This is a genomic window from Sphingobacterium sp. JUb20, from assembly GCF_004342035.1.
Lineage (GTDB): Bacteria > Bacteroidota > Bacteroidia > Sphingobacteriales > Sphingobacteriaceae > Sphingobacterium > Sphingobacterium anhuiense.
This window is the reverse complement of the sequence record NZ_SLYV01000005.1, coordinates 115,344-173,014: the sequence shown is the minus strand read 5'-3', so window position 1 is coordinate 173,014 and position 57,671 is coordinate 115,344. Positions and strand designations below refer to the sequence as shown.

Below are 57,671 nucleotides of genomic sequence, written 5' to 3'. Positions count from 1 at the left end.
AATAATATAATTTACGGTATTGGAGTGGCAACTTTGTTGTCCTCATGTTCTGTAAACAAAAAATATAGTCGTCCAGAGTTGGAGACTCCACAAAGTTATAGGAATACGGTTGAGGTGACAGGTGATACCATTAGTTTGCCCTATAAAACTTTCTTTAAAGATACTTATTTGACGGCTTTGATCGATAAGGCACTTGATAAGAACAAGGATATATCGATCGCTATGATGAGTCTCCGTCAGCTAGATCTTTCCTATAAACAGGCAAAACTGGGACTTCTTCCAACAGCTGATCTTTCGATATCTGCGGCAAGGAACTATTTATCAAAAAGCTCTTTGAACGGTTCTTTGAGTGAGCAGTTTACAGGAAATCAACACATGGACGATTATTCTGCTTCTCTTAATATTTCGTGGGAAGCGGATATATGGGGGAAAGTTGCGTTGCAAAAAGAATCTGCAAGAGCAAGCTTCTTCATGCAACGTGAAAATTTATCAGCATTGCGAACACGTATTGTAAGTCAAGTCGCACAGGCTTACTACAATTTGATTACTTTGGATGAGCAACTTAAAGTTGCTTCGCGAAACATTGCTTTGAGCGATACGACTTTGCACATCATAAAACTTCAGTTCGAGTCTGCGCAAACCAATTCACTGGCAGTGGATCAAGCTGAAGCCCAGAAGAAAACTGCTGAATTATTGGTACCCCTTGCTAAGCAAAACATCGCACTACAAGAGAATGTATTGAGTATTCTTTGTGGGTCTTTTCCAGATAGCATATCACGAGCAAATACAATGGATACGACACCCTTTGTGGAAAGCTTTCCAATAGGTGTTCCTGCCGATATGCTCAGTAGACGTCCTGATGTTAGAGCTGCAGAATATGCTGTGGTAGTTGCTAACGCAGGTACTGGTCTTGCAAAGGCTCAGATGTATCCTTCTTTGAGATTAACTCCTTCTATTGGAACAAATTCATTCCAATTTGAAAATTGGTTTGATTTACCGGGTTCATTAGTAAAGAATATTGCTGGTAACATTACCCAACCTATTTTTCAAAATAAGAAGTTAAAAACAGCTTATGAAATAGCAAAAATCGAACAGGAAAAATCTGCCGAACAATTTCGTCTGGCAGTCATGACTGCGGTGAGTGAGGTATCTGATGCTTTAGCAAAAAGAGAGTACGCAAGTCAACGCATTACACTGATAGAACAGAAAAAAACGGCATTGCAAAAGGCTGTTAGTGATGCAATGTTGCTGTATAGAAGTGGAATGGCGACATATCTTGAAGTTATCACTGCACAGAATAACTCCCTTCAAAATGATCTAGAGGCCATTTCGATTCAAAAAGAACAATTTGATGCTTCAACAGATCTTTATCGTGCATTAGGTGGAGGAACAGAATAAATAATCATAGCATATCAAAAAGGATCGACATACCATCGATCCTTTTTTGATTTAATCACATCTCTTTTCTTACCCTCGAATCTATCCAAAAAAGATCATGCATAGGCAAAAGATCTTGTGGCGTTATGCGATTGTAAATTAACTGGTCAGTATCATCAGAAATGTTCCATCTATAATCATCCCCCTGAGCAGCTAATACTTTTAAAATAGCATCTTCATCACAGACCCAAATATCCGATTCTATTACTGCGACATTGTGCATCATAAACCAGTTATGTGCTTGAGTAGAATCAAGACAGATTAAAGATCGGGTCAAAGACTCCAAATCTTTCATTCCTACAGCAGCATGTTCTGGGTAATGTAATTGAAGGTAATCCAGATACATGCTATGATCCCCAGTATGTAGGGCATAATTGCGGATAATCAATCTTTGCGGGTCGAATGAAAAATCATAGACTTCCGGATTGGCTACAAATTGATAATATTGATTATAGATGTGAAGCCGTTGATTAAGTCTTAAGTAATGATCATCTTCAATAAATACTTCCCCATCAAGCTGTTCATCTTCCACATTTAATAAAGCGTCTTCAATAACAAGCACAGCCGGTTCCTGAAAACTCAATACCTTTGTTTTACCATCTAGTTGCAGCAGGTAATCCCATACATTGGGTACACTAATCGGATACCAAGTAGGATTCTCATCATCAATCCTGTTCTTAGATGTTAAAATATTGTACCCTTTAGACTGCAGGTCTAACAGGATGGATCTGGTCAGAGTAGCAAACTGCATAACGTGATCTTTAGGCGGTTCAACTTAATTTATTTAACACACAAACACTAACCATTGCAGATCAGTTGTTTATGACTAAACACTTAAATAACAAAGTTGTTTTACCTAGATATATTGTTCAACAAATGAAGATCCGAATCGAATCTATCCCATAAATAAACCCATTCGTCACATATAATTTGACAACTGATAAAAGGTTGATATTCTTGTATTGTCAATTAATAAAAGAATATATGAAAACGAAATTAATAATGGTATTTCTCGTATATGTAATTATCCTAAATCATCTTCATGCGACTGCGCAAAATCATAAGAATCTAGATCGTGATTACGTAAAAAAGGATAGTATCTTATGGAATGAATATGAAAAACGTATGGATAGTATTGTTAGAAATATTGCTGATAGACAAAAAAGAAAAGTAGACCTTATTGCTAATCTAGATGAAACAAATCGTAAAAACAAAGAATTAGCGATTTCGTTCAAGAATAGTATTGGTGGAATAGAACGTATATTTATGACCCGAGCACAGTTTTCAAAAACTGAACTCAAAAATGTTTTAGAAAGCACCTCCTTAAGAGTAAGAAAAACTTCAGCATTTAAAGCAATTCAAGACCATCTTAAAATTGATCAGATAAAAATCGGAGATTTATGGCCAGAGCATCTGATGATAGTCGATACGGCAAATTTACCTATAAGATTACAAAAGAATATCACAAATATCATTATCTATAATGGATCAGGAATGAGTGACTGCATGGGAGAATCCAATAGATCTGAATTGAACAAACTGGCTAAAGATGCACAATTCTCTAGCCGGGCTAAGATTTATCTATTTTACAATACAGAAAATATAAATACATTGAAAAACATTAATGCTAAATTTAACGATCATTTGGCATATACCAGTGACCTGACTGGTGATTATAGCAAATTTAAAATAGCAATGGGAAGCCAGGCAATTCCAACTGTTTATATCTTTAATTCAGATGGCAAGCTAGAAGCTATTCAACTTGGTGTTGAAGATATAATCACGAAGTGGCAAAATAAATAACCTTAAAATCAAAAAAAAATGAATCTGCGAAGAATTGAATTTATCATACTAACAAGTATATATCTATTTTTAATGCTCTTGATATATACACGAACCGCTAACGAACAAAGCCATGCAATGGTCTATCAAATCATCGGTCTTACCATCTTTTTGACCACAATATCCTTTATTTGTTATCTACGGCCCTACCTGTTTGGTAGAGGTAAAACAGATTGGGGAATTGGTGCTACAATACTACTTTTCATACTGTCATGGTCCACACTTACATGGTGCTATTCCAATATTAACATCAACCATAATTCATGGAAAGATAATTTTTTTGATTCACCTTCTTTTCCTATTTCATTGTTTACTTTCATAACTTTATTTGCCTATGAAGGTATAAAAACTTTGTTTTATTACTTCTCTCATAAAAAAGAAACTCTTATTAGAAAAATAGCAAAAGAGGCATTTATAGTAGTTATCTCAGGAGCTCTACTAACCTTTATATCTTTTGGCCTTTCCAGTTATTTAGCTTATCTGACTTTAGCAATTCCTTATGGATACTGCCTATATGCTCTACAGCAATATTTGCTACTAGAACATTTAGAATCCGGCAAATTAAACCGCTCACTGTATACCATATTTACCATCATCAGCGCTATTTTAACCTATATCCCTTTTGCCTCCATAATCAAGATAGCTTCAGGAGCGAGATTGCACAATGAGATTATTCTCACAGGTGTATTAATAAGTATTATGATCATTCCATTGACCTACATCCTATATTTCAATCAGCGTAAGCAATCTAGACAACTTGTTAATCTTCGCAATGAACTTGGGCAGACTGAATCAGATCTCAAACTTTTACAATCTCAGATTAATCCCCATTTCCTTTTTAATGTAATGAATACGATATATGGGATTGCCCTTCAGGAAAATGCAGAGCGGACTGCTGAAGGCATACAAAAATTAGGAGATATGATGCGCTTTATGTTACACGAAAATCAACAAGATTCGATACTATTGGCTAGAGAAATAGAATATCTAAAAGAATACATCGATCTACAAACATTAAGAACCGCGCCAGTGGAAATGATTAAGATTACTTATGAGATTCCTGAAGTACTCGAATCGCATGCTATTGCCCCTATGCTCTTAATTCCATTTATAGAGAATGCTTTTAAGCATGGTATAAGTCTTAACAAGCCGTCATGGATCCGTATTCATTTAAATATACACAAAGACGTATTAAAACTGAGTGTTTACAACAGCATTCATAGATTGAACGAACGCGATCCCGAAAGCAACAAATCTGGGTTAGGCTTAGATAATGTCAAACATCGATTAAATTTACTATACCAAGGCAACTATGAATTGCATATTGAAGAAACTCCAATTGAATTTTTTACATTTCTGACTTTGAAAATTGGAAAAAGTAGTACGCACGCTTATTCCTAAGGTCTTTTTATGTATATTAACTTTAAATCGATTATAATATAAATATGATAACAGCTATTGCAATAGATGACGAACCAATTGCATTGGATATTGTCGATCGCTATGCACAGAAAGTCCCTTATATTACTTTGGAAGCAAAATTTTCAAATGCATTTGATGCTTTAGAATACTTGAGGAGAAAACAAATTGATCTTTTGTTTCTCGATGTAAAGATGCCTGATATTTCAGGCATCGATTTTTTCAATAGCCTAAGTAAAAAACCGATGTTAATATTCACAACAGCGTACTCAGAACATGCCGTAACAGGGTTTGAACTAGAAGCAATTGACTATTTACTAAAACCATTTTCATTTCCCAGATTTTTAAAAGCCTGTAATAAAGCAAACGAACAAAAACAACCAGTTTCTACTGTAAATCATATCTTTGTTAAAGATGGAATTAATATGGTGCGGATTGATTTTGATCAAATTTTATTCGTAGAAGCAACAGGCAATTATATAAAATACATCTTAAGAGGTAAAAGTATTTTAGTTCGTATGACCGTAAAAGAAGCGCTAGAATTATTGCCAACACATCAGTTCTTACAAGTACACAGGTCATATATCATCAATCTAAAGCTGGTTGAAAAAGTCGAAAGACATCTTGTTTTGATCGCTGATCATATAATTCCAATAAGTAGCTCCTATATCAGTGATCTCAAAGAAAAATTAAAAGGCAATGTTAACATTAAATTATAAATTTCTCGATAATTCATTTATATGGGTCTAAAGTGAGTACTTCAGGATTGTAGTAAATAAATATTACCATTATATCACTAAATAATACAATTAATTTATAAATTTGTCATATTGAAGAATTTGAAGACTCATATTGGTATAATCTTATTATTCTGTCTTGGCTTTTTATTGTTGCCAAGTACGGGCTATTCCTGTGAAAAGGATAGTACTAAAAAGCAACATACTTCAACTGCGCACGAAAAGCACTCCACCCATTCAAAAACAATTAATACCTGTTCAGATAATACTTCTAAAAAAGCTGATCACGGAGACTGCAACCATAGCAAGTGCGATCATGTAACATGTAGATGCCTCTCTTCTTCTTGTTCTGTTTTCTTAACTATTCCATTTGATATAAATCTGAAAGAATTTTCTTTTGTTGCCAAACAAAAATTCGGATTTCAACAAAATATTTATTATTCGGAATTTTCAAACATCTGGTTACCTCCCAAAATAGGTTAAAAAGGGCCCTTAATGCCCAAAGTACGTCTTATCAAAAGCTATAATCAGCTTTTGAAAATCCTTAATTTATTTTATTTTAATTATTAAAATCATGAAATCTATATCAAAAATATTGGTAGTAATCACTGTATTATTATCATCTATAAATACATATGCCCAAATTAATAATACAAAAACTGAAACCGTCAATATCTATGGAGAATGTGACATGTGTAAAAAAACCATTGAAAAAGCAGGAAATAGCAAAAATGTCGCTCAGGTAGAATGGAATGTTGATACAAAAAAAGCTATAATCAGTTATGATACTCAAAAAACGAGTAGAGAAGAAATCTTAAAGCGTATTGCCTTAGCAGGTTATGACAGCGAAGATTTTCTAGCTCCTGCGGATGTATATATAAAGCTTCCTGAATGTTGCCAATATACAAGAGAATTAAAGACTGGCACCAAAACTGATGCCGTGCTGCTGAAAGATCATAATGAGATGTCCAATCATGCAACGCATGAGGCAACCACAAAAAGCAAAAATCCATTGCAGGCAGTTGTTGATAGCTATTTTTCGGTCAAAGATGCTTTAATAAAGACTGACGCGACAGCTACCTCCACCCAAGCAACTGTCTTACTTTCGACTGTTAAAGCAGTAGATATGAATACACTATCTTCTAAAGAACATGATGTATGGATGAAAGGAATCAGTGACTTAACTGCTCATGTAGAAAGTATTTCCAAATCTAAATCCGTTCCAAAACAACGTGAATTATTTGCAAATGTTTCCAAAACAATTTATGATCTAGCAAAAGTATCTAAATTGGAGAGTCCTATTTACTACCAGCACTGTCCGATGTTTAACGCAGGAAAAGGTGCACATTGGTTGAGTAAAGATAGTGACATCAAAAACCCATACTTTGGTTCTAAAATGTTGACTTGTGGTAGCACAGTGGAAACGTTGAATTAATAAATACAGTTCTAAAATAAGATAAACAACGTATATCATATTCTTATATGCTATATGTAACTATTAAATGCAGAAAAAACAAAAATACTTATTCACTGGTTAAAACATCAGGAATAACTTCCACTAAAAAATAAATAAACAATGTATATAGCTAAGCATGTATCTATAAAAGCATTACAGACATTGATTATGCTCATTTGTGCAACAACTGCGTTTGCACAAAAAGTTGTCAAATATGACCTGTATGTTCGAGATACCATTGTCAATTTTACAGGGAAACAAAAACGGGCAATTTCGGTTAACGGACAAATTCCTATGCCCACTCTTACATTTACAGAAGGTGATACTGCCGAAATTGTGGTGCATAACCAACTAAAAGAAAATACATCTTTACACTGGCACGGCATATTTTTGCCTAATAAAGAGGATGGAGTACCCCATCTTACCCAAGAACCGATAAAACCCAATACAACATATACCTATCGCTTTCCTATTATCCAACATGGTACACATTGGTATCACTCCCATTCGGGTTTACAGGAACAGATCGGTATGTACGGCAGTCTCATCTTGAAAAAAAGAAGTGATGATAAAACTTTCAGAAAAGGAATTGATGATTTACCTACTATACCAATTATATTGAGTGAATGGACAGACCTAAATCCGGATAACATACATAGAATGCTGCATAATGCGAATGATTGGGCCGCCATCAAAAAAGGTGCTACCCAATCTTATGCCGAGGCTATTAAAGAAGGTCACTTTAAAACTAAAGTCAAAAATGAATGGAAACGTATGATGGCTATGGATGTAAGTGATGTGTACTACGATAAGGTTTTAATGAACGGGAACGAGTTCTCCAATCTAGAAAAAATAGATAATAAGACTTTGAAAGCAGGAGACAAAGTTCGTCTTCGCATATCAAATGGTGGTGCATCATCCTATTTTTGGCTTCGTTATGCAGGAGGTAAAATAACCGTTGTAGCCAATGATGGTAACGATGTAGAGCCTGTACAAGTAGACCGATTAATGATTGCAGTATCTGAAACCTACGATATAGTACTCACAATCCCTAATGAAGGCATTTCGTATGAATTCATGGCGACGACAGAAGATAGAACAAAATCAACAAGCTACTTTGTAGGAAACGGAAAAAAACAGCTCATATCTCCCCTGCCTAGACTTAAATATTTTGAAGGCATGAAGATGATGAATGACATGATGAAAATGAACGGGGATCTGGATGATATGGGCATGAAAATGAGCCTAAACCAAATGGATATGAACGTAGTCATGTATCCTGAAATATCTGGTGATAAGACAAAAAAAGAAGATCATAGTCAACATGGTTCACATAAAATGACCGAGGATAAAGATCGATATAATGCCAATGCTATAGGAGATATTGTAACGCTAAATTATGCCATGCTCAAATCTCCTTATAATACTACACTCCCAAAAGATGCACCGGTAAGAGATCTTAAATTTACCCTAACCGGAAATATGAACAGATATGTCTGGAGTATGGACAATAAAGTGCTGGCTGAAAGTGATAAAATTCCTGTAAAGAAAGGTGAAGTATTACGCATCACACTATACAATAACTCCATGATGAGACACCCAATACATCTACATGGGTTTGATTTTAGAGTACTTAATGGTAAAAAAGAAAATGCACCTCTTAAAAATGTTATTGATATCATGCCAATGGAAGTCGACACTATTGAATTTTTAGCTAACGAAGAGGGAGACTGGTTTTTTCATTGCCATATTTTATACCACATGATGGCGGGTATGAACAGGGTTTTTGAAGTTGGAGATTATAAAAACCCCTTACTTCCAAATAAAGAAAAGGCCTATAAAGCCTTACAGAAAGAAAGTAATATGGCCCACTTCATGGCGCAGAATGATTTCGCAACAAATGGTAATGACGGTAGTGCTATGATTCAAAATGCAAGATGGTCATTAGGAACAGAGTGGAGATTAGGCTACAACGATATGCATGGATATGAAGTAGAGACCCATCTTGGAAGATACATCGGAAAAATGCAATGGTTGATGCCATTTGTAGGTTTCGATTGGAGATATAGGAGAATGGGCGAAGATGAGCATGAAAAAAACATCTTTGGTCAAGTTAATAAAAAAGATGTCAGAAGAGCTGTCAGTGCCGGATTTATGTATACACTTCCGATGCTTGTAAATTTTCAAGCTGAAGTTTATCATGACGGAATAGTACGCCTACAATTGATGAGAGAAGACATTCCTATTTCACCCAGATTAAGAGGAGGTTTTATGGTTAACACAGATCTAGAATATATGGTTGACCTTACGTATGTGATCAATAAAAATATGGGTATACGTACGCATTATGATAGTGATATGGGCTGGGGATTCGGATTATCATTAAACTATTAAGACTGATATATTTCTCTTAATGTGTTGTATCGTTAATAAGGAAATAAGAAAATAAGAAACAACTGAACGCACAGATAAAGGGTCTATTTTTTCATTAGACCCTTTTTGTTAAAGATTTATATTTACTTTCTAATGTATGAAATGACAGCAACTTGAATTTTTGTTTTAGAAAAGAACATAAACTCGCGGAGATGGTGTCGAAAAACTTTTTAAGGGATCAGTTTGTTCCTCTAATAGTTGTATTTCTAAAAAGTAAATTATGTATACAGATACTGTAACCGCAGGAATTTTAATAGATTTGATTCAGATTAACAACGACAGAATCGAAGGCTATACCTTAGCATTAGAAAACCTAAAAACAAATCGTGATAATGACTTACGTTCACTATTCGAAGATTATATCCAAGAAACCATCCTGTTCAACTCCGAGCTTGCTCCATTTACCGTTGTCGATGGCGAAGCTCCAACAATTCCCCCGCGCATCTCCGGTAAATTGCATCGCTTCTGGTTAGATCTGAAAGCAACATTAAGTGGTCATGATCGTAAACAGATTCTCGAAGAATGTGAACGTGGTGAAGACGCAAGTAAAAAAGAGTATGAAAAGGCTTTAAAAGAAGCCCCAGATCTTCCTATAGCTATCGTCACTATGATTCGAAATCATGCAGAAAAGCAAAAAAAGGCACACGATCAGATTCGCACCCTCAGAGATGAAGCAGATTAAGCGTTGCATTAGATAAAACGAACAAAGCTTCTTTAAGTCTATTAATGACCTACGGTATCTGTAGGATTCTCCCGATCAAGATTATTGAGGGGAAGACCTGATTTACCATCCTTAACATCAACAGTTGAGTCCCCCACTCTACTGCGATGCAGATTATCAAGAGGAAGCCCTTTTAATTGCTGATGAACTGTATCTAGCGTATTATTTAGATCGGAATTATTTTTCATATTCTCGCCACAAGACGAAAAGAAAACGGCATTCATAATCAGTATTAAAGCAATATTTAAATTTCTCATTTTCATTTATATATTTAATGTACATCAGCATTTAAATAAATAGCGCGATTGATAATAATATTACCTATTTTTCTCCAAGCCTTTTCAAAAGCGTTGCTTCATCCGTCAAATCTAATCGCAATGGCGTAATAGATACCATATCATGCTCCACAGCCCATCTGTCTGTACCTTCATCAGCTGGCTCTAGTGGAGATACCGTAAACCAATAGTGCTTTCGTCCCAATGGGTCCGTTCCGGGTATAATTGTACCATCATATAATCGCACAGACTGTCTCGTCCAGATGATTTCTGTTGGCTTTTCAGGAAAATTAACGTTATAAAGAGCCAATTCCTTATCCGCCAACAGAAGCGCCAATGTTTTCTCTACAAAGGGTTCTAGCGCTTCAAAGTCAGGTTCTGTTTTTCCCACGGGTGTACTCAGTGCGATACCTTTAATACCAAACAAGACGGCCTGTTTGGCGGCCGCCAAAGTTCCCGAATGCCACATCGAATTACCTAGATTAGGTCCCATATTAATTCCTGATAAAACCACATCAACATCATTCCATAAATGTATGCCCATGGCAACGCAGTCTGCTGGAGTTCCGTTTACGCGATAAGCCTCCACATCTTCAAATACAATCGGAGATTTTTTATAACTCAATGGTCTAGAATGTGTGACTGCATGTCCCATCGAAGACTGCTCAACATCTGGTGCCACTAATTTTACCTGTCCAAATTTCCGAGCCACTTTTGCTAGAGATGCAATACCTGGACTATAAATACCGTCGTCATTTGTTATTAAAATTCTCATAGTTTCTATCGTTTCTGCAAATAAATATTTTATATAAATAACAACAAATGGATAAGCTAAATGTTGTTATATAAATTAAATCTATGGAACAAGCAATCTTATTACACAATCCGGGCGCAGGCGATGAGGATCATTTAAAATCTGATTTAATAACATTAATTGAACAGGAAGGTTATGCTTGTGTATACTTTTCGGTAAAAAATGGAGATCAATGGATTCATCAAATTGATCAAGCAGATTTTGCTATAATAGCCGGTGGCGATGGAACCGTAAGAGGAGTCGTTAAGGAATTGGTGAAAAGAAATTCACTTGAAAAGAAAATCCCTATCACCATATTACCGATGGGGACTGCTAATAATCTGTCCATAGCATTGGGGATTGACAGTACCAAAAAAAATCTAGATCATATCAAAAACTGGAAAAACAGTAAGCGACAGCGTTTTGATGTAGGGGTGATTAAAAATGCTGATACGACAGATTTCTTCTTAGAGGGCGCTGGATATGGTGTTTTTCCACACCTAATCCAGAAAATGGAATCCGTTGATAAAAGTAAAGTTGACACCGCAAAAGATGAACTAAAATTAGCTTTAGAAGTCCTGCATGAAATTATTACGACTGCTAAAGCTGAAAAATTTTGGATAAAAGCCGATGATAAAATCTACGAAGGCAAATGCTTGTTACTTGAAATTATGAACATTCAATCCGTGGGTCCTAATCTAATATTATCACCAGAAGCGGTGACAGATGATGGTCTTTTCAATGTCGTATATGTAGATGAGGCACAAAGATCAGATTTCGCTGCTTTTATTAAGAAAAGATTAAACGGAGAAGAAGTTACATTTGACTATAAAAAATTTGAAGCTAAACAGCTTACCATTGATTGTGAGAGTACCTACATGCATATAGATGACGAACTGGTACTGCCGCTCAAGAATGTTGCAATATTGGAAGTAAGAGAAAACGTCCTTGAGTTTCTTGTTCCGCAATCATAGATAAACATTTATATTAGAGCCCTTTACAACTCGCAGGAGATAAAAATTAATGAACGATAAATAAATGTTTTAAAAAATATAGAGTTGAACTAAAAAAGGATCCTGAACAAGCAGGATCCTTTTTTAGTTCATATTGAATAAGCCATTCATTTAAACATTTAAATCTGATTTCGATAAGTTCAACATAGATTTAACAGCATTTTCAAGATCATCCAAGTTAAATGGCTTCTCGAGATAACTGTCTGCACCCGCTTCTTCTGCTAAGAGCTGAATATCATTATTAGCAGATACGTATATAACAGGAATATGATTGAAATCTGGGTGCTGTTTAACAAGTTGAGTAGCTTTGATGCCACCAATCTCAGGAATCCAGTTATCCATTAAAATAACATCAGGTTTAACAGCCGTTACTTTTTCAATAATATCATGTGATGTCTCAGATGTAGCCACCTGATATCCATAATTTTCTAAAATAATGGTGCAAACTTCCAAGATGTTCACATCATCATCAAAGAGCAATATAGTCTTATCTTTCATCGTAAATCAAAGTATGGGAAAACGTTAATAAGGCGCTAATATAATAAAAAACTAATGCAAGATTAGTTGCGTCAAATACGCAATTGATTGATATAAGACGCAATTTCGGTCGGTTTTAATACCTGGTCTACCTCCATAGCCAATAGGGCTTGCTTAGGCATATAATCTATTTCTGCTGTCTCTGGATCTTGCACCAAAATAGTTCCACCATATTTTTTAATTTCTTTCAATCCATTTACGCCATCAGCGTTTGCTCCCGATAATAGCACTGCAACCGCATGTTCCTTAAAGGTTTCTGCAGCTGATCGAAATGTAATATCGATAGAAGGACGTGAAAAATTTAATTTTTCTGAAAAGTCTAAGGATACCTGAGTTTGATTTTCAAACAGCATATGATAGTCAGGTGGAACGATATAAATACTCCCTGGCAAAATAGTCATCTTATCCTCCACCTCCATAACCGGCAATTTACTGCTATTAGCTAATAATTTATTGAGTACAGATCCAGGGTAAGATTTACGGTGCAAAATGATAACAATAGGAAATGATAAACCCATATCAAGTTGAGGCAATACCTCTAGTAATACTTTGATACTTCCTGCTGAACCTCCGATTACGAATATTGAATCACCCATTTAAAACGAGAATTATGATGAACGTGTTTTCCTCCAGATTCGTTCATCGTTAATTTGTTTATATTTTTTCTCCAAATTAGAAAAACGAATAGTTTCCTTAGACCCCAATGCCAGATATCCTAGCGTATCTAAGCTTTCATCAAATAAATCAAAAACACTGTTCTGTAAATCCTTGTCAAAATAAATCAGCACATTCCGGCAAAGGATTAGCTGAAATGCATTGAAAGAGGTATCCGATACTAGATTATGTGTCGAAAAGATCATTTTATCTTTTAAATCACCGTTAAACTTTACAGAATCATAATTAGCGGCATAATATTTAGAAAAATCCTCTAAACCTCCAGATTGTATATAATTCTCCGAATATTGTTGCATTTGGCTGATGGGAAACATCCCACTGCTTGCCCGTTCTAAGACTCCTGGATTAATATCTGTCGCATAAATCAATGATTTATGATACAAATTAGCCTCCTTGAGCAAAATTGCAATTGAATAGGCTTCCTCTCCAGTAGAACACCCCGCTACCCAAATCCGTATAAAAGGATAGGTACCTAATCGGGGAAAAACATCTTCGCGTAAAGCCTTATAAAAATTTGGATCACGAAACATTTCGGTGACGTTGACGGTAATTTCCTCAACAAAACGTTGCAGGTATTCGGGATCACTTATTACCCGATATCTCAGTTCTGCAAAGCTTGTAAATTTATCGATCAGACACAGTCGATTTAACCGTCTTTTCAATGAAGCTTTACTATATTGTGTAAAATCATAACCATACCGTTCTGCCACATCTGTCAAAAGCAACTCGATATCCTCATTTTTTATAATACTCGGTTCCCACATCTAACTATTCTGTTCAATTATACCTATTAATAGATCTAAATCTATTGGTTTTGGCACATAAGCACGAGCACCAGCATCCAAACACTTCTCACGATCTCCCTGCATAGCTTGAGCTGTTACTGCAATCACGGGAACATGACCATAAGTTTCAGATGCCCCAATCACCTGAATAGCTTCATAACCATCCATATCGGGCATCATCATATCCATTAAAACAATCTCAATATCGCTATTATTAGCCAATAATTCAAAGCCTTCTTGGGCACTATTACAGGAAAGTGACTGATATCCTCGCGACTTTAAAGCCAATCGCAATGCGAAGATGTTGCGATTATCATCATCGATAATCAATACTAACTTAGCTTTCTTCATCACCTATTTTATGCTCTTAATTATCATATAACCATACGCGGAGTAAAGATAACAGTTGGTCAGTATCAACCGGCTTAGATATATAATCAGAAGCACCTGCTACAATACACTTTTCCCGATCACCAGTCATTGCTTTTGCCGTAACAGCCATGATTGGTAATTTTGAATATTTCGGATTTTTTCGCATTAGCCTGATCGTCTCATAACCATCCATTTCTGGCATCATCATGTCCATCAGAACGATAGATACATCCGGATTATTTTCTAGCTGTACCAAAGCTTCCTTCCCATTTGTAGCTGATATAACATTCATCTGGTACTTTTCTAATGCTTTTGACAATGAAAATATGTTCCTTACATCATCATCTGCGATCAAAACCTTCTTTCCTGTTAATACTTCACTCAGAGAACCTAGCTTATTCACTTTTCTTTTCTGTGCGTCAGCAGAATTTTCTTCAACTAAGTGAAGAAAAAGTCCTACCTCATCTAAAATTCGCTGGTAAGAATGGGCCGTTTTAATAACAATAGAATCTGCGTATTGTTTAATTTTGACCTCCTCTGCATGTGACAGATTTTTTCCTGTAAAAATAATAATAGGAAGATTTTCCAAACCCTTATTATTTTTGATTGCTTCTAAAGTTTCATAACCAATCTTATCAGGCACCCCCATATCCAAAATCACACAATTGGCGCCATCCGAACTTAATGCTTGAACACTTTCATCAACATTTGTCTTAATTTCGGCAGTAATATTAAAATTGCTCAAAAAATAAGAAAGTGCTGAAGCATGTTTAGGATTCTCTTCAACAATCAGAACCTTTCTTGGGTAACGCGTTAGCGCATCCTCTATTTTTTTAAACATGATCCCGATCTGCTCAACGGCAACAGGTTTATTAATAAAATCTATAGCACCTTTGAGTAGACTCTCTTTTTTGACCTGAAGTGAAGACATGATATGAACAGGTATGTGTCTAGTAAGTGGATTGCTTTTTATTTCATCCATAACCTGCCAGCCATCTTTTATAGGCAACTGAATATCCAACAAAATAGCTAAGGGCAAATAGCGAGCAGCAAATTCTGCAGCAATATCTCCTCTTACCACAACTACCCCTTTATAATTCTGTTTACGTGTATATTTGAGCAAAGCCTTCGCAAATGCAGTATCATCCTCCACAATAAGAATAACTTTATCTCCTTTTACAATATGATCGCGATCATCTTCGACCTCTTCAGGAATAGTATAAACTATATTAGGAGAAACTGCTTCACCAACTATACTCTTCATTTCATCTATATCAGAAGCAATGATATCGATCAATCGCTCAGACGATGGTTTTATTACGTCAGAAGTTTTGCTTTTCGGAATAAATAGTTTGAAGACACTACCCTCTCCTTCTTTACTAGTCAATAAAATCTTACCACCAAGGAGGCGGGCTATCTCCCGGCTGATAGACAGTCCTAGTCCAGTACCGCCAAATTTTCTCCGTGTTGAACCATCTGCTTGCTGAAAGGCTTCAAAGATAATTTTCTGCTTGTCTTCAGCTATGCCAATTCCAGTATCCCTAACCTCAAAAATTAAATTCTCGGGATGATCTTTATCTTCAGAAATTGATAAACTTATCTTACCCTCCGACGTAAATTTAACAGCATTTGATAACAGATTTCTTAAAACCTGATCCAGTCTTAAACGATCGGTCTCTATCGTATCAGAAATATTCGAATCAATAGACACATCAAAAGAAAGTGATTTTTCCTTGATTAATGGTAAAAACAGATTCTGCAAATCATGCGTTATATCTTGTAATTTCACATCTTGATAGTCAAGTTCCATTTTACCAGATTCGATCTTAGAAAGATCTAAGATTTCATCTATTAAACTTAATAAACTTGTTCCTGAACTCTGAATAACTTTTGCTGATTCAATTTGATCTTCATTCAAATTACCGTCCGTATCCTCTGACATCAATCGTGATAAGAGAAGGATAGAATTAAGCGGAGTTCTAAGTTCATGTGACATATTCGCCAAAAATTCCGATTTATATTTTGTGCTCAGCGCTAGCTCTTCAGCTTTCCGCTGTATCTCTAGATTACGCTCGGCGATAAGATGGTTTTTTTCTTCAAGAGATTTTGACCGTTCCTCCAATTCGTGATTGGACTGTACAAGTTCTTCCTGCTGGACTCTCAATTCTTCTTCAGATGATTGTAATTTTTGAGTCTGCGCCTCGAGCTCCGTGTTTAAATTTTCCAATTCAGCATGTTGTGCCTGCAGTTCTTCCGTTTGCGTTTGCGTTTCTTCCAGAAGTTGCTGTACCTGATCACGGCTTTTCGCTGCAGCTATCGCAATCCCTATATTGCGGGTTGCTTCAATGAAATAAGGTAGTTTTACATTTTCTACAGCATTGATCGATCCCAATTCAATAACACCTATACAATGATAATCCGCAAAAACAGGCAATAAAAGCACATTATCGATACGAAATTGACCGCTGGCAAAACTCACGACATAATCACTGTTCGATAGATTTTCAAACCGTTTAACCTTTCCTTCCTTAAAAACCTGACCAATCATACCTTCTCCCGGAGTAAAATATTTTACCATACGGTCTTCTAAACCATATGCATTTTTAAGTACAATGCGATTTTGCTCCCACAGGTAAAATGCACCATTGGTACAATTACCGTAGGTGATAAGTTGATCTAAAGCATCTGATATTAAGATTTGTTCTGTTTTATTTCCAACAAGAGTTTCATTAAGTTGAGCTAACCCTGTTTGTCGCCATTCATTGTTATTTAGGTCATCAAATGATCGTTTTAAAGCATCAGCCATCTGATTCAACGAACCTCCGAGAATACCTAGATCATCTTGCTCCGTATCATTCACATTCACGGTATAGTCTCCTCCTGCAATCTTATTTGCAATCCTTTGCGTAATTTTTAGCCTACGGCTAATTTCTTCATCTTTATCTTTCAGTGATTTTTGTAACTCTTCTCGCTTGATAAAATCTTCCCGAATACGTAGATAAAAAACTATGGTGATCAATAGCGAAACAATAGCCGCAATAACGACAAAAATTGAGGTATAGAACGACGATTTATTAAGTTCATCAGATCTTCTATTGAGTAGAACCTCTTCAGCATCAATAAACCGGGCAATAATAGCACGGCAACTATCCATGTATTGCTTACCCTCTTCCAATTGTGCTAAAGAAACGTCTCCCCCCTGTCTTTTTATGGTAATGAGATTAGCTAAAATCCCAAGCCTTGAGTTTACTAAAGAGGATAGACTATCCGCTACTTGACTTTGTTTAGGATTATCAGTCACAAGTTCCCTTGTCAAGATTAGTGCTTGAGGTAAAGATTTTTGACTATTAATATACGGTTCTAAAAAAGTTTCCTTTCCGGTAAGATGGAACCCCCGCTGACCGGTCTCGGCATTTTGCAAATCATTTAAGATTTTATTTGCTGATGCAATAACGCGCCGACTATGATCAACTTTTGTACGGTTATTGATCTGCTCTTTAATACTTATATAAGATGCAGTAGAACTTGCCAATAACAGAACCAAGGAAAAACCAAAGCCAATCTGTAAATTTCTTAAAAATGGTTTAGACATTTTCTTACTAATTTAAAGGTAGAGTAAAATAAAAAGTAGATCCCTGACCCAATTCACTTTGGATACCTACAGTACCATTATGTTGTTTAATGATCTCCGAACAGATATAAAGGCCTATACCAAGTCCCTGAAATCGCACAGATGATTCTTCTACCCGATAAAATTTACCAAATATATTCTTTTGCTTATGTTCAGGAATACCGATACCATAATCCTTTACACTAACGATTAATTGATCATCCTCTTTTTCTGTACGTACAATGATCCGATCAGTATTTGGCGCATATTTAATGGCATTTGTCAAATAATTGATCAAAACCTGTTCGATACGAACTTCATCACCTAAAAAGAGCTCTTCTATTCGATCACCTTCCCTCTCAATAGTAACGGTATTATTTTCATGGGTTTGATAAATAATATCAATAGCATTGGTTAGTAAGTTTTCAAAATCAAAATTCTTTTTTGTAATCTTCAATTTCCCGTTTTCAATTTTTGAGATGTCCAACAAATCTGTAATAAGTCCGCTAAGTTTGGTGACCTGGCTTTGTACCCTATTGATATATTTGACTGCTGTGACGTCTTTAGCAGTATTAATTGTTCGCTCCAATAGCTGGGCATATGCCTTAATACTTGTTAATGGGGTTTTCAATTCATGACTGGCTATACTTAAAAACTCATCCTTCTTCTTTTCCATCTGTTTTTGATCATCAATATCCGTAAAGGTACCGACCCACTTAACCTGATTATTCTTTTCTTTAATGGGAATGATTCGTAATAAATGAAATCTGAACAGCTCTGCTTTTAATTCTTTAATACGTACTTCAAGCTCTATTGGTGTTTCAGCAATTAATGCTTCTGCCCAAGATACATGTATATCCGGATCATCAGCATGCGTTGCAGGAAATTTATTTGATGTTGCATAGGATAGCCATTTACTGTTCACAAATTCTATTTCACCATCTCCATTTGCCGTAAAAGCCAGCTGTGGCAGTGACTCTAATGTCGAATGCAAATTTTCAACTTGTTCTTTTAACTCCTGCTGCGCTTTTTTTCGCTCCTCAATTTCCAATCGTAGTATCTGCTGCATATCATTCAGAGCCACTGTCTGCTCATATAAACGAGAAAATGTTTTCACTTTCAGCATTAAAATATCTGGATCAATAGGCTTGGTAACATAATCTATACCACCTGATGCATAACCTTTCGTAATAAACTTTTTATCCTTATTGACAGCAGATAAAAAAATAATCGGAACATCCTTAGTTTTATTAAAACCCGATAACGTTTCTGCAACTTCAAAACCATCAATTCCCGGCATCTGAACATCCAAGATAATTAATGCATAATTATTCTTTAAAACCTTTTTTAGTGCCTCTTCTCCAGATAGCGCAGTATCAACTGAAAAATTTTGAGATTCGAGTAATTTCTTAAGTGAATAAATATTCGCTTCTTGATCGTCAACAATTAAAATCATAGCAGTTTAGTTCAATTCGTCTGTAAACAACAATCGTGTAAACACAGGTATTCGAATGATAAAGTTTAAAAATAGTATTTTATTTTTTAATAATGACACCTAGACACAAAGCAAACTATATTGGTCCAAAAATATTACTTTGCAAAAAGCGATATTTTCCAATTTTGAACAATAAAAAGGAATTATTTAAACGATAATTCTATGAGTTACTGACAAATAAAGAGACAACCTCGGTGATAACAGTAATTTATACCTGTTTATCAGAATAAATGCCTGTTTAGATCACCGGATTCGATTCGAATTGAACTTAACAGCGTTTACCCTGTTCTTAATACAAGAAGAATGTACAGAAATATTCCATATCATTCAATAATTCTTGTGGATTTAATTTATACTAAAAAATGAAAATAGCTATTATTGGAACTTACCCACCTAGGCAGTGCGGAATTGCAACGTTTTCACATGATCTATATCACTCCCTGCCACGATCTTTAGCGAATGATCATCACATATTTGCGTTATCTGATGGTTCGGAATATGTGTTTCCTGAAGAAGTAACTTATATCGTAGAGAAAGAAAATTTAGATAGTTATATTCAGGCTGCCGATGTCATCAACAATGCATTTGATGTCTGTATCATCCAACACGAGTACGGAATATTTGGCGGAGAAACAGGGAGCTACATTATTGACTTACTTCAACACTTAAATGTACCCGTTCTTACCAACTTACATACCGTGCTGGAACATCCGCATCATAATGAATACCGTATTCTCCGTGAACTAGCGCAGTATAGCAGTAAAATCACGGTTATGACGAGTCGTGCCATCAATATGCTAGAGACAATATATCAAATTGATCGTAATCAGGTAAGTCTAATACCACACGGTGTTCCAAACTTCGATTGCGACCAAGAGATGGCGAAGAGAAAATTAGGATTTCAAAATAAAAAAGTCATGCTCAGTTTCGGTTTTTTAGGTAAAAGCAAAGGTTTTGAAACAGCGATTCAGGCAGTTTCTGAAATTGAGAATGACGACTTCGTTTATATTATATTAGGTTCAACACATCCAAATGTTTTAAAGCATGAAGGTGACTCGTACAGACATGATTTGATGGATATGGTGATGGCCCTTAATATTGGTCATAAAGTGCAATTTGTCAATCAATTTGCATCCGAAAAACTATTAAAGGAATATTTGAGCGCTTGCGATATTTATGTCACTCCTTACCCAAATGAAAACCAAATCAGCAGTGGAACACTGTCATTTGCACTGGGTGCTGGAGCGGCCTGTATTTCGACTCCATATTGGTATGCTAAAGACCTGTTAGCAGATGACCGTGGGTTATTCTTTCCTTTTAATGATGCACATGCACTTTCGTCAGTTGTCAATGATCTTTTAGATCAACCTGAGAAAATGCACTATTACAGAAACAATGCTTTAGAATATGGAAAACAAATGTCTTGGGCAAATGTAGGAAAGAAACAATTTCAGTTACTGAATGAGCTATGCACAGCACCGAAAGCTTCAACAATTTGTTTCAATGACACTGTTCAGCAAAACAACATTACGAACATATTTCACAGCAATAAAAGACTATCTTCATAATGAAACTACCACAATGATTTGTTTATATGAAAAATAAAGCTCTAAAAACAATAGCAAAAATTCCCAAAGAGAAATCTAATGATTTATCTCAGAACAAAGTGAAAAGCAATACCGGTACACCACCAAAAAAAGACACGAATCCGCTTCCGCCAAATCCAAATGAAGTGGACAATCACGACACGTAGTGCCATGACTATCATGGCACTACATTCCAATTATTGAGCTCAAAAATTTATTCTTTACCTTCAAACTTTTTGTACAGATCATAATCAAATGGAATACGCATCGTCAGATCTTTAGCTTCCCAAATATCGCCTTTTGACGGCTGATAAAAATCATACGCGGGCTTAAGAAAATTATCTCCATCAGGTGCTTCCTGCCAATCTTTCTTATCTCTATTATATAACAAAATCATACAGCTTACACAATTGTAATTGCCATCTGTATTTGGGTTATCGTAACACTTACCAACTTTTATATTGATCTTTTGATTAATAATAACGTCCGTTAATCGGCCATCAGTATGGCGGATCAACGCAGCCTGTGCATCTTCATGATCAGGTCTAATTTTAGCTTCAACAAGACGATCAAAATTTGCTTTTTTAATCTTTTCAAGTTCACTTGCAACAACTTCAGGTGCCACACGGCTCGTATCTAACGAGTAAATATCATCAGGAGAAACTACCGCAGCTACCTCAGTTTGAATATTACCGCTTGTTGGATTATTTGCTAATATTCTTTTATTTTCTTCATAATTTTCCCAATCAGCTTTTGAATAGGTTACATATTGCTGCGCTTTATAGAGCAATGTTTCATTTGGCGTGATATATATAAAATTACTAGCAATAAGCAATACGATTAATACAGCTACTGTTCCTAAAAGAATCATTTTGGTTTTCTTACTTTTCATTTAAATTTATCTTATGTTTTAATTATTTATATTACTGAGGTTTTTACACCTGCAATCGTAGTCTTATCCAATTGATTACAAACAGACCAATAAAACAGATCAGGATATAAAGCTGAATTTTATTTACTTTTCTTGTTCCAAATTTCCAAACACAGATTCTGTCAATCACAATGATGAGCAAAACAGGAATCAGTCCAAAAAAAATGTACATCGCGGCTAACTTATCTGGAGCAGAAACCCCCGTAGCTAATACAATCGCAATTAAAATTCCGATCAAAATCGATAATGCACTTAACGTAAAAAAGATCGTTATTTTATTTTTAAAAAAATCTTTCATTTTTCAATAGCTTTAATAAACAGATTTTCGCAACGTTATTATTATACATAATAAGGCTTAAAAAAAGGTGTTCATTATTTTTTTTTAATTATTCCATTTTCATTTACATCATATTCAATACCTTCTGATACAAGTGTTACGCGACCATTTTCAAAACGACTTGGATAAGAAAAACGAGGTGGGCTAATTATTTTTTGATCAAAATCCATAATTCCCCATTTAGCGGTATTGTTACCATTACCTATAGGAATCAAAACTTGAAACATGATCAAGCCATTCTTGCCCATCATAAATAAATCATCATATTTTACCGGAACAATAACTCGACCAGTGGCATTGATGTAGCCCTTCTTATCATTTTTACTGACTTTTATCAATCCAAATTTTGTATCCATCGAATCGGCCGCATTATTCCCAAAATAGATATCATCAAATTGAGGGTTTACAATTTCAACACCCTCGCTATTGACTATACCATAATTATTAAGGGAATCACTAACGACGAAAAAATCATTTTCCGTCCTAATGCGCATCGTTACACTGCTGTAAATAGGCTGTATAATAACTTTCCCACTCTTATCAATAAGACCCAGACCCAAACTATTTCCATCTTTATCCAACTTACTGAATGTGGCATAAAGATCTTCTCCAAATGAAGAATAAGCATCATAATTGGGATCGCTGTTTTCCCATGTATTATCCTGCACATTATAATGTCCTGGCAATTGCACTATTTTAGATTTTCGCATGTCCTGCTTTTGTATCGTATTATTGGTACAGGCAGATAAAATCGTAAAGAAAAATAATAATAAATAGTTCATTTATATAATTTGAAAATGACACCATTAGCAATCTCGATGATGTTCAATTGTTACTATTACAAAAATACCTTAAACATCGACAATATTGTGATGGGTTTACAATTCGCTTAAGAGATCTTACAATCCGTGTTCGATTATTTTAAATGAAAAAACTAGTATATGATTTAGCTATGAAAATATTAATACTGAAAAGTACACTTCATACTCTTGCTAAAAATTTACTAATGACAACTGGCAGAATAACCATTAGTATTAAACAGCAAAGCGTTAGGATATGATCTTTACCATTATTTCCGAAAAAATAGATAACAAGTGACAAAACGAGGATAGGACTAAAAATATAAATCTTATGAATGTAATATTGATTTTCTTTACTTAGATTTTGTTGAATAAACTCGTCTCTATTTAAAAGATTTGGATAATTAATTTTTACAAAATCGTAAATCTGTTCTAGATCAATTGTTGTTAGCGCTCTAGGTCGTATCAATAGATCATCTATTGCAATGGTCATATCTTTTCTTTCGAAAGAGATAGCGCTAATTTTTTCTGCAGCATACTTCTTTAAATAACTTCTAGGATCTAGTGCATAGCCTTTATAATCTGCATCATTCTCCGTTGATAAACAATGTAGCTCTCTGCTATCCAAATAGAAAATTTCAAAACTATCAAGTGCCTTATAATCTTTATAACACGATTTTATGAAAAATAAAAAAGTTAGAAAAATCGAAGAAAGGACGATCTGTAAAAATTCAATATCCTGCCATTCACTCAACAGATATATAGCAACAAAGGACAAGCCAATAAAGTAGAGAAAATAGTTGAACTTGACGAAGCTATGAACAAGATATAGTACAGTTACTAAAGCAAGTCCGAAAAGTCCACTTTTCCAATCTATTAAAATGCCAATTATTCCTAAAAGAGAAAACATAATGACAAAAATTAATGCCATGGCACTATTATTCTTTCCAAACTTTTTTTTCGAAATACTGATAGAATTATTTTTTTTACTCATTATCAATTGACTTCAAAATATCATCAATGTATGGTATCAAAGTATATAAGCAACAACCTGAATTTTTAGCGCATAGCCTCAATTAAAAAGAAATGATTCCATGTCACATTGATCTATCTAGGACAAAGAGAAAGATTACATCGTCTATGAAGGTTTATATTATTTATGAATCTTTTTACTATTTTTCTCATTCCCCGTATTAGTTTGTTCGACCGGCAATGTCATTATAAGAGGTGCCACAACCTCCTTAGGCTCTTCATCATCGACCTTCTTCAATACTTTTCCTTTATAACGATATGACTTTTCGATCTCAGTACAGCTACTGAAGAAGATAGTTGAATCGGAAAATACTAATTCTTCTCGTCCCTTCATAACCCTATCCACAAGATTCTGTTTAAGAAACTGACTCAAGATACGATCATCCTGATACACATTATCTTCATAATAGGCATCATTATCCGGGTCATCCTGCCGCATATACTGGTTAGTAAATTTGTCCAGACGATAGGTAGAAAGATCCCTTTCAAAAGTACCATAATGCTTATTAACAAGCATAAAATCACGTGATTTAAACGATGTAAGATATTCATTTTTCATCATCATGATATCATTCCATTCATGATCACTTTTCTGTTTCTTATACCCATCTTCCCCTCCATAATTAGAAAGCTGGATCACCAATTGATTATCATCATCCTGATATAGCGCTCCGGAAAAATCTTCATATTCCCGTCGGGCTTTATTGTGTACGAGCACAAAATTATTAAAGTCTTTATCATTCTGATAATTCCATAAAGTGAGAGAATCGTCCTCACTATTTTCTGAGACATATAAACTAATACTTCTCGGAAAAGTATTTTTTTCATATACAAATGGGCTACTAAAGCAGTTCGCATCGTCATTAAACACTTGCTGTACACTGTCTTTATCAAACTTGACATAGGTATTTCCATCCTCAAAACCCACAAAAGCCATTTTCGTTCCCGCGCCTAGAGATGGATCTTGGTGGGCATAGATCTCAAATAGATCTTGTTTATCCGTATAAAAAAGTAAGTAGTCCTTTTCAAAACCATAATGCCCAAAAACTGCTGTAGCATAGCCATAAAGCATAAAAGTACCATCTTCAAAAAGACAGATGCCGTCATTACTCCCGTACCGTCCACTGATTTCTTTATATCTTTCTTGATTTTCTCCCAGCGGAAGATAACCCTTCCGCTGTGCCGATACAGAAATTGCCATCACCATAACACATACCATTAAAGATGCCTTTATCATCATGTATATTTAATAATTGAAAAATAATTCAACTGCCAGATATCTTTACCTCAGTTCGGAAAGAAAATAGCATTGACAGCAACAAACTTATCATTAATATTAATCTTATCGAAATAGTATTATCAAAAAAAATCCACACTCCCCATATTCATGAAAATCAACAATTCATAATAAAACCTTTATGATCACACATCTATACTACATTAAGATAACCCTTGATCAGCGGGTTTAGCAGGGATTTCTTCCACCACACGCTCGCGCTCCTTTTCTTCTACATAAACCGCATAGTCAGCAGGTTTGATCGGTATGCCGTTTGCAATGGCATTTTCACGGGTATAGACAGCACCAAAATATAAGATGGCGGCAGTATAGTATACCCATAGTAATATTAATACAAGCGCACCCGCAGCACCATAGGTTGACTCCGTTCCGGAAGATTCTAAATATAATCCAATGGCATACCGACCGATAATAAATAATAAGGCTGTAAAAAGAGCTCCCGTGCGTACAGTCTTCCATTCGATCTTAACATCAGGCAATGTTCTGAATATGATTCCGAATAAAATAAATATAATTCCAAAGCTTAATGCAAAATTAACTGCATTCATAAAGAAAACTGTTATATCAGGGAAATACACCTGCAATCGATCTGTAAAAGCTAGAATGATACCATTGACAACCAATGTGACCATTAATAAAAATCCAAGTCCAACAACCAGAGAGGAAGATAGCAATCGATCCGTAATCAACTTGAGCCAGCCTCGTTTTGGTTTTGCCCGAACATGCCAAATCCTATTAATGGAATTTTGAATATCTCCAAATACAGTCGTAGCTCCAATTACCAAGGTGATGATACTAGCAATCAATGCAAAATTTGATTTACCTGACAGTTTCAGATTGCTGATCACTTCCTGAATTTGTCTCGCGGCGCTTGGACCAACCAAACCTCTCATTTCTGAAAACACTTTCCCTTGAATCGCATCCTCTCCAAAAAAGATCCCTGCAAGGGAGATCATAAGCACGAGAATCGGACCGATTGAAAATATAGTGTAATACGAAAGTGAGGCACTATATTTAAGACAATCTTCATTCATAAATCCCGATACTGTCGATTTAAATATGTTTATGTTTTTGCTTATAAATCCTTGTTTTTTATTTTCCATAGTTCTGATCACTTTGTTAAACGCCTAGAAATCATTTTTTATGATTTACCTATAATACTACGTTCCCGTAATACTACAATTGTGGTACAGGAGCATTGTTATAAATTAAACCTTCATTTTTTAATTCCTCCCAAAGTTGAGGGGGAATTACGGTATTCAATGCCTCAACATTGGATCGTACTTGATCTGTAGTACTAGCACCAGGTATGATTGAAACGAAATCCTCACTTGCAAGCACAAATTGAAGGGCAATAGGGATAATTCCTACGCCATGAGAAGCTCCTATTTGTGCGATACGCTCACGTTTTTCAACCATGCCTTTTGGTATAAAAGATTTGTAATTATATCGGTTCCTCCCAGCAATAAATCCTGAATTATATCCAGCACCAGAAACAAGCTTTACTCCCCTTTTTTGCACAGCAGGTAGAAGGCGGTCGACAGCATCTTCATGTTCTAATATTGAATATTGAGTGGCAGACAGACAGATATCAGGGTCCGCTACTGCAAGACAGTCCAAAATAGGTTCAATTTTATTGACACCAAGTCCCCAGCCTTTTATTATACCTTGGTCACGGTAGTCGGATAATACTTTAAATGCGCCATCTACTGCTTGTTTGAAGTAATAGTCATAGCGGTCACCAACCTGATCTTCGGACAGATCATGTACAAATACAATATCCAGATGATCAACGCCCATCCGCAGTAAGCTATCGTCAATCGAACGCTTAGTTCCATCTGCTGTATAGTCATGTTCGAAATCAAATGGAAAGGGTGCCTTCCACATGGTAGGCGGAACAGCTTCGGGTATCACTGGATCAAATAATCGACCAATTTTTGAAGAGAGAATATAGTCAGACCGATCTTGATCTTTTAAAAATTCTCCAAATCGCGCTTCACTTTTTGTTAGTCCATACCAGGGAGACGTGTCATAGTATCGAATACCCAGATCCCATGCCTTTTGCAGTATATCATATGACTGCTTATCTGATAATACTTCAAAACCAGTTCCTATAGCCACGCCACCTAAGCCCAAGCGATGTTTTTCATTAAATAAATTCTTCATATACAATTTTTATAGCCTGCTTCCTGTATAATAACCCAAAATCCATAAAAATGTTCCTTTTATGGAATAGGAAAATACCATTATAAGAAATACAAACAGGAAAGTTGAAAACAAAAAAAGAAAGGCTTCCTAAGGTCTAAACCCAAGGAATGCCCTTCTTTTCACAAAATGGAAATTAATCCTGTTTAATTTTTATATGTTGATAAAGTTCCCTTTAGTCTTTTTCTTGCAATATGGATACGAGTTTTCACTGTACCAATAGGAAGGTTAAGATGTTCAGCAATTTCATTATATTTATATCCTTCGTACAACATAGTAAAAGGTATATAGAACCCTTCATCCAATTCTCCCAATGCTTTCTGAATATCTTCCATCACAAATTTATCTTCTCCACCATTTCTTACCGAAGAATATTGCAAATGTGAAGTACTGATCTCTTCTTCTGTTGTAATAAAAGAACGACTTTTAGTTGTACGTCGATAATTATTAATAAAAGTATTGCGCATGATCGTATAAAGCCATGCTTTTAAATTAGATCCTTCTTGAAAATTACGGAAATAGCTTACAGCTTTTAACATGGTATCTTGCAAAAGATCATTAACCTCGTCATAATCATTTGTAAAACGCTTTGCAAAAACTTTGAGCTCATTTGTTTGCTCGATCACTTGGGTGTTAAATTCTGTCTTTGTCATAAAGGATAGTTTTTTATTGCTGTACTTGCATACATCTTTGTTAACACTTAATCTAATTTTATCTAGCATGGATCATTTTAATATTCATGCATTGTTGATAACATTAAAGCAATCGCTGTGCTATATCCTTTAATATTTTTTCAAAAAAAAGAGTATTAATACCCCCTAAACCACAAGTTAAATCATCAACACTATTTTCAAACAATTAGAAATGTGTATTCAACCATTGAATTTATACGCAAGAGCGGGTATTTAACCCCAATGAAAGATCATAATTTTTCACATAAATGGTTAAATTTCTTTATGGTATTGCTATTCAACAAATAAACCGTCTACTTCTCTATACAATTTACTAAAAGTAAGACAAAAATTGGTATTTATAAATCTGAAAATATTCAAATATCAATTAAGTGTTCACGCTTTGACAATAGTTATAAGTTCGCTAAAGCTTCTTTAATATTACTAGGTGTGTCGAAAAAGGTTTTCCATGGATCCTCCACTTTCTTCAATCGCTCCGTTATAGTCTTTAAATTAAATTGTCTGATGTCCAAACCTTTCTTTACTTCCTCCCAATGTAAAGGCGTGCTGATAGTAGCACCAGGTTTAGGACGTATAGAATATGGAGCTGCGATGGTCTGTCCTCTTCTATTTTGTAAAAAATCAAGATAGATTAAACCCTTTCTTTTCTTAGGATCCCGGATAAGGCTTGTTGTATCAGGATGCTCCTCATGAATCATTTCTCCGATGAGCTGGATAAAATCGCGTACAACCTCATAAGTATACCGTTGTTTGGCATACAAGTAGATATGTAATCCTGTCGAACCAGATGTTTTAATATAATCTGCAACTCCAACTTGTTGAAAAATTCGATGAGCAGTCAGCCCTATTTCAATTACCGAATCAAAATCTGCTCCATTTGGATCAATATCCAGAACTGCAAAATCCGGATTTTCAATCTTTTTATACGTCGATAGCCATGGATTTATCTCAATAGAGCCAAGATTTGCAATAAACAAGAGGGTTGCTCTATTATTGCACACTATATAATCGATATTTTTATCCGTACTTTCAGCATATATGGGCACGGTCTTTACCCAATCTGGAATTTGTTTTAAATCGACATCCTTTTGAAAAAAACTATCAGCTCCTATTCCATTAGGAAAACGATGAAGTGAAATTGGCTTATCTTTTAAGTAAGGCAATAGTAAATCACCATATTGTTCATAATATTCAAGCATTTCACCTTTCACATATCCTTCATCTGGCCAATATATTTTATCAAGATTAGTGAGTTTTACACGATGGCGGTTTATAGAAATTATCTTCTCTTTTACCCTTTCATTTCTGACCTCTTCCATGACGATCTCCTTAGCTTTTTTATCTGTACGTAATCCCTTGAAAACCGGGTGACGTAAATGATGGTCCATTGTCCACTCCGAATAATAAACTTCGCAGACGAGATCCGGCTTCACCCAAGTCACTTCCTTTTCCTTCGCAACAGATACATCTTGAGGAAACGGCTTCTTGCTTATTATAAGCCCTTTCAATTTATCCATTAATATTTCCAACAACTCATCACTAAATCCAGTACCACAGTTACCTAGATAGGTTAACTCCGAATTGTCATAACGACCCAAAACGAGAGCTCCAAAAGAAGAACGGTTTCCCTGCGGTTTTGTAAAACCGCAAATAACAGCTTCCTGGCTTTGTCGAATTTTAATCTTAAGCCATTGATTGCTTCGTTTTCCAGCATGATAAAAACTGGTAAGATCTTTGGCAATGACTCCTTCCCATCCCTTTCGTTCTGCTTGACGATAAATGGACATAGGCGTCCCTTTTAGTAAGTTAACCAACTCAATCATTTGACTTTTGAAACCTTTAAAAAACAAAGTCAATAGTTCTTTTCGCTCAGATAAAGGGTATTGACTTAAGTCATTTTCATCCAAATTCAAAATATCAAAGATATAATAATGCAGTTGATAGGAACTACCCAATGGTTCGCCTGTTGCCAACATCTGAAAATACGATTTACCTCTGCTATCTTCTATCACCACTTCCCCATCTAACCAAACATTCCTATTTAAAGCCATTAGCTCCTTCACAATGGAAGGAAATAGTTTGTTCATATTTTTTCCATTTCGGGAATAAAGAAAAATATGTTCATCCTTTTTTACTGCAATAATGCGAAAACCATCAAATTTCTTTTCAAATAACCAATCATTCCCTTCGGGCATAGCATCGGTTAGCTTGGCCAACATTGGCGACAGCTGAGTCAGCTCTGGTTCACTATTATTCGATGGCTTAGCTATTCGTTTTGACTTCTTCTTTGCTCCTACTTTTTTATATTCTAATCCTTCTTTTTTTATTTTTTCAGGAACTGCATCTTCAGCATTATAGGATACTTCGGTTGCATATTCATCTTTATGTTTAATGAGTAACCACGACTTACCTTCTTGATCGCCTTTTATTCTGACAAGAGCAAATTCTCCTTTGAGCTTATCTCCATGTAGGACAAATTTAATAGATCCATCCGCTAAACTACTTAAAAAAGTATCTTCATCTTGTCCATTTAAAGGCTCATAATACCCTTTATCAAAAACACTTACGGTACCAGCACCATAATTACCTTCCGGAATTGTTCCTTCAAAATTTGCGTAATCGACGGGATGATCTTCAACTTGAACAGCCAATCGCTTATCGGTAGGAAACAATGATGGTCCCTTTGGTACAGCCCAACTTTTTAGTACACCGGCTACTTCCAATCTAAAATCATAATGCAATCTACTGGCATGATGTCTTTGTACAACAAAGCGCAATTTTTTATCTCGTTTAATCTTTAACTTACCTTTAGGCTCTTCTGTACTTTCAAAATTACGTTTCTCGTGATATTGCTTTAGTGTATCCATGTTTTTAGTTATTGATGTACATGAAACCCTCGAAGGGCTCTATCCTGACTGAATGAAAAACTAGGTGACGATAAAGTGTTTCCTTTTATAATTATAACGCTTAAATGCATCATTTTGTTAGTTTTGGTGGACAACCTTTTGTCCTAACTTTAAAACATGAGTTATACCCTCTTTTCGATGGTCATTTTCAATCATTCTAAACTTCCATCACAATAGTCTTACATAAAAGCATGTCAGATTTTAACATTGAATACTTATATTTACGTGAAATCAATCTATTACAAAATGAACAAAATTTATATATCTTGCTGTGTCCTCAGCATGAGCCTAATTGGTTCTTTAAGTTATGCCCAAACGAAATTTCAACCGCAGGATACCGAGTTTTATACTCCAGTACTGCGTACGGTGACAACTACTGAGAACAAAGCCCCTTCTGACGCGATCGTTCTTTTTGACGGCTCCAATCTGAACCAATGGGTAAGTTCCAATAACGTAAAAGAGCAGGCACCCTGGAAAGTAAAAAATAACGTTTTAACGTCCACCCCAAAAACAGGGAATATCCAGACAAAAGAAAACTTTGAAGATTTCCAGCTTCATGTCGAATGGAAAAGTCCCGAAGTCATCAAAGGTGAAGGACAAGGAAGAGGAAACAGCGGTATCTTTTTGCAGGGTCAATATGAATTACAGGTCTTAGACAACAATAATAACCCAACCTATGTCAATGGACAAGCAGGATCGATCTATAAACAACAGCCACCCTTGGTCACAGCAACCAAACCAGCTGGACAATGGCATACTTACGACGTCTTGTATACCGCTCCACGATTTAATGCCGATGGTGTATTAATCAAAAAAGGCATCGTAACCGTTTTACACAATGGTGTTGTGGTACAATACAATACGCAGATCGAAGGAACTACAGAGTACATCGGATTACCAAAAACATTAGTTCACGGTCCAGGACCAATCGTATTGCAAGACCATGGCGATCTTGTTGACTTCCGCAATATCTGGATAAGACGTCTTTAATCAGTAAAAAAATTAAAATGGCCGAGTGAATTACACTAGGCCATTTTACATTCATATTTATAGCTTGTACCTACAAAACTGTTTTTACAGAATACAGACTACCTTAGTTTGTTCCTGAATAAGGGTTTTGATCAGCCTCTGAAAGTGCCGTATTATTGGCAATTTCCAATTGTGGTATTTGACAGAGCATACGGTAGTCATTAGAAGGAAAAGTTCCCGTTGGTGCCGGACTGCTTGCAACATAACCGTTCAAGTTCGTCACACCCCAAGTATAGTGCCCCTCTACATAAGTTGCTGTTTCCTGAATACGGACAAGTGGTTTTTGCAAACGCAATAAATCATAAATTCCAGTAACTCCCTCACATAACAGTTCCTTGCGTCTTTCCACATAAATAGCCTCTAGCAACGGAGTTCCAGAAGCGGCAACTGTCAAGCCTTTAACTCCACGAGCCGTTTGCAATCTATTTAAATAACCCAAACCCTCACCATTATTTAATTGAGCTGAAGCCTCAGCCATAATCAATAACATCTCAGATCCACGCATTAAAGAAACCTCAGGTCTCGTATTTCCCTGTTTAGCACCATTCGCATCACCATAATGTTTGTACTTATTATACGCCCATTTTGTCGACCATTCTTTAGAAGCATTTTTAGTACGTTTCCAAAATTGGTAACGATCTTCCGTTTTTTCAAACAGTTTTTCATATTGACCATCAGCAAAGAAATCCAAAAATGAGTAAATAGGCCCATCCGTATAACCCTCGCCATAGCTTTCATCCTGGTTATACCAGAAGTTAAATTGTGTTCCTCCACCTAGGTTATTAGTCGTTGTAAATGGAACTGCCCACATCACCTCAGCATAGTTGTTTGTAATCACATCATCAAATCCAGACTGATACTGTGTCTTGGTCATCAATTGACTATAATTTGTATAAGCAGTTTTCGCCTCTTGATAAGCACCTTGCCAATTGTTCATCACCGAATACACACGTGCCAACTGACCAGAAACCACATACTTATCAATGGTCCATTTATTAGGCTGTGTATAATTAGCTAATAACGATTTTGCATCCGTCAAATCTTTGACGATTTGCGCATAAGTCTGTTCCACAGTAGCTCGAGGTAAATTTTCACTTTCCTTAGGACTCAAACGCAAAATAACACCTGGTTTCTGCATAGCCAACATATAAGTTTGCTGATAATTTTGAATCAGATGGAAATAGCAAAGACCACGAATCGCTTTTGCCTGACCCATAATCTGGTTTTTTAATGTCTCTTCCCCCTGCGCGGCAGGCAACGCTTCAATAATGATATTTGTTTGATTGATGATTTTATACATCATCGTCCAAATTCCATTAGATAAACCTGTCGTCTGTGTTTTTTGCGGTTCATAAGTATATGCTGTTACCTGATTGCCTCCCATATTGGTGTGACTCACAATATCAGCCCCCCCTAAATCAACATACATCTGCAAACCGGGTAAACCAGCATATACCCGATCCATTCCTTGATCATTGAAATACAATTGTCTATAAGTAGCAGTCAATACACGCTCCAATTGAGAAGCACTTGATAAAACAACATTCTCTGAAGTCGCTGTTGAAGAATTAGCATCAAGGAAATCCTTACAGCCTGTTTGCATTAAAACAACAGTTCCTAATGCAATATATTGTAAACTTTTAACGATATTTTTCATTTTCTATTCTTTCTTAAAATGACACTTGTAAACCAGCCATATACACTCTTCTTGAACCTTGGATTCCATTATCTTTATCTGCAGAACCATTATAATTATTACCAGATAAAGCCGTCTCCGGATCAGAATAGCGATTCTTAGCCGACCCAAACGTTAGTAAGTTGTCTCCAGAAACATACAGACGCACTTTAGAAAGCCCCAGTCTCGCCATTGTAGCTGTCGGCAGCGTATAACCTAGAGAAACATTTCGAAGTCTTAAGTAATCGTTATCAAACACATAGAAATCAGAATTTTTACGGGTACTCGCATAGTCATCATTCGAAAATTTAGGTAATAAAGCCTGATCACCAGGTTTGCGCCAATGGTCTTCTATTAGATCCTGGATTACACCAACACCACCACGTACTGCTGTACGCTCCACATAAGCATAATCAAACATTTTAGAACCTAGCGAATAGTACAACATGAAGGACATATCCAACCCTTTATAATTAAACGCATTGGTCAAAGAACCATACACTTTAGGAAGAGCAGACCCTATACGTTGATAATCATTCGAAGTGACATCCTTATCATAGTTTTCCGTCATTTTCCAATTTTCACCATCACGTATCCAGTAACGCATGTTTCCTGTTTCAGGATTAACACCTGCATTTTTCACCATATAAAATTCATACAAGGAATATCCCTCCGAAAGTTTATAACCAGCACCACGGTTGTTGTACGTAAATTCACCTCCTGGCAAATAAGTGATCTCATTCTTCAACGTCGAAAGATTCGCATCAATTTTCCATCTAAAGTTTTCATTACGGATCGCATCAGCACCCAATGAGAATTCAAAACCCGAATTTTTCAAATCACCTAAGTTTGTATTCAAACCATTCGCATTACCGACCTGTGCAGAAAGTGGAAACTCTTTGTAGTAAAGCAAATCAGAAGCAGTACGGGAGTAATACTCAATGGTACCGTAGATGTTTTTCAGAATACCAAAATCAAATGCAGCATTAAATTGCTTGTTCTTCTCCCAGATCAAAGCAGGCGTAGGAAATGCAGATGGTTTTAAACCCGCTTGACCATATAGATCACTTGCTTCATATACACCCTGGTAGGCATAGTAAATATCACCGGTTCCAACACCGTTATCTCCTCTACGGCTTAACTTATCATTACCGGTAGTACCATAACTGGAGCGGAAGGATAAGTTATCTAACCAGCTCACATCCTTTAAGAAATCTTCCTTAGCGATCTGCCAGGAAAGTCCTGCGGAAAAGAAATTTCCCCAGCGGTTATCCGGATGAAAACGGGAAGATCCATCACGACGGAATGAACCGGATAAATAGTATTTACCGCTATAATTGTAATCTAACTTTCCAAAGTAAGATAATAAAGCAAAACGGTTTTTATTGGACTGCACCTGCCAGTTCTTTGTTGTCGAACTTAGTTCATATTGCCCCAATTGCATAATGCCTTCACCATAACCATAGTCGTAAAGACTGTTGTTGGTATACGATTCCTGACCGGCCAATGCAGAAAAATTATGATTACCAAAATCCTGATTCCAGCTTAAGATATTGTTAAACGTCACTGATTTAGTGTTCGTATTCGAGCGAGTCGCATTTCCACCATTAGTAAGCACCGTTACACCATAAGGAGCGAGCTGTCCTGCTCCATGAACTGCAGATCCGTACAAAAAGTTTTTAGAACTGTTATCGTCAATACTGAGGCTCGTTTTGAAACTCAAGTTATAAGGCAAGTTAACCTGAGCAAAGAAACGGGATGCCATCATCGTACGCATAAAATTATTAAAATCTTCATCATTGTCATTATTCCAATAATCACCATTATTCTGTAACACATTGGCTCCAAAGAAATTATTAACATAATCGCCATAATCGTACATGCGTTTACCTGTTTTTTCGGAGTAAACCCAATCTGTATTATCGCGATTACGTAAATAAGGTGAATACATCGATGTCGTAAACACTAAAGCACGTGCTGCACCAGAAACATTCTGTCTAGACCCACTGTAAGAAACATTTCCACCCACCTGTAACCATTTGTTGATTTGAGTCGTCACATTCGCACGGAAGCCATAACGCTTAAAGTACTGATTGGAAGCATATCCTTTATCATCTAGGTACGAAGATGAAAGGAAATAATTTGTCTTTCCATCACCAGCAGTTCCCGACACATCCATGCCATAATCCTGTCTTAGTTTTCTAGAAAAAACAGCCTTATACACATCATAATCTTCTTCATTCCAGATCATTTTCAAGTTTGGATTGATATAGGGATTACCCTTACCATCATGCAACACATAGTCTTCATTGATATGCTGAAAAGGAGAAACATATGTAGGTTCACCTTTCGAATTGGTCACCTGCTTAAGCAGTTTACTCAAGACATTGTCCGAAGCCCAATCCCCGGCCTTGTCCGATGTTAAGTTATATTTATAGAACTGATCATTGTACATGGCTTCCCAAGTATTCAGTAATTGTTCCTGCGGAGAAGCTTTTGTCGGATTTTTGACTGCATTGTCCGAAGTACCCCATGCCGATCTAAAATTCAATTGCGGTTTAGCTGTTTTTCCCTTTTTAGTTGTCACCACGACCACACCATTTGCTGCGCGCGACCCGTACAATGATGATGCTGCAGCATCTTTCAATACTGTAACCGACTCAATATCCGAAGGCGATATTGAATTCAGTTGTCCATCATAAGGCATGCCATCCACCACATATAGCGGATTAGAATTACCCGACATAGAACTGATACCACGAATTTGAATACGGGTGTCACCGCCCGGGTTACCTTCATTATTCACCACATTAACACCTGGACTCATCCCCTGCAATGCCTCTGCAAACCCCGATCCTGATATTTTCTCCAGCTGATCCGATTTCACCACCGAGGCAGATCCTGTAAAGGTTGATTTTTTAGCGGTACCGTAAGCAACTACAACAACTTCATCCAGATCATTTGATGTAGACTCCAGTTGCACATTCAAGGTACTTTCCCCTTTCCATTCAATTTCTTTAGATGCATAGCCGACATAGCTGATCACAATTTTTGATCCTGCAGGAATAGTCGCTAAAGTAAATCGACCTGAAGCATCCGTAAAAGTGGCGATCGATGTGCCCTTTACAGCAATAGATGCTCCTGAGATCGGACCAGTCGCATCTTTAACAACTCCAGAAATCTTAACTTGGTTGCTTTGATATTCAGACAGCGTACTGGCGATCGATTGGTTGAGACCACCAAATCCAAATACCATAGAAAAGGCTAAAACATGAAATAGTTTAGAATTTTTCATTTAATTTAGTTCGTTAATGTATGTTAGTGTGCATGATTCCAAGTGAACACGCAGAAACAAATAAATAAAATATTTTTAACAATAGGTGTTAATTGCGTAAAAAATTTAAAATCATTTACATAATCATTAACAAAAAAGCAACACAAACAGCATTTTCATTGAAATAAGTGCAATACAAAACTCATCACTATGAAGAGCTAAATGATAGAAAATGACCTTATTATATGATTATGAATCTGCCTGCATATACTATGCAAAATGAAAAAATTGGTAGGCTTAAAGAGAGTCATATGCTACCCATAAAAAATCAAAATGGATCAGCTATTGTAACATAAAGTTAATAAATACTTTACTTTTATTCCCTCGCCTCTCCTGTAAAACAATATACTTTTGTATCAAGATCAACCTTATTTGGTTGCTCGAACCGTACAGCCTACAACGTGGTAGCTGCCCAATGGAATAAACCTCTTCTGGAGTATTCCACATCATTTGCAAATAGCTGTAGAAAAATCTGTAACTTCGCAGGATTATGGGTTACGCAAAAGAAAGAAAAAAGCTTGAGAAGCTTTCTGAAAAAACAAATGAACTTCAACATTTTGATAGTGCAAATTTAGCTGTCATCACGGATATATTTGAACAATATTCACACACGATAAGAATACTAAAAAATAAAGATACCGCAACATTTAACGATCTTTATTTAAATGAACTGCAAGCTGTAAAGACAGCTAAGACAGCTTTAAAAGTATCTGAAGAAGTAGATCGTCAGATCCATTTCATGGCATATAAGGAAGTATTATTGGATGCGATTACGAAGACAATTCAAGCAACACTAGAGGTCGCTTAAAGTATGTCAGTCTATTTTGTAATAGACAAAAACATTAAAAAATAAGGGTTGTTCAATAATTGAACAACCCTTATTTTTTAAATCAATACCCTCATTATTCCACAGTAGCAAAAGCATCAATAATCTGCATTAACGTTACCGCTTCTTCAATGGAACTTGGATTAGATCCCATATCCTTAAAGAAATTAACTGTACTTGCAATCATAGGTAGCTGTATATTTTCGGGATGATCAAATGAAAATTCCTCCTCTCCACTTTCATTTTTCAAAACAACTTTATTACCAAAAATTGAAAATGTTAAGCTCCCCGTTTCTCCAACTATTTCGCAGCAATCCACGTTATCCGACGATGCTACATTAAAAGACCAGCTTCCATTAAAAACGATCGTGCTATCAAAAACAATTGTGCCTCTTGTTTGATCAGCAACAGCACTATCCGTAGATTGATTTAGGCTAAAACCATGATAAGACAAAGGCGTGCCAAAAAAATAGATCATCAGATCCAATTGATGTGGTGCAAGATCAAAGAAATAACCACCACCAGATATCGCAGGATCTGTCCGCCAATCAGCAGCTCCCTTAGTGACTAAAGCCGGAGAACGGCTCTGCCAAAGACGCAACTCCACCATCCGGACATTACCAATAAGACCATTATTGATCATTTCTTTAATTTTTAAAAATAGCGGAAGCTGTCTGCGATAATGAGCAACCACCAATTTACCTTGATATTTCTGAACAGCATTTGCCAAAATCGACACTTCACTGGCGTTAAGTGCCACAGGCTTTTCAACATAAACATACTTTCCGTGCTTCAATGCTAAAAGTGCGTATTCCAGATGCGAAGATGGAGGAGTTGCAATATAAATGGCATTAATTTCGGGATTGTTTAGTATTCCGTCAACATCAGCATACCAAAAAGGAACTCCATGCCTATGCGCATAATCAGCAGCTTTCTCAGCATCTCTACGCATAACAGCAAGCAGCTCACTACCCGGTACTTTATTAAATGCAGGTCCGCTCTTTTTTTCCGTTACATCACCACAGCCTATTATTCCCCATTTTATCTTAGTAGTTTCCATAAAATACGCTTAAAATTATCGGTCCATTACTTTTCTAAACAATGTTTTAATATGATCAATTTCTTCCTGATGGAGTGTCTTTTTTCGACAACCAAAATATAACGTATTTTTGAGTTTTTTATCTCCTTCCCACACCAGTTGGATCTGCCCGTTATCAATCTCAGTATTACATAAAAAATCAGGCACAACAGCCAGACCTCCACCTGCACTTAAACAGCGTACGATAGAATTCAGATTGGGGACAATATAATTAGGTCTAAAATCTGGTTTTTTACCAAAATTTAAGTTCCAAAAATTAAAAAGATGTTCCATATCGCCAGTTGTACCGTACCACTTCTGCTGTTTCAGCCAATCTTCAATAAAACCCTTATTTTTTGTTTTCAGGACTTCTTTAAAAGCGTCAATATCGACCTCTTTACCCCCTACAAGTACTATTTTTTCATATGAAAACGGTTCATGCTCAATATTGGCCGACACCCCCTTTTTAGGGGTGATGATCAAATCTAGAATACCTTTGTCCAGCTGATCAAGCATTTCGGGATACTCGCCGAAACTGATAATCAGATTAAAAGGCAGTGTCGAGACATATTGTTCCAAAGTAATCTGAAAAGTTTCAAAACACATGCCTACACTTATTGTCGGGATATGTTTCTCTGTTGAGCGCTGAAAGTTTTTCTCCACCTCCTCGAGTTTTGTTAAGGGCTCGACCAACGCATTATATAATACTTTTCCATGTTCTGTTGGGATCATTTTTCGACCTGTACGGTCAAACAACTTATTACCAACATAGGTTTCTAATGAACTTAAATGCAAACTAACACCCGGCTGTGAAATAAATAAGATTTCCGCAGCACCTGTTAATGTTCCTGTCTTATAGATCGCTTTAAAAGTGCGGTACCATTCCAAATTAACCATATTATCAAAAATATGATTTAAAAATACTAAAAGTATCATAAAAATAATACGTCTATAACAATAAAAAGATTATAAATGCTAGTATCGGTCATTTTCAATAGAACATAAACCGTTATTTTTCAGAATATTAAAAAGGTTCATTAATGCTCACCCTCCTAATTCCTATATAATCGTCTATATTAAGTTTGGTAAATCATGTACGGTATGATGTGAAAATACAAGTATCATAAATATAATACTTAATTATAATTTATACTATTTCTGTAATAACAAAAACCCCGATACCTTTGTAACAGTAAATTTAAAATAAAGCAAAATGAAATATCCACGATAGCCTAACAGCAATAAAAATAATCTGGATATTCCATATGCCCATTAAAAGAAAATTCATTTACATATGAAACATATATTAATTATCAACGCCGGACAATCATTCGCGCATTCAAGCGGACGGTTCAATAAAACAGTAACCGAAAATACAATCGCTTTTTTTGAAAAATTTGACTCCGTAGAAATCAAAGTAACCCATATTGCAGATGGTTACGATCATGACGAAGAAGTTCAGAAATTTGTTTGGGCAGATTACATTATTTACCACACTCCAATGTGGTGGTTCCAGGTACCAAATGCTTTTAAAAAGTATATTGACGAAGTGTTTACCGCAGGGCACCGTACAGGCATATACCACAGTGACGGCCGCCGCTCTGAAAACCCGGACATCAACTACGGAACTGGTGGTATGTTGCAGGGTCGCAAATATATGGTGACCAGCAGCTGGAATGCGCCAAAGACTGCCTTCACTTTACCCGGAGAGTTTTTCAATCAAACCAGTGTAGATGACGGTCCTTTATTTGGTTTTCATCGTATGAATGCATTTGCATCCCTTGAAAAATTAGAAAGCTTTCATTTCCATGATGTGGAAAAAAACGCAGACATATTACGTGATATGGAAGCCTACCAAAAACACCTTGACAAAGTATTTACCCCACAACTAACAGAAGCATTAGTATCATGAAAATACATTTAACAGCTATCATTAAAACAAAAGATGAACATAGAGCAGAAGTTCTTTCCGTACTGCAGCATATGGTAGAGCAAACCCGAAAAGAGGATGCCTGCGAACTATATAGCCTGCATCAAGGAATCGATGACAGCAACCTGTTCACCTTTTATGAAATATGGAAGAGCCAGCAAGGTTTAGATGCGCACAATCAGCAACCCTACATCCAGGCATTTGGTGAACTTGTAGCAGATAAGCTTCAGGAAAAACCAATCATTCTTGCAACAACATTAATTTAAAAACAACCGCACAATGGAATATAGAAAATTAGGAAATACAGCATTAGAATTATCGGCCATCACGTATGGATCATTTGCCATTGGAGGCAATATGTGGGGCGGAAATGAAAAAAAAGACTCCATTGCTTCCGTACATGCATCACTTGATCACGGTGTGACAAGTATTGATACTGCACCTTTCTATGGATTTGGTCTCAGTGAAGAAATGATCGGCGAAGCCATTAAAGGAAAAGACCGATCAAAAATACAGTTACTGACCAAATTTGGTTTGGTCTGGGATGGAAGTAACCAGGGAAAAGGTGAATTTTTCTTTGATGCATCAGAGAACGGTAAAACAATACCGGTATATAAATTTGCATCTAAAGCCAATATCATTAAAGAGCTGGAAGAAAGTTTGAAACGTTTGGGTACCGACTACATCGATCTGTTGCAGATCCATTGGCCGGACTCGACTACCGCTATCAGCGAGACGATGGAGGCTTTAGGAGTTCTGATCCAGCAAGGAAAAATCCGTGCAGCGGGCGTTTGTAACTACAGCGTTGATCAATTAAAAGAAGCATCGGCAACACTTACCCTAGCCAGCAATCAGGTTTCATACAGCATGCTCAACCGCAGTATTGAACAGGATCTAGTGCCTTATGCATTGGAAAACCAAACCGGCATTATCGCCTACAGCCCGATGGAAAGAGGACTACTGACCGGAAAATACTTCACAGAAAACACCTTAAAACAAGATGACCACCGCAACGGTTATTTCTCACAGTTTGATCTCGAAAAAGTAAAAAGCCTGATCGCAACACTTGCCCCTATTGCACAAAACAAGGGAGTTACCGTAGCACAATTGGTCCTTCGCTGGACAACATTGCAACCAGGCATCACTGTGGTATTGGCAGGCGCCAGAAATGCGTCACAATCGATAGCCAATGCACAGGCAATGGATATCAATTTTACTGCAGAGGAACTTATTTTAATAAATAACGAACTATCAAAATTATAAGTTTTATAAGATTATTATCCCTTAGAAATGAAATGTATTCAATGACTCGCTTTAATACATGCATTTTTAAAAAAACAAGACCAGAAGTTAAAACTTCTGGTCTTGTTTCCATTCTAAATTAAGTTACTTATATCTCAATGGTTTACAGATAACTCTAAACAGTATTTACTTAAAATTACAAAGCTTGTACTGCCTTTATGATGAAATCTGCAATCTCTTTAGGATGGGAAGTCATAGAAGCATGGCTGGCATCAAGACCAATTACCTCTTTTGCCTTTATCCTTTCGGCCATTTCCTTTTGTGTTTCAGGTGGAATCATATGATCGTTATTGGAAATCTGATACCAACTCGGTTTTACTTTCCAAGCGGGTTCATCAGCCTCAGCGCCAAAAATACTGCCATGAGTAGGTTTCTGAGACAAAGCCATTACCATTGATTCTATAGGATCAAGATCCTGTGAAAAACTCTCATGATACTTGTCATACTTGATCCAAAGAAAACCCTTCGCATCAGGGACAATATTAGCAGCACCGCTGGGCTGTTCTCTACGTGAAAAAATACCTCCTAAACTTTCACCCTTGTCCGGAGCAAATGCCGCAACATAAACTAGTCCCGCTACATTCTCATGATGACCAGCCCCTGAAATCACAGCGCCACCATAAGAATGTCCAACAAGTAGCACCTTACCTTCTTCTTTATCAATAAGATCGATCGTTCTTTCAATATCAGCGGCCATGGAGGTTAAAGGATTCTGCACGCTTCTAACCTTATATCCTGCCTCATATAAGATTTTTGTTACTTTACTCCAATGTGATCCGTCTCCCCAGGCTCCATGTACCAAGACAATTGTTATATCATTCTTTTCCATACTATTATATTTATTTTACAAAATTCAAATAACATCTTTATAAATAAATAATCACACTTTTTTGTTTGTCATAAAATAAAATATATCAAAAAGGCATTCACAAGCTGTTTCAATAAATTCCCTAGGATGTTAAAAGAATTTATCCGTCATTAATTTAAAGTTGAATGTATAGGTAAGGAAAAAACTTATTAAAATATGTAACTTAGTACTTTTTACAATATTTAGCCAAGTAATTTTCATCGAGTTATTTTCTTGTTATAAACATATAATATCTTTTACTTTTCATCAACGCTACATTACTATGAATTTCAAACAAAAAATACTACATACTTTATATCCCCTAATCAAAAAACTTTCCAGATCCGGAAAAATGGGAACAATATTGCATGCTCCTTCTGGCAAAACAGCACCACAGTCTTTTTACCAGTTAACAGCAGTAAAAAGCAATGGTATGACAATAGACTTCTCAGATTTTAAGGGAAAGAAAGTAATCCTTATCAATACCGCTTCTGATTGCGGTTACACACGTCAATATGAGGAATTACAAGCGCTATATCAGAAAATGGGCAACCGCATTGCTATCATCGCTTTTCCGTCCAATGATTTTGGAGAGCAAGAAAAAGGCACAGACAAAAATATTGAGCAATTTTGTCAGGTAAACTTCGGAGTCACCTTTCCTGTTGCAAAAAAAAACATAGTGATCAAATCTAATGAACAGCATCCTGTATTCCAATGGTTAACTCAAGCTTCACAAAATGGATGGAATGATCATGCACCCGATTGGAATTTCAGCAAATATATAGTCAATGAAAACGGTAATCTAAGTCATTATTTTGCGTCGAGCATATCTCCTTTGGATCCAGTATTTTTAAAAGCATTGGAAAGTTAAAATTTTATTAAAACATCGATTATGTTTTAGCTGCCAGAGATTTTACTAGGTATTTGTTTCAAAATCTATTTAAAATTTTTCATTAAATTCATCGCATAAAAATGATTCGACTGATGAAAAGAGCTATAATATATTTTAAGATTATAATTTTCTATCTTTTTACGCTCATTGTATTTGCCCTAGCTTCTGGTGTAACAAAAAATAGCACCAACCCTGACCTATTTTCACTAGGACTTGCTGCTACACTTACCTTCATAATTGCTTACCTCTTTACGTACTGGGATAAAATTAGTTTAACAAAAATCGGAATCCAATATAATCAGAAAAGTATAACTGAATTTGGAATAGGTATTTTGCTAAGTGTTCTGATGGTAATGACGATGACAGCACTACTGACATATTTTACTGATGTTACATTCGTAAAATCACGATCTTTTAATTACAAACTTCTTACCGCTAATATATTTTTATATTTTTTTGTATCCTGTCGTGAAGAGCTCGCTTTTAGAACATACCTTTTATGGCGATTGCGCGACAATTTAAGACCATGGCTAGCATTATCAATTGTTATATCAGTTTTTATCGGAGAACATATTTTAACAGGCACTAATTTAAAAATGGCAATATTTGGACCTGGATTGGGAGCAATTTTGTTCGGTTTAGCTTCTTTAAGAACAAAAAATATTGTCTTACCATTAGGACTCCATTTTGGATGGAATACCGCTCATTGGTTAATGGGATATAAAAACAATACTGGTTTATTTCATGAAACTGTACCTTTAGGATTCGAACAACAGGCAGAATCTACCGCACTCATTGCCTACACAATTACAATGATTTTAGGCATTGGAATTATTTTATTACTATTTCCACAATCTCAAAATAGCAAAAAAATATAACAGATTTTTATCCACAAAGTACGATTTCCATTAATTTTATTTTAGCCTCATCATAAATAAAATTAATTAATAACTGGATTCAAAAGTTCATATAAATAAAGTAAACAGTATTTATAATATTTCAAATCACCACTTGTAAGGTTAATTTTTAAACCAATCGATTGCAGCTTTTACTTTAGCATCATCAGACAGTGATTTAAAATTATCACCTGCATTGATCAATAAATCGGGTGAAATATCCTTTGCATACACATTATTATCCCTAGCTTTAATATCCCCCCCTGAGTAAGTAAAGATAAGATCATCACTAAATTGCACCAGCTTTGTCATTGTTAAATACCCTGCAGTATTTTCACCAATAAACTTAACATTAGACTTCCCTTTAAAAGCGAGTGCTGTTTGTTCTGCCGCACTACCAGTCAAAGGTCCTAACAACACTGCAATCTTGCTAACTTTAAAAGAGCAATCAGCTTTGGTGTTAGAAATTATATTGCCATTCTCCAGCATACTTCCATTAACTAATTTCACCTCAGTATTACTGTTGGCCTGTTGAACAGTAAACACGGTACCGTCACCAATTAACGGAGATAAACCACTTATTGGTATAGCATATGATCCTCCCAAACTTAATCTTAAGTCCACAATTATTCCATCTAACTTTTGGGAAGTTAAACTGCATAATGAATCTTGCAATGTCTGAGACATACTCGAAAGCATTTCTAAAGCAAGTTTTCTATCTTTTATCAATCCCAGTGAAATAGTAGGTGATGGTACTGATATATAACCATATTTGTCATTAAGTATCTTTGTACAAAATGCATATTGTTCATCATATGCATAAGTATAAAGCGACGAATCTATCTTACGATTAACGTATTTTTTTCTTCCTTTAAAAATATCATTTTTATATATAAGAACACCATGCTGATCACCGAGTAATGAAAAAAGCTTCTGAACTGCTGGAATGATTTGATATATTGAATCAGCAGCTTTAGAGTCTACTGATTTGTAAATAGTAGATTTTATATGTTTCCAATTTACAGAAGTTCTATACATAGAGTTATTCTCTAGCACTCGAACAATAGAATCAAGAACAACATGACGTTGCGCGTAACTGTGTAACGTATTGAAAAGAAACAAAATCACCGCCACTACAATAAAACGCAAATAAATGTATCTCATTAGATAACTTGTAAAAGGATTATAATATTTAGTATTGTTGTTATTAAATAAAGATACTATTTTCAGTAAATTTTAAACAATATTTTTCATTATTCTGACCGATATATCCCGAATACTGCTGGTTCTTTGCTATCATAAATTCTGAAAAATATAACTTGTATGCAGATATCATTTCTTAAAAATCCCCAATTTCAGCGAATGTTTTAGGAAACTAATCTTTTTATCTTTGATCAGGATCTTAATACAATTATAAAAATGGCACATCGCATTTACATCTATAATATCGACTCCCAATCTGGTGAAAGCTATCCCTATTATTTGGGAGAATGGAACTACGAAATACCCCCTCTTTTATTACCACTTTTTGCTTCTGAAATCAGGGCAAAAGGAAAACTATTATATGCAAACCGAGAAGCGGGAATTGTGTTATTAAGGCAATTCTACACGCTATTGGCCGATGAATACCAATTGCACTATAAAAAGGCGTATTACGAGCCCGTCAATCAGCTATTTGATTTGTTAGAAAACTTACCCTATGATACGTTCTTGATCGATGGTACGGATGTCTTCAATATGAATGAGGAAAGAAAATCAGAACAAGCGAAAGATTGGGTTATTGAAATCCAACAAAAAAATAAAAGTTACCTAAAGGCAACAAAATCTCAAAGCTTAAAACCGCTCGATAGTATATTGAAAGCATCCGGTTATCAAAATTTTCTTGAGGCTCTGAAAACAGATTGGATAAACTACGGATTAGGATATTGGAATGAAGATGTTTATAAACACGATTATGCTGAAGTGTTTGCAGAAAATGATGTAAAAGGATTAAAAGATATAAAAGGTAATATCATTACACCTGCCTACTATGATGAAATATCTGAATTTGAGGATGGAATTGCAGTTATTCAAAAAAACAACAAATTTGGTTACCTAGACACAAAAGGAACTGAAATAGTTCCACCAACTTATGATGATGCATCTCATGCTTTTGAAATTTATTACGGACTAGTTTCAGATTACGATTACGAATTTAAGCATCTAGTTGGTTGTGTAACTTCTGATGCTAAGGTTGGGCTTATAAATATGGTAGATCATCAATTGCTTATTCCAACTATTTATGAGGAGTTAACACATCTATATGGGAATTATTTTAATGCAAAAACAGGTAGCACATACACGTTAATCGATCATAAAAATGAAAACGTCATCAATCAAGATAGTGAAACTCCTTTTGATTTTGACGGGAGTGAACTTTTCTTTATAAAAATTGCAGGAACCTCAAAGCGTAAGTATTTTAATAATAGAGGGGTCTATATAGGCGATTATCTCGAAGATGTATTACATGTACTGCCCCATAACTTTTTCTATGTAAAACCAAATAAAGGGAATAAAAAAATTGAAATTATCAAATCTGATGGAAAAATTCTTGATACAGAAATAGATCAGGTAATCACACTTTCGAACTACCAGACTTTTGTTTACCGTAAGGCTAAAAAATGGTTTATTTATAATCCGATAAATGAAAATTATCTAAAAGAAGATGCTAATATTCAAAAAATTGAAATTGATTATCTGGCAAACTTCTTTAAAGATATCTACATATTATATACCGAAATTGGTAATGGAATTTTTGATGCCTTTAACAACCATTGGTTACTAGAGCCCAATGCTTCTTATCTTAAAATCGAACAGCTTGAAAAACACTTTTTAAGAGTGCACTTAAAAGAGGGAATGCAATATTGGGATGGACAGACCAATCAATTAAGTCCAATTTACGAGTATGTTTCAGAAGTAATTGACCATCATAACGATGAGCTTTTCCTCTATCAGAAAGAAGAATTGTTTTGTCTTGACAAACTGATGAAAATCAGAAAAATTACACCTGAGGAGATGGGTAAATGCTATAACCGAAAAGAGAATTTAAGGGGTAAAGACTTAGCTTTTTTCTTAAAATATTACACCGGTTGGAAATCTCAAACAGGTGCAAATTACTTTCACTATTTCGGTAATCAAAGCTTGTACGACTTAGGTCTTGATCTTTTAAAAAACAACAAAATAGAAGAGGCAATTGAAGTTTTAAAAATAGGTGCCCAACGAAAGCATCCACAAATGATGACCGAATTAGCCATGATTTATACCGATACCGAAGATCAAGTTCATGCCAACCTAGCTTTAGGTCTCGAATTATATGAAAAGGCTGCAAAATTAGGCGAAAAGAATGCCTGGAACAATTTGGGATATCACTATCAAAATGGCCTGGGCTGTGAGAAAGATATTGATAAAGCAGTAAATGCATACACTAAAGCTGGAGAATTGGACAATGGATTAGGATGGGCTAATTTGGGAGATCTTTATTACCACGGCCAATGGGTAGAAAAAGATGAAGACAAGGCCTTAGATTATTATCTAAAAGCGCAGAAATTATATTATTTCAATTCGGATAAAATAGCCGATATCTATTTTACAAAAGAAGATTATAAAAAGGTTCTACCGCTATTAAAAAAGGATTACGATGAAGAGTTTTCACCTATTTACTATGCGATTATGTATGAACTTGGCCTCGGTGGATTAAAAATAAATCTAAAAAAAGCAATCAGCTATTACGAAAAAGCAATGCAGATAGGTGTTTACCATCATGCTGTAAACCAATTATTATATTATTATAGACCTGCTTCAGAATATGCTAATGAAGCTCAATTTGCAAAATGGTATGCGTATGCAGAAGAAAATAACATCGAGATAGATCTGAAAGTCTTAGGCCTTGAAAAACAGCGAAAAGACTCGTTAGGTTCATTTTTTAAAAATCTATTTAAAAAGTAATAGAGCCATAAATAGTAATGTCTGTAAGACCAGAACATTCCATGGCCTTATAGACATTACTATTTACTGATTATTTACCACTTAACCAACTCGCCGATCCGATAAGTCAACACTCCAGTTGTTGGATTATAGCTATCTGTCGACAGAACCGGCATTGGCATTTTGATCTGATCCTGATCTGGATGATGTGTTCTGTTATGATGAGTTTTAATTTCCTTTGGAATAAATTCTTTATCATTTATCCTCAAATTACTTAAAGTCATATCAATGACCGGGATATCTTTATATCGGAGATACCTCTCTCCTAGTTTACGATCCTTACTGGCAAAATCAAACGCTTTATGATACTGCTCTGTAAAGTATATGATACTTTTGCCCATCACTAACTTCTTGCCAGGAAAAGCCATGGAACCTATGGTATCAATTTTCTTAGTTTCTAAATTTTCAACCGTGTAAGTCACCCACGTATGTTCCATATCACCCCAAGCGAAATATAGATCTTTAGGATTATATTGTTCTGGAACTGCCTTTCCAGGAACGTAATCTGCTTTTGAAAGTTTTAGGCGATATTTTCCCTTATTCCAATTAAGTTTATTTCGAACACTGATGAAATCACCTTCGCCATCACTACTATTGTAATATCCTTTGGAGCGAGTAGCGTCCTTACTTCGTTCATACCAACGCGAAAAGATCCCGCCTCGGCCTATTTGCTGATAGGAGTTATCTTTCACACTAAAACCATCAGAATGAGTTTGGATGCCCCCATATATAGGCATACCATTTAAGCTGATGTTGAAAGGTGAAATATAAAACGCATAATCATCAGGAATGTCATTCAATATTTCTACATCGATACTGAAAGATTGAAAGTCATTTACAGCGCTATCTAAAGTAACGAAAGAGTTTGTAAAATGAAGAGGTGCTAGAATCACACTATCGGGATAGGCTCTAGAATTTCTCATCTTTTTCTCCGTTTCCTTATGAAGATCGCTGTTTTCATATTTTTTCTTAAGCTCTTCTTTAGTCTGCGCCAATAGACATGTACTTGAAAGAGAAAGAAGCAATAAAATAGAATGTATTGAATATCGCATTGGGTTATAATTTTAAGACCTAAATTACACTTATTTTTAAATATTCAAATTTAATCACAGCAAATCTTAAAAGAAAAAAAAGTAAGGTTAAAATTATGATGTAGGCAGATCAACACGAACACCATTTTTCCAATAACATGGCTTATAATTTACAGGAATGTCTCCTGTTGAACCTGTTACATAAACATCTTCACCGTTAATAAAAATTCCTGAAGCTTGAGCATTATCTTCTAATTCGTGAAGAACGCCGTTTTTCCAATAACAAGCAGTATGACCAGTACTGTTTGATTGATGTTTATTAATTAATCCAACAGCATAGATATCATTGTTCGATTGTGTAATTTGCAGAACTTCACCATAACGTTCATCCAATACAACAAGTTCTTTATTTTTCCAATAGACCGGAAAACCACAATTACCACCTATATAAACTGTGTTTGCACTACCTTGAAAAATTGTTGTTACTTCTTTAAATATTCCTTTGCTCGGCAACGGTAGTTCTTCTGGAGCAGATACACCATTCCAATAAAAAGGTTTACCTATAGCTAATGAGCTTCCTCCGAAATTTCCAGAAACCTTTCCATACATTCCTGCAAACAATGGTTTATCATTATACATTGTCATAGTCCGTAGGACCCCCACACTATCACTATTCATCTTTACCTTCACATTGTTCTTATAATAATACATAACGGTATCTAACAGGAAGCTACCTTGGTCCATCTGATAGGATTCCTTTGCTCCTGACTTATTTTTATATTCAAAATTTATTCTTGATTTATCATCAATAGCTTTACGATAAAAAGTTCCATTCGGAATATTTTTAATAAATGTAGTCGCATCTATCTTTAGACCATCTAACCAATAGACTGTACTAACTTCACCAACAAAGGATCGATAGCCACTAATTGCAACGTGGCCATCAGTCGCGATAATGGATAGACCATTACTTAAGAGCTCCTGTTTGACATCCGATTTTTTACAAGAAAAAAATAGAAATATAATTGAAAATATAGCTAAAAGGCGACTAGGATATATGCGACTCATCATCAATGGAATTTATGTTTACTAAAATTGATTAGTTGTATTGTCAAAGTTAAAAAAAATATAAAGATCAAGCATATATTAATAGTACTTTTTACAGGCTAAATATAGTTGTCGTTTGGTTAGATGAAATGAGTTAAGGATAAGAAATTGTTGAAATAATATAGATTAGATCAATTTATTCTCTGTTGCAACCCTTACTAATTCGATCATATTTTTTGCCTGAAATTTTTTCAGGAGATTTCTTCGGTGAGTTTCTACAGTAATGATGGAAATGAATAACTTCTCAGCTATTTCTGCTGATGTTAGTCCGTCAGCTACAGATTTTAGAATCTGCTGTTCTCTCTTTGTCAGTCGTGGTATTTCGAAAGTATTGAGGGAAGGCCTTAACATAATCTGCTGTACTTCTTTACTTAAAGCAATCTCACCGCCCAATGCTTTTTCGATGCACGCAACGATTTCTTCTGAATCAGCATTTTTTAAGATATAACCATTACCACCATTTTCTAAAAACCGGAAAATAATACTGCGCTCAGCCTGATTGCTTATACCAAGCACAATGGAATGTGGTGATTTTTGTTTAATATTTTTACAAAAATCCAATCCATTACCATCACTTAAAATAATATCCAATAATACAATATCGACTGTATTTTCCTGAATAAAATCCAATATAGCGGCACCTTTTGTAAATGAAAACACTTGAAATTTATGTTCATTTTGAAGTAAAGATCTTAGTCCCTCCACAATCATCGGGTGATCATCAACTATTGCCAGATTTAACGTATTTTTACTAGACATAACATTCGACATTTATTGTAGTCCCTTCCCCTTTTGCAGAAGTAATATCTACCGTTCCATTAATCAATTGTACACGGTTTTCAATGTTCTTTAATCCTAATCCTTTTGTAATTTGATTTTTATCAAATCCAACGCCATCGTCTTCAATGGTAAGATTCAAAAGATTGTCATTCTGACTGATCTGAACAATTACATTATTTGCCTGTGCATACTTGATGACATTGCTTATACTTTCTTGGGTAATGCGATAAAGAGCAAGCTGAGTTTCAAAAGGAATATTTTCCGATAAATCAAAAGCTTCGAATTGAATGCGTAATTTTTTATAACTCATGGATTCACAAAGCTCTGATAATGCAGTTTCAAGACCTAGATTTTTTAAGGTCTCAGGCATCAAATTTCTAGAAATACGACGCATTTCCGAAATAGACCTATCTAGCTTTTGGACGATATCATTTGTTTCATTAATATTTCCTATCCCATCCTTTGAAATGGACATTCTGATGTTGGCCAGCATTCCTCCCATACTATCATGTAGATCCTGGGCAATACGCTGACGTTCCTGCTCTTCTCCTTGTAAAAGAGCGTGTGTTGCATCATATTTCCTTTTGTTCTCAATACGTAACAACTGTTGCTGATGACTCAAACTGATTTGTTCATTCAATTTCCTCTGTTTCGAATAATTGAGATAGGCTAAGAATGCAATAACCAAACTCAAACCAAGCGCAATGCCCAATAATATAGTACGCAGATTCTTATTTCTAGCTAAGAGTTCATTTTCCTTTTTTTCCTGTTCTAAACGATTTATGGTTTGTTGCTTTACTGAAGTTTGATGTGAGATTTCCAACGCGTTCATTTTCTCCAGTAATTTTTTTTGTTGCAGGCTATCGCTTAATGCGCTTGACTTTTTTAACCATTGATAAGCTTGTTTATAGTCGCCCATTAATTCATTAACCGTAGCCAATTGGGTTATTATTATCTTACGATTGATACCTTCTTTTGTCAAGATATCCTCATCTAAAATCCCCTCCATTAAGGCTTTAGCTTTCGTATAATCTTTTTGCATCAGATAAACATTATACATCCTAAATTTTAACATCTGCAACATCTTTCCTTGCCTTTTTATTTTTGCCAATGGAATACCCTTACTTAGATTTTCCAAAGCTGGAGTAAATTCCAGTTTTGTTGTATGATACATGGCTACCTGATAATAATAATTAGCCGCATGCTGTGTATTGGGATATTTTTTAATAAGTGCTGTTGCCTTGTCCAGATAGATTTTTGCAGTTTTGCTGTCAGGTTTATAACAGTAATTACTAACAAGATTGAGATAAGTAATAAGATGAGCTGTATTTTGTTCAGGTATACTAAGGAGTTGCTCCAATGCCTTTTTTTGATATTCTTCAGCAGTATTAAGCTGTCCAACAGACATAAAAGTTAAGCCTAATTGGGTATAGCAATAAGCTAAAAGTTCTGTATTTCCACTTTTTTCACTCAAGGGTATACATTTCTCAGTCAAAGTCTTGACTAAAAAATCATAACCTTTTTCCTCCATTTGCATGTATGCGTAGTTATACCAAGATTTGATCAAGGTACCTTTATTCTTTGATTCTTTTTCAAGTATAGATATCGCATCATTGTACAATTGTTTAGCCTTAGTTTTATCACCTTGACTTGTTTCATACACTGCCTGGTAATAACTTAAAAGTCCGGAGCTTAAAATATTTTTATTCTTAGCGTGTAATACTGCATCCAATGCCTGCTTGCTTTTTAAAGCGTCTGTTGGCGCCCAATATTCTGAAAGCAGTAAATAATTGTAGAGGCGTGTACTATCGCTATTACCACGATTGATCTGATCATTAATTTGCTTTACATAAGCCTCTTCATCCAACGGGATAAGCTGTTGTGCTTTCGCATAATATGCAAAAATAAAAATCGAAAATATGATTGATAAAAAATATCGCTTTAACATGGGTTTAGTAATTAAATGACAAATATCTGCATAAAAAGAGTTGATCTTTTATTTGCAAAAAAAATCATGGTAAACCATTAGAAATTAAATCATGGTTTAAGATGATTGTTCAAATAACCCAATCTATGGAAATTTGCTATCACAAAATAAATAAAATTAGTAATTATGAAAAAAGTAAATGTAAAAATAGCACTTTTAGGGATTTTGTCAGCGCTGACATTTAGCATGTTGACGATAGGCTGTAGCAAGGATGATGATAATACAATACCAGAACAAAAGGGAAGTCACTATAAAATCACAGTAACCCTTAACAATGTAAATGCTGACCAGGATTTTGTTTCGATTGCTGTGGCAGGAGGAAATCCAGGCGGAAAAACAGATGTCTGGAAAGTTAATGGTGTCGTGAAAACAGGTGAATCGGCTATTGGATTAGGCGATACTGATTTCACTGGTCCTACTAAAACATACGTTATTGAAACGACAGAACCGATTCGCGCATTTTCGGGCGGTGTACAAATAATCAATTATGGCGCACCTTTATCTGTAGACTATAAAATAGAAGTAGATGGTAAAGTTAAAGTTACTGAAAATCCTACACTAACAGGAGATGGTGCGAACTTAACGAAACAATATTCGTTCTAAGATTCTTACCTATTTATATTATTTATAATAGATTTTATTTAAAATCTCGTGATATAACAAGAAAAGCCTCTATCGAGGCTTTTCTTGTTTATTGATTAATACAATAGCAAACAGAATCAATATAATTCCACCCCACTGTATTGTATGAACTGACTCATTTAATATAATTACTGCCGATAATATCGATACAGGAATCTCCAAGCTGGCAAAGATATTACCAAGTGAAATTCCAACTTGCGGAATACCTTTAGTGAAAAGAAGTGGAGGCAGAATAGTTCCAAAAATCCCAATCATAATTCCCCAATATAAACTGACCGCACTCATTTGTTCGACAATATGAATATTCCAGAATAAAACAACTAAGATTAATCCACCAAGAACAAGATACTTACTTCGTAAATGACTGGGTACATCTAAAGCTACGGAACTTGAAGCAAAGAGTGACAAAGTGTATGAGGCTCCGGCTCCTAATCCCAATAGAAGACCTTTTACGCTGATATTAAGTTCAGTTTCAAAAATATTTGTCGCAAGCACTGTACCAATTAAAACAATGATTACACCGATTATTTTAGCTGTAGTGGGTCGTTTTTTATGGACAACAATCTCCACAATGAGACTAATCCAGATAGACTGCATGAGAAGAATAATTCCTACGGATACAGGAATATACTGAATCGAAAGGTAGTATAATGTGGTTGTGAGTCCAAGTGATGTTCCCCAAAATACCAATCTTGACTTTGATCTGAAAGATACAATAACCTTCTTCTCCCCTCTTCTTTTTTTCCAGATCAGGTCGAGGAATAATAGAAATATAAATCCAATAAAAAATTGCCAAAATGTTAGGGCACTTGTCCCTATACCTAAACCATTCGCATATTTAACGATAGTCGCCAATAATCCGTAGCTAATGGCGCCTGCAAGTACATAAATAACTGCTTTAAAGTTTTTCATAGTAAAAGTAGTTATTAAATAAAGCCAATTGATTGGAAAGCGATCTGCTCCAGTAAGCGGTATCGTGACGACCATTTGATTCCTGGTAAATATGATCTACATTTGCCTTTATCAGCTGATTATGAAAGTCACGATTCATACCGATCATCTGCTCGTCCTGAATACCGCAGTCCAAAATATAAAACTGATCTGCAGTTTGCATTTTTGCGAACTTACTGGATGTCAGAAATGCTCGATCTAACTGTTCGTATTGACCTAATACTTGATCAACTTGGTATCCATGATAAGCTTCTCCAAATCGAGTAAAATCCAATGCTCCACATGAACTGCCTACTAATGAGAATGATTTTGAGTAGGTAACACCAATATTTATAGCGCCATAGCCTCCCATACTCCAACCGAGAATCCCTCTACTTTCTCTATGAGCAAAGACTGGATAATGTGCGTCTACATAGTTTACTAATTCATCTCCAATAAAAGTTTGATATTGTGATCCTATGTCGACGGGACTATCGACATACCAGCTGTTAAAATTAGCATCAGGTAAAATATAAATAGTTTGGTAAAGTTCCGACTTTGCGACAAGATCTGGAATATCTTGCTGATGAGTTCTTTCGGAATTGCCACTATAACCGTGCAAAATATAAACAGATTTATAGCTTTTCCCCGCTATTATATGAGGTGTGATAATGACCACTGGAATTTTCTTGTTCATTTTCGCACTATAAACATGTTCATGGACTATGTGTTGTCCAAAAACAGGAAGTATTAATGTAAAAATAAAGCACATCATTGCAATTTTTTTCATCTTCTTATTGTTTTAATTCAAGACAAAAGTCAAGTTTCAAAAGATGAAAAACGTTTACATATGTTGAAGGATTAAAAATTTAATTCTTTTCGTATTCGACTGAGTTGTGTTGGCGTAATGCCAAGATAGGAGGCAATATGATGTTGCTTAAGTCTTTTAAACAATTTCTGATTTTCATAAAGCTTGATATAACGTATTTTTGCTGTATCCCATTTCAGGTCGATTTCCAAAGGCTCTTTTTTTACAACCCAATTTTTCTCTAAATAATGAATATGAAACAATGCAAGATCGTGATATTTGATCAGCAATTCACGAAAAACTTGAGCAGGATACATAATTACTTCACAATCTTCAAGCGCTATGATGTGGAATAAACTTGGCTTATGTTCAATAATTGCGGCTGTGGAAGCCACAAAGCTATTCTCTTCAAAGAAAAGTTTGAAAATTGTATTACCACTCTCATTAATAGTATAGTAACCCAGCAATCCTTTACGAACATAATAATAATAACGTGCCATATCTCCCGCTCTTAAAATTAAATCATTCTTTTTAAAAGAGTGTATTTTGCAGATTGCCTTCAGAGCATCTGCTGTTTCTTCAGATAGTGAATAATAGGAATTTATCTGTTTCAAAAAATCATCCATGTCGAGTTGAATTACTATCCGCTAAATTAGGTAATGAAAATTAATATTAGACTATATTCTGCATGCCTTAATAATAATCACTTGGCATAAATTACCACCAGCTTCCCGAAATATTTAGTTATTTTCGCTAAAGCGCTATTGATAAAACATCAGCTTTAAAAGAATATATTTTAAAAGTGTTTTAAGGAATTTTGAAATGTTGCTAATACATGATAACAAACAGTAAAAATAAAAGAATAACCTACGTTGGTTTAGTAGCCATCACGATAATATTTGGTTTGGTTTCTAGAAGAATTGATTTTGTTCCTGCAATAACAGGCGACATACTATACGCCATAATGGTATATTGGTTCTGTCGTTTTCTGTTTTTTGCTCGTCCATTCTTAATTTCATTTATACTAGCTCTTGTTTTCTGTTTTTCCATCGAATGCATGCAATTAATACAAACTCCCTTCTTTATTTATGTTAGAAACAACCCAGTTCTTCGTCTTGTTTTTGGACAAGGTTTTCTCTGGTCAGATCTATTCGGTTATTTCGCCGGT

The 57,671-nt window shown here is 35.4% G+C and carries 51 protein-coding genes (2 of these 51 cut by a window edge); 20 read left to right on the top strand and 31 right to left on the bottom strand.

The features are described 5' to 3' along the window. Nucleotides 1–1,398, top strand: the 3' portion of a protein-coding gene (locus tag EDF66_RS10160; protein WP_132842407.1) for an efflux transporter outer membrane subunit. Its footprint begins 15 nt before the window's first position; 1,398 of the gene's 1,413 nt are visible here — the last part of the coding sequence; the start codon falls outside the window, past its left edge; its stop codon occupies nt 1,396–1,398. A 55-nt stretch (nt 1,399–1,453) separates the two neighbouring features. Here EDF66_RS10160 and EDF66_RS10155 read toward each other — a convergent pair whose 3' ends face one another. Then, on the bottom strand, nt 1,454–2,188 hold the full coding sequence (locus EDF66_RS10155) for a hypothetical protein (protein WP_132842405.1): 735 nt from the start codon (nt 2,186–2,188) through the stop codon (nt 1,454–1,456). Between the two features lie 233 nt (nt 2,189–2,421). Between EDF66_RS10155 and EDF66_RS10150 the strand changes: the two genes are divergently transcribed. The 6 genes from EDF66_RS10150 to EDF66_RS10125 all read left to right on the top strand — a co-directional run bounded on the left by EDF66_RS10150 (nt 2,422) and on the right by EDF66_RS10125 (nt 10,006). Next, nucleotides 2,422–3,240: a hypothetical protein gene (locus EDF66_RS10150; RefSeq protein WP_132842403.1), complete on the top strand. Its 819-nt coding sequence runs from the start codon at nt 2,422–2,424 to the stop codon at nt 3,238–3,240. A gap of 18 nt (nt 3,241–3,258) precedes the next feature. After that, the gene (locus EDF66_RS10145; RefSeq protein ID WP_132842402.1) at nt 3,259–4,680 is read left to right on the top strand and encodes a sensor histidine kinase; all 1,422 of its coding nucleotides are present in this window, start codon (nt 3,259–3,261) and stop codon (nt 4,678–4,680) included. 44 nt (nt 4,681–4,724) lie between these two features. Further along, nucleotides 4,725–5,417, top strand: coding sequence for a LytR/AlgR family response regulator transcription factor (locus EDF66_RS10140; RefSeq protein ID WP_132842400.1), 693 nt, complete (start codon nt 4,725–4,727; stop codon nt 5,415–5,417). A 592-nt stretch (nt 5,418–6,009) separates the two neighbouring features. Next, on the top strand, nt 6,010–6,870 hold the full coding sequence (locus EDF66_RS10135) for a DUF3347 domain-containing protein (protein ID WP_132842398.1): 861 nt from the start codon (nt 6,010–6,012) through the stop codon (nt 6,868–6,870). 141 nt (nt 6,871–7,011) lie between these two features. Continuing rightward, the gene (locus EDF66_RS10130) at nt 7,012–9,285 is read left to right on the top strand and encodes a multicopper oxidase family protein (protein ID WP_132842396.1); all 2,274 of its coding nucleotides are present in this window, start codon (nt 7,012–7,014) and stop codon (nt 9,283–9,285) included. Between the two features lie 259 nt (nt 9,286–9,544). Further along, nucleotides 9,545–10,006 (top strand): ferritin-like domain-containing protein, encoded by a 462-nt coding sequence (locus tag EDF66_RS10125; RefSeq protein WP_132773835.1) that lies wholly within the window; start codon nt 9,545–9,547, stop codon nt 10,004–10,006. 41 nt (nt 10,007–10,047) lie between these two features. Here the strand turns inward: EDF66_RS10125 and EDF66_RS10120 are convergent, their stop codons facing one another. Both EDF66_RS10120 and surE read right to left on the bottom strand, forming a co-directional pair. Next, the gene (locus EDF66_RS10120) at nt 10,048–10,302 is read right to left on the bottom strand and encodes a hypothetical protein (protein ID WP_132773833.1); all 255 of its coding nucleotides are present in this window, start codon (nt 10,300–10,302) and stop codon (nt 10,048–10,050) included. Nucleotides 10,303–10,366: 64 nt separating this feature from the next. Further along, a complete protein-coding gene (gene surE / locus EDF66_RS10115) occupies nt 10,367–11,095 on the bottom strand; it encodes a 5'/3'-nucleotidase SurE (protein ID WP_132773831.1) in 729 nt (242 codons plus the stop codon). An 83-nt stretch (nt 11,096–11,178) separates the two neighbouring features. Between surE and EDF66_RS10110 the strand changes: the two genes are divergently transcribed. Then, nucleotides 11,179–12,087, top strand: coding sequence for a diacylglycerol/lipid kinase family protein (locus tag EDF66_RS10110; protein ID WP_132842394.1), 909 nt, complete (start codon nt 11,179–11,181; stop codon nt 12,085–12,087). Between the two features lie 150 nt (nt 12,088–12,237). Here EDF66_RS10110 and EDF66_RS10105 read toward each other — a convergent pair whose 3' ends face one another. The 6 genes from EDF66_RS10105 to EDF66_RS10080 form a co-directional block, all read right to left on the bottom strand. Then, a complete protein-coding gene (locus EDF66_RS10105; protein WP_132842392.1) occupies nt 12,238–12,624 on the bottom strand; it encodes a response regulator in 387 nt (128 codons plus the stop codon). Nucleotides 12,625–12,695: 71 nt separating this feature from the next. Next, complete coding sequence (locus EDF66_RS10100; protein WP_132842390.1) at nt 12,696–13,259, bottom strand: chemotaxis protein CheB; 564 nt, start codon at nt 13,257–13,259, stop codon at nt 12,696–12,698. Nucleotides 13,260–13,271: 12 nt separating this feature from the next. Next, entirely contained in the window at nt 13,272–14,102 is an 831-nt protein-coding gene (locus EDF66_RS10095; RefSeq protein ID WP_132842389.1) for a CheR family methyltransferase, read from the bottom strand. Further along, nucleotides 14,103–14,474, bottom strand: coding sequence for a response regulator (locus tag EDF66_RS10090; protein ID WP_021188095.1), 372 nt, complete (start codon nt 14,472–14,474; stop codon nt 14,103–14,105). 16 nt (nt 14,475–14,490) lie between these two features. Then, nucleotides 14,491–18,087 carry a response regulator gene (locus EDF66_RS10085; RefSeq protein WP_132842387.1) on the bottom strand — a complete coding sequence of 1,199 codons (3,597 nt, stop codon included), beginning with the start codon at nt 18,085–18,087 and terminating at the stop codon, nt 14,491–14,493. A 7-nt stretch (nt 18,088–18,094) separates the two neighbouring features. Continuing rightward, nucleotides 18,095–19,561, bottom strand: coding sequence for an ATP-binding protein (locus EDF66_RS10080; RefSeq protein ID WP_132842385.1), 1,467 nt, complete (start codon nt 19,559–19,561; stop codon nt 18,095–18,097). A 401-nt stretch (nt 19,562–19,962) separates the two neighbouring features. On the opposite strand from EDF66_RS10080, the gene EDF66_RS10075 reads away from it, so the two are divergent. Then, complete coding sequence (locus EDF66_RS10075; RefSeq protein WP_132842383.1) at nt 19,963–21,168, top strand: glycosyltransferase family 4 protein; 1,206 nt, start codon at nt 19,963–19,965, stop codon at nt 21,166–21,168. Between the two features lie 26 nt (nt 21,169–21,194). Further along, a complete protein-coding gene (locus EDF66_RS26095) occupies nt 21,195–21,353 on the top strand; it encodes a hypothetical protein (protein WP_165902415.1) in 159 nt (52 codons plus the stop codon). Nucleotides 21,354–21,400: 47 nt separating this feature from the next. On the opposite strand, the gene EDF66_RS10070 is transcribed toward EDF66_RS26095, so the two are convergent. From EDF66_RS10070 to ligD, 9 genes are all read right to left on the bottom strand, one after another. Beyond that, a complete protein-coding gene (locus tag EDF66_RS10070; RefSeq protein ID WP_132842381.1) occupies nt 21,401–22,078 on the bottom strand; it encodes a hypothetical protein in 678 nt (225 codons plus the stop codon). 43 nt (nt 22,079–22,121) lie between these two features. Beyond that, the gene (locus EDF66_RS10065; RefSeq protein WP_021189955.1) at nt 22,122–22,415 is read right to left on the bottom strand and encodes a hypothetical protein; all 294 of its coding nucleotides are present in this window, start codon (nt 22,413–22,415) and stop codon (nt 22,122–22,124) included. A gap of 74 nt (nt 22,416–22,489) precedes the next feature. Next, entirely contained in the window at nt 22,490–23,236 is a 747-nt protein-coding gene (locus EDF66_RS10060) for a WG repeat-containing protein (protein WP_132842379.1), read from the bottom strand. Between the two features lie 199 nt (nt 23,237–23,435). Further along, the gene (locus EDF66_RS10055) at nt 23,436–24,248 is read right to left on the bottom strand and encodes a hypothetical protein (protein WP_132773814.1); all 813 of its coding nucleotides are present in this window, start codon (nt 24,246–24,248) and stop codon (nt 23,436–23,438) included. A 159-nt stretch (nt 24,249–24,407) separates the two neighbouring features. Then, complete coding sequence (locus EDF66_RS10050) at nt 24,408–25,526, bottom strand: hypothetical protein (protein WP_132842378.1); 1,119 nt, start codon at nt 25,524–25,526, stop codon at nt 24,408–24,410. A 200-nt stretch (nt 25,527–25,726) separates the two neighbouring features. Further along, complete coding sequence (locus EDF66_RS10045; RefSeq protein ID WP_132842376.1) at nt 25,727–26,686, bottom strand: YihY/virulence factor BrkB family protein; 960 nt, start codon at nt 26,684–26,686, stop codon at nt 25,727–25,729. 73 nt (nt 26,687–26,759) lie between these two features. Continuing rightward, complete coding sequence (locus EDF66_RS10040) at nt 26,760–27,749, bottom strand: aldo/keto reductase (RefSeq protein WP_132842374.1); 990 nt, start codon at nt 27,747–27,749, stop codon at nt 26,760–26,762. Between the two features lie 185 nt (nt 27,750–27,934). After that, entirely contained in the window at nt 27,935–28,441 is a 507-nt protein-coding gene (locus EDF66_RS10035; protein ID WP_168126926.1) for an RNA polymerase sigma factor, read from the bottom strand. Nucleotides 28,442–28,872: 431 nt separating this feature from the next. Continuing rightward, on the bottom strand, nt 28,873–31,347 hold the full coding sequence (gene ligD / locus EDF66_RS10030) for a DNA ligase D (RefSeq protein WP_132842370.1): 2,475 nt from the start codon (nt 31,345–31,347) through the stop codon (nt 28,873–28,875). 285 nt (nt 31,348–31,632) lie between these two features. On the opposite strand from ligD, the gene EDF66_RS10025 reads away from it, so the two are divergent. Then, complete coding sequence (locus EDF66_RS10025; protein ID WP_132842368.1) at nt 31,633–32,376, top strand: DUF1080 domain-containing protein; 744 nt, start codon at nt 31,633–31,635, stop codon at nt 32,374–32,376. Nucleotides 32,377–32,479: 103 nt separating this feature from the next. On the opposite strand, the gene EDF66_RS10020 is transcribed toward EDF66_RS10025, so the two are convergent. Continuing rightward, entirely contained in the window at nt 32,480–34,072 is a 1,593-nt protein-coding gene (locus EDF66_RS10020) for a RagB/SusD family nutrient uptake outer membrane protein (protein ID WP_132842367.1), read from the bottom strand. Between the two features lie 13 nt (nt 34,073–34,085). Next, complete coding sequence (locus EDF66_RS10015; RefSeq protein WP_132842365.1) at nt 34,086–37,385, bottom strand: SusC/RagA family TonB-linked outer membrane protein; 3,300 nt, start codon at nt 37,383–37,385, stop codon at nt 34,086–34,088. A 529-nt stretch (nt 37,386–37,914) separates the two neighbouring features. On the opposite strand from EDF66_RS10015, the gene EDF66_RS10010 reads away from it, so the two are divergent. Beyond that, complete coding sequence (locus EDF66_RS10010; RefSeq protein WP_132842363.1) at nt 37,915–38,232, top strand: hypothetical protein; 318 nt, start codon at nt 37,915–37,917, stop codon at nt 38,230–38,232. Between the two features lie 94 nt (nt 38,233–38,326). Here the strand turns inward: EDF66_RS10010 and EDF66_RS10005 are convergent, their stop codons facing one another. Continuing rightward, complete coding sequence (locus EDF66_RS10005; RefSeq protein WP_132842362.1) at nt 38,327–39,310, bottom strand: Gfo/Idh/MocA family protein; 984 nt, start codon at nt 39,308–39,310, stop codon at nt 38,327–38,329. Between the two features lie 15 nt (nt 39,311–39,325). Next, nucleotides 39,326–40,264, bottom strand: coding sequence for a LysR family transcriptional regulator (locus tag EDF66_RS10000; RefSeq protein ID WP_310438151.1), 939 nt, complete (start codon nt 40,262–40,264; stop codon nt 39,326–39,328). Between the two features lie 358 nt (nt 40,265–40,622). Between EDF66_RS10000 and EDF66_RS09995 the strand changes: the two genes are divergently transcribed. The 3 genes from EDF66_RS09995 to EDF66_RS09985 are packed head-to-tail and all read left to right on the top strand — an operon-like array spanning nt 40,623 to nt 42,521. Continuing rightward, nucleotides 40,623–41,240, top strand: coding sequence for an NAD(P)H-dependent oxidoreductase (locus EDF66_RS09995; protein WP_132842360.1), 618 nt, complete (start codon nt 40,623–40,625; stop codon nt 41,238–41,240). Next, nucleotides 41,237–41,524, top strand: a complete 288-nt coding sequence (locus EDF66_RS09990) for a putative quinol monooxygenase (RefSeq protein ID WP_132842359.1) — start codon at nt 41,237–41,239, stop codon at nt 41,522–41,524. The genes EDF66_RS09995 and EDF66_RS09990 overlap by 4 nt, the downstream gene beginning before the upstream one ends. A gap of 13 nt (nt 41,525–41,537) precedes the next feature. Then, nucleotides 41,538–42,521 (top strand): aldo/keto reductase, encoded by a 984-nt coding sequence (locus tag EDF66_RS09985; protein WP_132842357.1) that lies wholly within the window; start codon nt 41,538–41,540, stop codon nt 42,519–42,521. Between the two features lie 175 nt (nt 42,522–42,696). Here the strand turns inward: EDF66_RS09985 and EDF66_RS09980 are convergent, their stop codons facing one another. Beyond that, nucleotides 42,697–43,389, bottom strand: coding sequence for an alpha/beta hydrolase (locus EDF66_RS09980; protein WP_132842356.1), 693 nt, complete (start codon nt 43,387–43,389; stop codon nt 42,697–42,699). A 370-nt stretch (nt 43,390–43,759) separates the two neighbouring features. Between EDF66_RS09980 and EDF66_RS09975 the strand changes: the two genes are divergently transcribed. After that, complete coding sequence (locus tag EDF66_RS09975; RefSeq protein WP_207898578.1) at nt 43,760–44,278, top strand: glutathione peroxidase; 519 nt, start codon at nt 43,760–43,762, stop codon at nt 44,276–44,278. Between the two features lie 113 nt (nt 44,279–44,391). Next, entirely contained in the window at nt 44,392–45,177 is a 786-nt protein-coding gene (locus EDF66_RS09970) for a CPBP family intramembrane glutamic endopeptidase (RefSeq protein ID WP_165902414.1), read from the top strand. 141 nt (nt 45,178–45,318) lie between these two features. Here the strand turns inward: EDF66_RS09970 and EDF66_RS09965 are convergent, their stop codons facing one another. Then, nucleotides 45,319–46,359 (bottom strand): S41 family peptidase, encoded by a 1,041-nt coding sequence (locus EDF66_RS09965; RefSeq protein ID WP_132842350.1) that lies wholly within the window; start codon nt 46,357–46,359, stop codon nt 45,319–45,321. 255 nt (nt 46,360–46,614) lie between these two features. Between EDF66_RS09965 and EDF66_RS09960 the strand changes: the two genes are divergently transcribed. Continuing rightward, entirely contained in the window at nt 46,615–49,179 is a 2,565-nt protein-coding gene (locus tag EDF66_RS09960) for an SEL1-like repeat protein (RefSeq protein ID WP_132842348.1), read from the top strand. A gap of 74 nt (nt 49,180–49,253) precedes the next feature. Here the strand turns inward: EDF66_RS09960 and EDF66_RS09955 are convergent, their stop codons facing one another. The 4 genes from EDF66_RS09955 to EDF66_RS09940 form a co-directional block, all read right to left on the bottom strand. After that, nucleotides 49,254–50,270 (bottom strand): hypothetical protein, encoded by a 1,017-nt coding sequence (locus EDF66_RS09955; RefSeq protein WP_132842346.1) that lies wholly within the window; start codon nt 50,268–50,270, stop codon nt 49,254–49,256. Between the two features lie 93 nt (nt 50,271–50,363). Then, nucleotides 50,364–51,320, bottom strand: coding sequence for a hypothetical protein (locus tag EDF66_RS09950; RefSeq protein ID WP_132842345.1), 957 nt, complete (start codon nt 51,318–51,320; stop codon nt 50,364–50,366). 162 nt (nt 51,321–51,482) lie between these two features. Next, the gene (locus tag EDF66_RS09945) at nt 51,483–52,115 is read right to left on the bottom strand and encodes a response regulator (RefSeq protein ID WP_132842343.1); all 633 of its coding nucleotides are present in this window, start codon (nt 52,113–52,115) and stop codon (nt 51,483–51,485) included. Beyond that, nucleotides 52,108–54,084 (bottom strand): sensor histidine kinase, encoded by a 1,977-nt coding sequence (locus EDF66_RS09940; RefSeq protein WP_132842341.1) that lies wholly within the window; start codon nt 54,082–54,084, stop codon nt 52,108–52,110. Before EDF66_RS09940 ends, EDF66_RS09945 begins: the two co-directional genes overlap by 8 nt. A 165-nt stretch (nt 54,085–54,249) precedes the next feature. Between EDF66_RS09940 and EDF66_RS09935 the strand changes: the two genes are divergently transcribed. Beyond that, nucleotides 54,250–54,726 (top strand): hypothetical protein, encoded by a 477-nt coding sequence (locus tag EDF66_RS09935; RefSeq protein ID WP_132842339.1) that lies wholly within the window; start codon nt 54,250–54,252, stop codon nt 54,724–54,726. Between the two features lie 69 nt (nt 54,727–54,795). On the opposite strand, the gene EDF66_RS09930 is transcribed toward EDF66_RS09935, so the two are convergent. The 3 genes from EDF66_RS09930 to EDF66_RS09920 form a co-directional block, all read right to left on the bottom strand. Further along, on the bottom strand, nt 54,796–55,677 hold the full coding sequence (locus EDF66_RS09930) for a DMT family transporter (RefSeq protein ID WP_132842337.1): 882 nt from the start codon (nt 55,675–55,677) through the stop codon (nt 54,796–54,798). Beyond that, nucleotides 55,664–56,485 carry an alpha/beta hydrolase gene (locus EDF66_RS09925; RefSeq protein ID WP_132842335.1) on the bottom strand — a complete coding sequence of 274 codons (822 nt, stop codon included), beginning with the start codon at nt 56,483–56,485 and terminating at the stop codon, nt 55,664–55,666. Before EDF66_RS09925 ends, EDF66_RS09930 begins: the two co-directional genes overlap by 14 nt. 71 nt (nt 56,486–56,556) lie before the next feature. Continuing rightward, the gene (locus EDF66_RS09920; RefSeq protein WP_132842333.1) at nt 56,557–57,129 is read right to left on the bottom strand and encodes a Crp/Fnr family transcriptional regulator; all 573 of its coding nucleotides are present in this window, start codon (nt 57,127–57,129) and stop codon (nt 56,557–56,559) included. A gap of 209 nt (nt 57,130–57,338) precedes the next feature. Between EDF66_RS09920 and EDF66_RS09915 the strand changes: the two genes are divergently transcribed. Then, on the top strand, nt 57,339–57,671 hold the 5' portion of the coding sequence (locus EDF66_RS09915; protein ID WP_132842332.1) for a DUF2809 domain-containing protein. It continues 72 nt past the right edge of the window; only the first 333 of its 405 coding nucleotides appear in the window; it begins with the start codon at nt 57,339–57,341; its stop codon lies beyond the right edge, outside the window.

Bases quoted from the DNA above. Each gene is read 5' to 3' on its own strand.
- EDF66_RS10155 (WP_132842405.1), bottom strand. From the start codon at position 2,188: ATGCAGTTTGCTACTCTGACCAGATCCATCCTGTTAGACCTGCAGTCT.
- EDF66_RS10150 (WP_132842403.1), top strand. From the start codon at position 2,422: ATGAAAACGAAATTAATAATGGTATTTCTCGTATATGTAATTATCCTA.
- EDF66_RS10145 (WP_132842402.1), top strand. From the start codon at position 3,259: ATGAATCTGCGAAGAATTGAATTTATCATACTAACAAGTATATATCTA.
- EDF66_RS10140 (WP_132842400.1), top strand. From the start codon at position 4,725: ATGATAACAGCTATTGCAATAGATGACGAACCAATTGCATTGGATATT.
- EDF66_RS10135 (WP_132842398.1), top strand. From the start codon at position 6,010: ATGAAATCTATATCAAAAATATTGGTAGTAATCACTGTATTATTATCA.
- EDF66_RS10130 (WP_132842396.1), top strand. From the start codon at position 7,012: ATGTATATAGCTAAGCATGTATCTATAAAAGCATTACAGACATTGATT.
- EDF66_RS10125 (WP_132773835.1), top strand. From the start codon at position 9,545: ATGTATACAGATACTGTAACCGCAGGAATTTTAATAGATTTGATTCAG.
- EDF66_RS10120 (WP_132773833.1), bottom strand. From the start codon at position 10,302: ATGAGAAATTTAAATATTGCTTTAATACTGATTATGAATGCCGTTTTC.
- surE (WP_132773831.1), bottom strand. From the start codon at position 11,095: ATGAGAATTTTAATAACAAATGACGACGGTATTTATAGTCCAGGTATT.
- EDF66_RS10110 (WP_132842394.1), top strand. From the start codon at position 11,179: ATGGAACAAGCAATCTTATTACACAATCCGGGCGCAGGCGATGAGGAT.
- EDF66_RS10105 (WP_132842392.1), bottom strand. From the start codon at position 12,624: ATGAAAGATAAGACTATATTGCTCTTTGATGATGATGTGAACATCTTG.
- EDF66_RS10100 (WP_132842390.1), bottom strand. From the start codon at position 13,259: ATGGGTGATTCAATATTCGTAATCGGAGGTTCAGCAGGAAGTATCAAA.
- EDF66_RS10095 (WP_132842389.1), bottom strand. From the start codon at position 14,102: ATGTGGGAACCGAGTATTATAAAAAATGAGGATATCGAGTTGCTTTTG.
- EDF66_RS10090 (WP_021188095.1), bottom strand. From the start codon at position 14,474: ATGAAGAAAGCTAAGTTAGTATTGATTATCGATGATGATAATCGCAAC.
- EDF66_RS10085 (WP_132842387.1), bottom strand. From the start codon at position 18,087: ATGTCTAAACCATTTTTAAGAAATTTACAGATTGGCTTTGGTTTTTCC.
- EDF66_RS10080 (WP_132842385.1), bottom strand. From the start codon at position 19,561: ATGATTTTAATTGTTGACGATCAAGAAGCGAATATTTATTCACTTAAG.
- EDF66_RS10075 (WP_132842383.1), top strand. From the start codon at position 19,963: ATGAAAATAGCTATTATTGGAACTTACCCACCTAGGCAGTGCGGAATT.
- EDF66_RS26095 (WP_165902415.1), top strand. From the start codon at position 21,195: ATGAAAAATAAAGCTCTAAAAACAATAGCAAAAATTCCCAAAGAGAAA.
- EDF66_RS10070 (WP_132842381.1), bottom strand. From the start codon at position 22,078: ATGAAAAGTAAGAAAACCAAAATGATTCTTTTAGGAACAGTAGCTGTA.
- EDF66_RS10065 (WP_021189955.1), bottom strand. From the start codon at position 22,415: ATGAAAGATTTTTTTAAAAATAAAATAACGATCTTTTTTACGTTAAGT.
- EDF66_RS10060 (WP_132842379.1), bottom strand. From the start codon at position 23,236: ATGAACTATTTATTATTATTTTTCTTTACGATTTTATCTGCCTGTACC.
- EDF66_RS10055 (WP_132773814.1), bottom strand. From the start codon at position 24,248: ATGAGTAAAAAAAATAATTCTATCAGTATTTCGAAAAAAAAGTTTGGA.
- EDF66_RS10050 (WP_132842378.1), bottom strand. From the start codon at position 25,526: ATGATGATAAAGGCATCTTTAATGGTATGTGTTATGGTGATGGCAATT.
- EDF66_RS10045 (WP_132842376.1), bottom strand. From the start codon at position 26,686: ATGGAAAATAAAAAACAAGGATTTATAAGCAAAAACATAAACATATTT.
- EDF66_RS10040 (WP_132842374.1), bottom strand. From the start codon at position 27,749: ATGAAGAATTTATTTAATGAAAAACATCGCTTGGGCTTAGGTGGCGTG.
- EDF66_RS10035 (WP_168126926.1), bottom strand. From the start codon at position 28,441: ATGACAAAGACAGAATTTAACACCCAAGTGATCGAGCAAACAAATGAG.
- ligD (WP_132842370.1), bottom strand. From the start codon at position 31,347: ATGGATACACTAAAGCAATATCACGAGAAACGTAATTTTGAAAGTACA.
- EDF66_RS10025 (WP_132842368.1), top strand. From the start codon at position 31,633: ATGAACAAAATTTATATATCTTGCTGTGTCCTCAGCATGAGCCTAATT.
- EDF66_RS10020 (WP_132842367.1), bottom strand. From the start codon at position 34,072: ATGAAAAATATCGTTAAAAGTTTACAATATATTGCATTAGGAACTGTT.
- EDF66_RS10015 (WP_132842365.1), bottom strand. From the start codon at position 37,385: ATGAAAAATTCTAAACTATTTCATGTTTTAGCCTTTTCTATGGTATTT.
- EDF66_RS10010 (WP_132842363.1), top strand. From the start codon at position 37,915: ATGGGTTACGCAAAAGAAAGAAAAAAGCTTGAGAAGCTTTCTGAAAAA.
- EDF66_RS10005 (WP_132842362.1), bottom strand. From the start codon at position 39,310: ATGGAAACTACTAAGATAAAATGGGGAATAATAGGCTGTGGTGATGTA.
- EDF66_RS10000 (WP_310438151.1), bottom strand. From the start codon at position 40,264: ATGATACTTTTAGTATTTTTAAATCATATTTTTGATAATATGGTTAAT.
- EDF66_RS09995 (WP_132842360.1), top strand. From the start codon at position 40,623: ATGAAACATATATTAATTATCAACGCCGGACAATCATTCGCGCATTCA.
- EDF66_RS09990 (WP_132842359.1), top strand. From the start codon at position 41,237: ATGAAAATACATTTAACAGCTATCATTAAAACAAAAGATGAACATAGA.
- EDF66_RS09985 (WP_132842357.1), top strand. From the start codon at position 41,538: ATGGAATATAGAAAATTAGGAAATACAGCATTAGAATTATCGGCCATC.
- EDF66_RS09980 (WP_132842356.1), bottom strand. From the start codon at position 43,389: ATGGAAAAGAATGATATAACAATTGTCTTGGTACATGGAGCCTGGGGA.
- EDF66_RS09975 (WP_207898578.1), top strand. From the start codon at position 43,760: ATGGGAACAATATTGCATGCTCCTTCTGGCAAAACAGCACCACAGTCT.
- EDF66_RS09970 (WP_165902414.1), top strand. From the start codon at position 44,392: ATGAAAAGAGCTATAATATATTTTAAGATTATAATTTTCTATCTTTTT.
- EDF66_RS09965 (WP_132842350.1), bottom strand. From the start codon at position 46,359: ATGAGATACATTTATTTGCGTTTTATTGTAGTGGCGGTGATTTTGTTT.
- EDF66_RS09960 (WP_132842348.1), top strand. From the start codon at position 46,615: ATGGCACATCGCATTTACATCTATAATATCGACTCCCAATCTGGTGAA.
- EDF66_RS09955 (WP_132842346.1), bottom strand. From the start codon at position 50,270: ATGCGATATTCAATACATTCTATTTTATTGCTTCTTTCTCTTTCAAGT.
- EDF66_RS09950 (WP_132842345.1), bottom strand. From the start codon at position 51,320: ATGATGAGTCGCATATATCCTAGTCGCCTTTTAGCTATATTTTCAATT.
- EDF66_RS09945 (WP_132842343.1), bottom strand. From the start codon at position 52,115: ATGTCTAGTAAAAATACGTTAAATCTGGCAATAGTTGATGATCACCCG.
- EDF66_RS09940 (WP_132842341.1), bottom strand. From the start codon at position 54,084: ATGTTAAAGCGATATTTTTTATCAATCATATTTTCGATTTTTATTTTT.
- EDF66_RS09935 (WP_132842339.1), top strand. From the start codon at position 54,250: ATGAAAAAAGTAAATGTAAAAATAGCACTTTTAGGGATTTTGTCAGCG.
- EDF66_RS09930 (WP_132842337.1), bottom strand. From the start codon at position 55,677: ATGAAAAACTTTAAAGCAGTTATTTATGTACTTGCAGGCGCCATTAGC.
- EDF66_RS09925 (WP_132842335.1), bottom strand. From the start codon at position 56,485: ATGAAAAAAATTGCAATGATGTGCTTTATTTTTACATTAATACTTCCT.
- EDF66_RS09920 (WP_132842333.1), bottom strand. From the start codon at position 57,129: ATGGATGATTTTTTGAAACAGATAAATTCCTATTATTCACTATCTGAA.